Genomic DNA, 54,138 nt, shown 5'->3' on the forward strand with positions numbered 1-54,138 from the left:
AACGCGATCTCGTCGATCATCATCCTGGGGGCGCTGATGCAGATCGGGTCGGGGTCGGTCCTGGTGATCCTGCTTGCGGCGCTGTCGGTCTTCATGGCCGGGATCAACATCTTCGGTGGCTTCATGGTGACGCGCCGGATGCTCGCCATGTTCCAGAAGTCGTAAGGAGGCCGTCATGGAATTCGGATTTACCACGGCGGCCTACGTCGTTGCAGCGGTCCTGTTCATCCTCTCGCTGGGGGGCCTTTCGGGCCAGGAAAGCGCCAAGCGCGCGGTCTGGTATGGGATCACCGGCATGGCGCTGGCGGTTCTGGCCACGCTTTACGGGCCGGGCTTCGGTCTCTGGTGGCTGTCGGTTGCGCTGATCGCAGGCGGCGGGGCCATCGGCTGGGTCGTCGCGCAGCGCGTCCAGATGACCGAGATGCCGCAGCTGGTGGCGGCGATGCACAGCCTCGTCGGCCTCGCGGCGGTGTTCATCGGTTTCAACACCCATATCGAGATGGTTCGGGTGATGGGCATGGACGAAGCCGCGCGCGCGACCCTGGAGGGGTTTGCCGCTGTCGTCGCGCACAAGACCGGGGTAGAGGTCAGCATCCTGCGGGTCGAGACCTTCCTTGGCGTCTTCATCGGGGCGGTGACCTTCACCGGCTCGGTCATCGCCTTCGGGAAACTGGCGGGCAAGGTCGACGGCAAGGCGAAGAAGCTGCCGGGCGGGCACCTGCTGAACGCCTCGGCGGCGATCATTTCGATTGTCTTGCTGGCGGTCTACCTGCAGTCGGGGTCGACACTGGCGCTGATCGGGATGACCTTGGCGGCACTGTTCATCGGCTACCACCTGATCATGGGGATCGGCGGGGCGGACATGCCGGTCGTCGTCTCGATGCTGAACAGCTACTCCGGCTGGGCGGCGGCGGCGATCGGGTTCTCCTTGTCCAATGACCTCCTGATCGTCGTCGGCGCGCTGGTCGGTTCGTCGGGTGCGATCCTGTCCTACATCATGTGCAAGGCGATGAACCGGAGCTTCATCAGCGTGATCCTCGGCGGGTTTGGGGGGACCACTGGCCCGGCGATGGAAGTCACCGGCGAGCAGATCGCCATCGACGCGGAAGGGGTGGCGGCGGCGCTGAATGATGCGGATTCGATCATCATCATCCCGGGCTACGGGATGGCGGTGGCGCAGGCGCAGCAGTCGGTGTCGGAGCTGACCCGGAAGCTGCGGGCGAAGGGCAAGAACGTCCGCTTCGCGATCCACCCGGTTGCGGGGCGTCTGCCGGGGCATATGAACGTGCTGCTGGCCGAGGCGAAGGTGCCCTATGATATCGTGCTGGAAATGGACGAGATCAACGAGGACTTCCCGGAGACCGATGTGGCCATCGTGATCGGGTCGAACGACATCGTGAACCCGGCGGCGCAGGAGGACCCGAATTCGCCCATCGCGGGGATGCCGGTCTTGGAATGCTGGAAGGCGAAGCAGGTCTTCGTCTCGAAACGGGGGCAGGGGACCGGGTATTCCGGGATCGAGAACCCGCTCTTCTACAAGGAGAACACCCGGATGTTCTATGGGGACGCGAAGAAGTCGATCGACAGCCTGTTGCCGATGATCGAGTGAGAGCCGGGCGGGGTGGGTCTTACCTGCCCCGCCTGTCCACGGTGGACAGATTTTCGCGCCGTGGAAAATCAAGGGCTTGGTCGCGGGCGTTAGGCATTTCTTTACTTTTGCCTTCAGTCCGCTGTCGATGAAATCCACGGCATTTGACACCCGGACTGCTTGGAAGCGAGGGGCGATTGGGCAACACCCGCCCTGCATACCCCGGTATTCCGCCATTCTGCTGGCACCCACGCGAGGCGCGCCTTACCTCTCGGCGTGAGCCGCCCGAGGACCCCGATGCCGATCCCTGACCATCCCCTGCGCTATGCCACGGTGAACGAGCTGCACGCGCGGCCCTTCCCGTCGCTGGAGGTGCCTTCGACGGCGGTCTATGTCGCGATCAAGGAGCCGGTGCAGGCGCAGAACCGGGACCGGGGCGCGGATCTTGGGCATCTGCTGGCGCTTCTCGACCGGCATGGCAGCGCGCATCCGCAGCCGGGGGCGACGCATTTCTCGGGCCCCATCGGGCGGGCCGAGCTGAAATGGGAGAGCCATACCGAGTTCGTGACCTATTCGGCCTTTACCAAGGGCGTCTCGGCCCGGCCCTTCGATCCGGCGGAGGCGGAGGTCTTGCCGGAGGACTGGCTGGCGGCGGCGCCGGGCAGGCGGCTCACCTCGGTCCTGATCCGGGTGGAGGCGATGCCCGCAAGCGAGGACGAGCTGCTGAAGCGGCTGGACGACTGGTTCGTGCCCGAGAGTCTGGCGGTGGCGCGGGTGGTCGATGGGGCGGCGGTGGTGGCGGGGGATTTCCGCATCGACCCCGGTGGCCACATGCGCTTTGCGGTCTTCGTGGCACCGGGCACCGGACCGCGGCGGGTGGGGCGGATCGTGCAGCGGCTGTGCGAGATCGAGACCTACCGGGCGATGTCGATGCTGGGCCTCATGCGGTCGCGCGATCTGTCGGCGCGGCTGAATGCGCTGGACCCGAAACTGTCAGCGCTGGTCTCCGGCCTCGACAGCGCCGAACCCGCGCCGGAGGCGGCGCTGCATGAGTTGCTGACGATCTCGGCGGAGCTGGAAAGCCTTGCGGTGCAGTTTTCCTTCCGCTTCGGGGCGACGGCGGCCTACGAGGCCATCGTCACCCAGCGGATCGAGGTCTTGCGCGAGGTGCGCATCCAGGGCCGCCAGACCTTTGGCGAGTTCATGATGCGGCGCTATGACCCGGCGATGCGGACGGTGAAATCGGCAGAAAGCCGGTTGGCCGGGATGGCGGAGCGGGCGGAGCGGGCGGCGGAACTGTTGCGGACGCGGGTCGATGTGGAGCGGTCGGCGCAGAACCAGCGGCTTCTGGAGAGCATGGACCGGCGGGCGGACCTGGCGCTGCGCTTGCAGCACACGGTCGAAGGGCTGTCGGTGGTGGCGATCAGCTACTATGCGGTGAGCCTTGGGTCATACCTCTTGAAGCCTGCGGCGCATGCGCTGGAGATCGGGCCGGAGGCGTTGCTGGCCGGGCTGGTGCCGGTGGTCGTGCTGGGTGTCTGGCTGATGGTGCGGCGGATCAGGAACCGGCTGCACTAGCGGACGGCTCCTCGTTCGCCTTCGGCTTCTCGTCGCGGGCCCTTTGCGAGGAGCGCCGAAGGCGACGACGAGCGTTACCGGCCGCGGATGCGGGGGTCCAATGCGTCGCGCAACCCGTCGCCGATGTAGTTCACCGACAGCACCGTGAGCGAGATGGCAAGGCCCGGCCAGACCACGCGTTCTGGGTAGACCTGCATGTATTGCAGCCCGTCATAAAGCAGGCGTCCCCAGGTCGGGAAGTCGGGCGGGAAGCCGAGGCCGAGGAAGCTGAGGACGGATTCGGTGATGATCGCCTCGGCCACGCCGAGGGTGGCGGCGACCATCACCGGAGAGACCACGTTCGGCAGGATGTGGCGGCGGATGATCCGGCTGGGCCGCGCCCCGATGGAGCGGGAGGCAAGGACATATTCGCGTTCCTTCAGGGTCAGCACCTCGCCCCGGACGATGCGGGCGGTGGCCATCCAGGAGGTGATGCCGATGGCGAAGACGATGAGGGTGAAGGCGCCCAGTTCCGGCCCGATCATCCCGGCGATGCGGTCGCGGAACAGCATCACCATCACAAGGAGCAGCGGGATCAGCGGCAGGGCGAGGAACATGTCGGTGATGCGCATAAGCGGGCCGTCGAGGCGGCGGAAATAGCCGGCCAGCGTGCCGATCAGCGTGCCGAAGACGATGGCGATGCCCATCGCGACCAGACCGACAGCCAGCGAGACGCGGCCCGCAAGCAGCACGCGGGCCAGCATGTCGCGGCCAAGCTGGTCGGTGCCGAGCGGGAAGCGCAAGCTTGGCCCCTGGTTCTTCAGCTTGATCGCCTGCGCGACCGACAGCTTTTCCGGCACCCAGAGATAGGGGCCGATCAGCACGGCGGTGATCAGGATCCCCAGCACGATCAGCCCGAAGAGCGCGCCCTTGTGGGTGCGGAACTGGTGCCAGATTTCGCGCGCGGCGCTGGCGGGTTTGGGCGGGGCGGAGGTCGCGTCAGTCATAGCGGATCCGGGGGTCGAGAAGGCCGTAGAGGATGTCGGCGATCAGGTTGAAGAGCACGATCAGCACGGCGAAGATGAAAGCGAGGGTCTGCACCATCGGAATGTCATTGGCATGGATCGCTCCGATCAGCGCCGCGCCGATGCCGTTCACGCCGAAGAGGTTCTCGGTGATGATGGCGCCGCCGAAGATCGCCGGGATGCCAAGCGCGATGACGGTGACGACGGGGATCAGCGAGTTCCTGAGGACATGTTTCAGGACGACGGTGCGTTCGGTCATGCCCTTGGCGCGGGCGGTGCGGACATAGTCCATTCCCATGTTGTCGAGCATGGAGGAGCGCATGTAGCGGCTGATCGCGGCGGCGTTGGCAAGGCCCAGGGTCATGACCGGCAGGGCCATCTGCTTGATCTGCTGCAGGAAGGTGGCCCAGCCGGTGACATTGAGCTGGGTGTCGTATTTGGTCGGGAACCAGCCGAGCCAGACGGCGAAGATGATGATCAGAAGCGTGCCGGAGAAGAAGGTGGGCACGGAAAAGCCGATCATCGCGAAGAGCGTCCCGGCCTGGTCGAACCAGGAATACTGGCGGTAGGCGGAATAGATGCCGATGGGCACGGCGATCAGGATGCCGACCAGATAGGCGGTGCCGATCACGGTCAGGGTCTGGGGCAGGCGCTGGCCGATGATGGTGAAGACGGGGCTGCGCGACTGCCAGGACAGGATGCGCTGCTCGCCCTCGGCCCAATGGGTGCCGAACCAGCCGTCGAACAGGGTAGCGGGCTCAACCCAGAAGAACTGCCGCAGCCAGAGGAAGTAGCGGAAGATCACCGGCTGGTCGGCGCCGAGCGCCTCGATCATCTTCTGGCGGACGTCGGGGGGGACGGTCAGCGGGATTTCGGACATGGGCGAGCCGGGCGCGAGGTCGACCAGCAGGAAGATCACCAGGCTGATGACCAGGAGCGTGGGGATGGCCAGCAGAAGCCTGCGAAGCGTGAAGGTGAGCATGCGGCTCTTGCCCTTGGGGTGAAGGAAGGTGCGGGGCCGGATCGCTCCGGCCCCGCGAGGATCAGGTCACTTCACGCGGAACCAGTCGGCGACGTTCCACATCTCCGAGTCCCAGGCGTTGATCTGCACACCGCCAAGCGCGTTCGAATGCGCCGAGAGCGTGCCGCGATGGACCAGCGGAACCACGATCATGGAGTCCTTCGTCACCATGTCGTTCAGTTTCTTGGCGATCTCCTGCCGTTTGGCGATGTCGGTGGTGCCGCCAAGTTCGGCGTAGAGCGCGTCATACTCCGGCGTGCAGAAGCGGTTGATGTTCTCGCCCTGCCACTGGGTTTCGGGCGAGGGCGCGTTCTTGCACTGGTACTGGCCCAGGTAGACCTCCGGGTCCGGGCTGTCGGAGTTGTTGGCATACATCTCGACGTCGGCGTAGAACTTCTGGAAGGTGTCGGGCGAGCCCGGGTCACCGCCGAAGAAGACGCCGGGGTCGATGGCCTTCAGCTCGACCTCGACGCCCAGTTCGGTCCACCAGTCCTTGATCAGCGCCTGGAAGTCCTGGCGGATCGGGTTGACGGTGGTCTGGTAGAGGATGTGCAGCTTCTTGCCATCCTTGTCGCGGATGCCGTCGCCGTCGCTGTCCTTCCAGCCGGCTTCATCGAGCAGCGCCTTGGCGCCTTCCATGTCCTGCGCGATGCAGCCTTCGTTGTCCGAAGCCCAGCCTTCCGGCCCGGGGATCACGTTGCAGGTGGGCTTGCCGCCCTCGCCGTAGCCGACTTCGACCAGGATCGAGCGGTCGATGGCCTTGGACAGCGCGGTGCGCACCTTGATGTCCGACAGGATCGGGTGGGGGTGCTTGGCGGTGGCACGCTCGCCTTCCGGGAGCGCCGGGTCGGGGTCGGTGGTGTTCATCTCGATCCGCTCGACCAGGGTGCCGAAGGCGACGACGAACTCGCCCTTGCCGGCCGCCTTCATCGAGGCTTGGGTTTCGGGCGGGATCTGGGTGTTCCAGGCGTAGTCGAATTCGCCGGTCTCCATCACGGCGCGGGCCGAGCCTTCGGCATCGCCGCCGCCCTTGATCACGGCGGTCGCGAAGGCGGGCTTGGCCGGGTCGCGGTAGTTCTCGTTCGCGGCCATCGACACGGTGTCGTTGACGGTGAAGCCGGTCACCTTGAACGGGCCGGTGCCGACCGGCATGTTGTTCGCGTCGGTGCAGGTGGGCGCAGCGGCGCCGAGGCAGGCTTCGAACTGCTTCTTCTGCAGGACCGGCGACAGGGCCGAGACGAAGGCGGTGTAGGGGTTCGCCTTCGGAGCGCTGAAGGTCACCTTGATCGTCGCGGGATCGACCGCCTCGACCGAGGCGATGCCTTCGAACTTGGTGGCCTGCGAGCAGCCGCCTTCGGGATGGGTGCAATACTGCCAGGTGAAGACCGCGTCATCGGCGGTGACCGGGGTGCCGTCCGACCATTTCAGGTCCGGCAGGAGCTTCCAGGTGATCGAGGTCATGTCGGCCGAGATGCCGCCATTGTCGAGCGTCGGGATTTCGGTGACGAGTTTCGGCACCATCACGCCGTTCGGGTCGAGGCCCGCGAGCGGCTCCAGCACCATCGAGGAGGCGTAGATGTCCTTGGTCCCGCCCGAGAGGTAGGGGTTCATGATCGACACGGCCTGCGGGAAGGTGAGCTTCACCTCGCCATCGGTGCCACGTTCGGCAAAGGCCGCTGGGGCAATCCCCATCACGGCCACGGCGCCCAGAAGGGCGGCTCTCAGTTTCATCGGGTCTCTCCTTGTTGGTTGCGCTCTTGGTTCTTGTGTATTGGAGCCTCGGTCGCGCCGGTTGATCCGGCGGCGGTTGTTGTCGGGTAGAGGTGGCAGGCGACCAGACGGCCGGGCTCGACCTCCATCAGGTCGGGCTTCACGCTGCGGCAGATCTCCATCACCTTGGGGCAGCGGGTGCAGAAGTTGCAGCCCTTGGGCGGGTTGGCGGGCGAGGGCACATCGCCTTTCAGGATGATCCGGTTGCGCCGCGCGGCCAGTTCGGGGTCGGGTTCGTTCACCGCCGACAGGAGCGCCTCGGCATAGGGGTGCAGCGGGCGGCGGTAGAGATCCTTCGACGGCGACAGCTCGGCGATGCGGCCCAGATACATAACGGCCACCTTCTGCGCGAGGTGGCGGACCATCGAGAGGTCGTGGCTGATGAAAAGATAGGTCAGGCCCAGCTTTTCCTGCAGGTCTTCCAGAAGGTTGACCACCTGCGCCTGGATCGAGACGTCGAGCGCGGCAATGGGCTCGTCGCAGACGATGAAACGGGGTTTCAGCGCCAGGGCGCGGGCGATGCCGATGCGCTGGCGCTGGCCGCCGGAGAATTCGTGCGGGAAGCGGTTCACGAAGCGGCGGTTGAGCCCGACCTGATCCATCAGCTCGTAGACACGCTCAAGCTTCTGGTCGCGGGTCCAGTTCGTGTGTTCATCCAGCGGTTCGCTGACGATTTCCGCCAGCGTCATCCGAGGGTTGAGACTGGCCTGCGGGTCCTGGAACACCATCTGCATGGTCGGGCGCTTCATGCGCAGCGCTTCCGGGGCGAGTTTCGCCACGTCGTCGCCGTCGATCACCACGCGGCCCGCGGTGGGTTCGTAAAGCCGCAGCATGGCGCGGCCCACGGTGGACTTGCCACAGCCGGATTCGCCGACGAGGCCCAGGGTCTGCCCGGCCATGATGTCGAAGGACACGCCGTCCACCGCCTTCACGTCGCCGGTGTGCTTGCGGAAGATCCCGGTGTAGATCGGGAAATGCATCTTCAGGTCCTGGACCCGGACCAGCGGGGTGGGGCTCGCGTCAAGCATGGGCGGCCGCCTTTGCCGGAGCCTGCCAGTGACAGGCGACGTCGTGACCCTGGCCGATCGGCTGGCCGTCCACGGCGCGGCGGGCCGGGTTGGCTGCATCGCAGGCGGCGAAACGGTAGTCGCAACGCGCCCGGAACGGGCAGGCGGTGAGCGGGGCGGACAGGATCGGCGGCTGGCCTTCGATCACCTTCAAGCGCGTTTCGCGGTCGCCGGTAATGCGCGGGATCGTCTGCAGAAGGGCGCGGGTGTAGGGATGCTGCGGATTGGCGAACAGCTCGCGCACCGGGGCATGTTCGACGACCTGTCCGCCATACATGACGATGACCCGGTCTGCGATGCCGGCGATGACGCCGAGGTCATGGGTGATCCAGATGATCGCCATGCCAAGCTTGCGGCGAAGGTCTTTCACCAGCTCCAGGATCTGCGCCTGGATCGTCACGTCCAGCGCGGTGGTGGGTTCGTCGGCGATGAGAACGTCGGGGTCGCAGGCCAAGGCGATGGCGATCATCACCCGCTGCCGCATGCCCCCGGAAAACTGGTGCGGATACTGGTAGAGACGGCGTTTCGCGTCAGGGATGCCGACCAGTTCCAGAAGCTCGACGGCGCGGGCCTCGGCCTGGGGTTTCGACATCTTCAGGTGCTTGATCAGCGGCTCCATGATCTGGTTGCCCAGCGTGAAGACCGGGTTCAGCGAGGTCATCGGGTCCTGGAAGACGAAGCCGACCTTGGCGCCGCGCACCGCGCGAAGCTGGTCGTCCGACATGGCCAGAAGGTCCTTGCCGTTCAGCAGCACCTGGCCCGAACGAATATCGGCGGGGGGCGCGGGCAGCAGCCGCAGCAGCGACATCATCGTCACCGACTTGCCCGAGCCGCTTTCGCCGACAACGCCCAGGAGTTCCCCAGGCTTGAGGTGGAAGCTCACGTCATTGACGGCGTGGATTTCGCCACCGCGCGTTCGGAAAACGGTCTTGAGGTCCCTGACATCAAGGACGGACGCGGCCGCTTCGGCCATTCAGTACTCCCCGCGACTTCTTAAGTCTTGTTATTATTGGCCGTTTCTCGGCCTGACAGCTTCAGGGTGCTGCCTTGCGGTCAACTCTTTCCGATTCTTGGCCTTCTATCAACCGCGATTTGCGGTGCGATTCCAGACTGTTCACCCGGCAGAATGATCGGAGGCCGCGTCAATCTGCCAGATATTGACTTGGCTGGCCCCCGGCGACAGGCTGGCTACCAGATGTAGACAGGGCGAGGGAAATCGCGATGACCGTGCTGACGCCGCGACAGATTCTGGATCACCTGGTCAGTTTCCCCACCGTCAGCCGCTGTTCGAACCTGGCGCTGGTCGACTGGCTGGAGGGCTATCTGACGGGGCAGGGGGTGAAGTGCTTTCGGCACTGGAACGAGGACCGGCAGAAAGCGGCGCTGATCGGCCATGCCGGGCCCTGGGTGGAAGGGGCGGTGGTGCTGTCGGGGCATTCCGACGTGGTGCCGGTGGACGGGCAGGCCTGGACCAGCGACCCCTGGGTGGTGGAGGAGCGGGAGGGGCGGCTTTACGGGCGCGGGACCTGCGACATGAAGGGCTATGTGGCGCTGTCGGTCTGGGCCCTGGTCGAAGCGCAAAGGCGGGGGGTGGCGCGGCCCTTGCAGCTGGCGCTGTCCTATGACGAGGAGCTGGGGTGCACGGGGGCTCCGCCGATGATCGCGGCGATGCAGGGGGTGGTGCCGAAGGGCGCGATCGCGCTGATCGGCGAGCCGTCGCGGATGAAGGTGATCACCGGGCACAAGGGCGGCACCGGCTACAACGTGCATGTGAAGGGCTATGAGGTGCATTCCTCGCTGCTGCCCGAGGGGGTGTCGGCGGTGATGGAGGCGGCGCGGCTGATCAGTTGGGTGAACGATCACAACGACGAAATCCAGTCCCGGACGCCGGGTGCGATCGGGGCGAGGTTCCACCCGCCCTTCACGACGCTGCACATCGGGCGTATCCAGGGCGGGACGGCGGACAACATCACGGCGGGGGATTGCCGGTTCGCGGTGGAGATGCGCTGCGTGCCGGATGACGACATCGAGGCCCATGCCGGGGCCTTCCGGGCGGCGGCGGAGGCTTTGGACAAGGCGCTGAAGGCGAAGCGGCCCGTGGCGGGGGTGCATCTGGACAAGTTCTTCGACGTCTCGGCCCTGCGGCCCGAGGTGGGGGGCGAGGCAGAAGCGCTGGCCTGCGCATTGACCGGGGAGAATGCGACGGGGGTGGTGTCCTACGGCACCGAGGCCGGGCAGTTCCAGGACGCGGGCTATTCGGCGGTGGTCTGCGGGCCGGGTGACATTGCCCAGGCGCACCAGCCGGACGAATACTTGGAGGTCAGCGAATTCCAGGCCGGGCAGCGGTTCATGGAGCGGCTCTTGGAGCGGTTGGCATGAGCTTTCCGATTTCCGAAGAGAGTCCGGTCCGGTTCGCTGCGCCCCTGCCGCCGCGCGCCGATGTGGTGGTGGTGGGCGGCGGCGTGATCGGGGTGATGACGGCCTGGTTCCTGCGCGAGAAGGGCCTGTCGGTTGTGGTCTGCGAAAAGGGCCGGATCGCGGGCGAACAGTCCAGCCGCAACTGGGGCTGGGTGCGCCAGCAGGGCAGGGACCCCGGCGAGCTGCCGATCATGGTGGAGAGCCTGGCGATCTGGAAGCGGCTGGCGGCGGAGATGGGCGAGGTGCTGGGGTTCCGGCAGACCGGCGTCCTTTACATGGCGAAGACCGAAGCGGAGATCGCCGGGTTCGAGGCCTGGACCGAACATTCCCGCGCACATCAGCTGGACACGCGGCTGCTGACCGCCAGTGAGACGATGGGAATGCTGAAGGGGGCGGTGGCGCCGTGGACAGGCGGGCTCTTCACCGCCTCGGACGCGCGGGCGGAACCCTGGGTGGCGGTGCCAGCGCTGGCGGCGGCGGCCGTCGAGAAGGGAGTCGTCATCCGCGAGGCCTGTGCGGTGCGCGGGCTGGACCTGGCGGCGGGCCGGGTGGCGGGCGTGGTGACGGAGGCGGGGCGGATCGCCTGCGACCATGTGGTCGTCGCGGCGGGGGCTTGGTCGCGGCTGTTCCTCGGGCAGCACGGGGTGAGCATCCCGCAGCTTTCCGTGCTGGCCTCGGTCGCGGCGACGGAGCCGATGCCGGAGGTTTTCGCGGGCAATGCGGCGGACGACGACTTCGCCTTCCGCAGGCGGGCGGATGGGGGCTATTCCATCGCCCCCGGCGCACGGCATGACTTCTTCATCGGGCGGGATGCGTTTCAGAGCTTCGGCGTCTATCTGCCGGTGCTGAAAAAGGATTTCCGGTCGACCAACTTCCGGTTGGCGGCCCCGAAAGGCTATCCCGACGCCTGGGGCACCCCGCGCCGCTGGGTGCTGGACGGGGAAAGCCCCTTCGAGCGCCAGCGCATCCTGAACCCCGCGCCGAACATGCAGTCACTGGGCAAGGTGCAGGACAGCTTTGCGAAGGCCTTCCCGTCGCTGGGGCGGCCAAAGTTGAAGATGGCCTGGGCAGGGATGATCGACAGCCTGCCCGACGTGGTGCCCATCGTGGACCACGCGCCGATCCCCGGCCTGACCATTGCCACGGGGATGAGCGGGCATGGCTTCGGCATCGGGCCGGGGATGGGGCGGGTGGTGGCGGACCTGGTGACGGGTCGGCCCATCGGGCACGACCTGAGCCGCTTCCGCTTTGCGCGGTTCAGCGACGGCAGCCGGATCGAACCTGGCCCGAGCCTTTAGGCAAGCGTGGCCGGATAGCCCGCCTTGTCCAGCGCCTGAAGCAGCGCTGCGGCAGGGGCCGGGCCTGCGACCTGGACCTTGCGGGTGGTCAGGTCGACAGTCACTGCGCCGACCTCCGGGACGGCGCCAAGGGCGGCCTCGACCGTGGCCTTGCAGTGCGAACAGCTCATGTCGGGAACGGAGAGAGTGGTCATGTGACTTCCTTTCTGGCAGGCGATTGGCCGTCAGGTTGGGGTTGGCGTCAAGGCCCGCAAGCCCAAACCGACACAAACAAAGCGGTGATGTCGGGAAATTCTGTACTCTGCCGTTTCCAAATCGCTTTAAATCGCTTAGACATGGGAAATGTTTGCGGTAACACGAACGAAGGACCGATGCCGGGGAATTGGCCCGGAAACCCCTTGTCGAAGCCGAAAGCCCGCTTGACCGCCGCCCGCTGGCGCATAGGCTTTCTCAGGAGAAGACCTTGCTGGATAGACCCGTGACCGATCTGAGCGTGACCCCGAACATCCTGCAGGCCAGCATCCTGCGCCACCTGACCTTTACCGTGGGCAAGGATGCGCCGCACGCCAGCCCGCATGACTGGCGCATGGCCTTGTCCCATGCGATCCGCGACCAGATCGTCGAGCCCTGGTTCGCCTCGACCCGCCGGACCTGGGCCGAGGACCGCAAGCGCGTCTACTACCTGTCGATGGAATTCCTGATCGGCCGCATCCTGGAAGATGCGATGATCAACCTTGGCCTTTACGACATGGCCGCCGAGGCGATGGCGCATTTCGGCCAGGACATCCGGGTGGTGATCGACGACGAACCCGATGCGGCGCTGGGGAATGGGGGCCTTGGGCGGCTGGCGGCCTGTTTCATGGAATCGATGGCGACGCTGGGGTGCCCGGCCTATGGCTATGGCATCCGCTATGAGCATGGGTTGTTCCGGCAGCATTTCGACCACGGCCGGCAGGTGGAGACGCCGGAGAACTGGCTGGCGCAGGCCCACCCCTGGGAATTCGCCCGACCGGAAAGCGCCTATACCGTGGGCTTCAAGGGCCAGGTCGAAACGCGGGACGGGCGCGAGATCTGGGTGCCGCAGGAGACGGTGACGGCGGAAGCCTATGATACCCCGGTGATCGGCTGGCAGGGCAAATGGGCGAACACGCTGCGGCTCTGGGGGGCGAAGGGGACGCGGAATTTCGACCTCGAACGCTTCAACCGGGGCGACTATGCGGCGGCGGCAGAGCCCGAGACGCTGGCGCGGACGCTTTCGCGCGTGCTTTACCCCGATGACACGACCTATCAGGGCAAGGAGTTGCGGCTGAAGCAGGAGTTCTTCCTGACCTCGGCGGCGTTGCAGGACATCCTGCGGCGCTATCTGTCGAACCATTCCGACCTGCGCGCGCTGCCCCGCCATGTGGCGATCCAGATGAACGACACCCATCCGGCGATTGCCGGGCCGGAGCTGATCCGGCTGCTGAGCGACGAACATGGGCTGGAGTTCGACGAGGCGCTGACCATCGCGCGGGCCTGCCTGGGGTATACGAATCACACGCTGTTGCCGGAAGCGCTTGAAAAATGGGCGACTTTCACCTTCGGCAATGTGCTGCCGCGCCACATGCAGATCGTGGAGCGGATCGACAGCTGGCACCGTCGCGCCTATCCGAACCGGCCGCATTATGTGGGGATCGTGAAGCACCAGGAAGTACGGATGGGGGAACTGGCCTTCATCATGAGCCACAAGGTGAACGGGGTTTCGGCGCTGCATTCCGATCTGGTGAAGCAGAACCTGTTCCCCGAGCTGAACCTGCTGCACCCGGGGCGGATCATCAACGAGACCAACGGGGTGACCCCGCGGCGCTGGCTGCGGATGGCGAACCGGCCCCTGTCGGCGCTGATCACGAAAAGCATCGGGCCGGGCTGGGAGGCCGATCTTGACCGGCTGCGCGGGCTGGAGTCTTTCGCCGATGACGCGGGATTCCGGGCCGAATTCGCGGCGGCCAAGCGCGAGAACAAGGTGGCGCTGTCGAACTGGGTCGGGCGCGAGATGGGGATCGCCGTTTCTCCCGATGCGCTGTTCGACGTGCAGATCAAGCGCATCCACGAATACAAGCGGCAGCTTCTGAACATCCTGGAGACGATTGCGCATTGGCAGCGGGTACGGTCGAACCCGAAGGCGGGATGGGTGCCGCGGGTGAAGATCTTCGGAGGGAAGGCGGCGCCGGGCTATGCGGTGGCGAAGGAAATCATTCGTCTGATCAATGATGTGGCGACGGTTGTTAATGCGGACCCGGTGACGGGGGGCCTGCTGAAGATCGTCTATCCGCCGAACTACAACGTGACGATGGCCGAGCGGGTGATCCCGGCGGCCGACCTGTCGGAACAGATCTCGACGGCGGGGAAAGAGGCCTCGGGCACCGGGAACATGAAGTTCATGATGAACGGCGCACCGACCATCGGCACGCTGGACGGCGCGAATGTCGAGATCTTGCACGAGGTCGGCGCGGAGAACTTCTTCCTGTTCGGGCTGACCGCCGAGGAGGTGGCCAAGCGCCGCGAGGACCCGGATCACGCCAAGAAAGCGATCGAGGCGAGCCAGCCTTTGATGGACGTGTTGCAGATGATCGCCGAGGGCCGCTTCTCGCCCGAGGAGCCGGGGCGGTATCACGATCTGGTCCACCGGGTCTGGCACCACGACTACTTCCTGGTGGCCGCCGATTTCGCCGCCTATCACGTGGCGCAGGGCGAGGTGGACACGGCCTATCTGGATCGGGACCGCTGGGGAAAGATGGCGGTGATGAACACGGCGCGGAGCGGGTTCTTCTCGTCGGACCGGACCATTCGCAGCTACATGGACGAAATCTGGCAGGCATCATCCGCGCTCTGACGCGCTTTCGGGAGGGAAGCATGGCCGAGACGACACTGGACAGGGGCGCAGCCGAGGCGATTGCCGGGGGCTGGCATGGCGACCCGTTCGGCGTGCTGGGGCCGCACAAGGTCGCGAAGGGCTGGGAAATCCGGGCTTTCGTGCCGGGGGCGGAGCGGCTGTGGGTTCTGTCCGGCAAGACGGAGGCCGAGGCGCTGGCGTGGCCGGGGTTGCCGGGGCTTTTCACGCACCAGATGGCGCGGAAGGCGAACTACAGCTTCCGCGCGGAAGGTCATGGCAATACTTGGGAATTCGACGATCCCTACCGTTTCGGCCCGGTGCTGGGCGAGATGGACGAATACCTGCTGGGCGAAGGCAGTCACCGGCGGTTGTGGCAGGTGCTGGGCGCGCATGTGATCAGCCATGAGGGCGTCGACGGCGTGCATTTCGCGGTCTGGGCGCCGAATGCGGAACGGGTTTCCGTTGTGGGCGATTTCAACGTCTGGGACGGCCGCCGGAACCCGATGCGCCGCCGGGGTGCAACTGGGGTTTGGGAAATCTTCATCCCCGGGCTGGGCGAGGGCACGGCCTATAAGTACGAGATCAAGGGGCCGGGCGGGGCGGTGATGCCGCTGAAGGCCGATCCGGTGGGGTTCGGCTCTGAACATCCGCCGGCAAATGCCTCGGTTGTCAGGACAATCCGGGGTGACTGGCAGGACGGCGACTGGATGGGGGGGCGGGCAGCGCGGCATACGACCGATGCCCCGATCAGCGTCTATGAGGTGCATCTGGGGTCGTGGAAGCGGGCGCCGGGGAACCGGATGCTGAGCTACGAGGAGCTGGCCGCGCAGCTGGTGGACTATGCCGCCGACATGGGGTTCACCCATATCGAGTGCCTGCCGGTCAGCGAATATCCGTTTGACGGCAGCTGGGGCTATCAGCCGGTGGGGATGTTCGCGCCGACGATCCGGCATGGCACGCCGTCCGAATTCCGCGCTTTTGTCGATGCCGCGCACCGCAAGGGGCTGGGCGTGATCCTCGACTGGGTGCCGGGGCATTTCCCGACCGATCCGCATGGGCTCGGGCGCTTCGACGGCACTGCGCTCTATGAGCATCAGGACCCGCGCGAGGGGTTCCATCAGGACTGGAACACGCTGATCTACAACTATGGCCGGGTCGAGGTGAAGAACTACCTCGTCAGCAACGCCTTGTACTGGCTGGAGGAATACCACGTCGACGGGCTCAGGGTCGATGCGGTGGCCTCGATGCTGTACCGCGATTACTCCCGGAAAGCTGGCGAGTGGGTTCCGAACAAGGATGGCGGCCGCGAGAATTACGAGGCGATCGACGTCCTGCGCTCGACCAACATCACCGCCTATGGCGAATGCCGCGGGATCATGACCATCGCCGAGGAATCGACGGCCTTTCCGGGCGTGTCGCGGCCGGCGAACTGGGGGGGCCTCGGCTTCGGGTTCAAGTGGAACATGGGCTGGATGAACGACACCCTCAGCTACATGCAGAAGGACCCGATCTACCGGAAGTATCACCATCATCAGATGACCTTCGGTCTGGTCTATGCCTGGTCGGAAAACTATGTCCTTCCGATCAGCCATGACGAGGTGGTGCATGGCAAGGGCAGCATGCTGTCGAAGATGCCGGGCAATGCCTGGGAGAAATTCGCGAACCTGCGGGCCTATTACGGCTTCATGTGGGCGCATCCGGGCAAGAAGCTTTTGTTCATGGGGCAGGAATTCGCCCAAGGGGCAGAGTGGAACCACAACCAGAGCCTCGACTGGCATCAGCTTGATATTGCGGAACATCGCGGCATGCAGCGACTGGTGCGCGACCTGAACCGGGTCTACCGCGAGACGCGGGCGCTGCATGTCAACGACACGCGGCCCGAGGGTTTCGAGTGGATCGAATCGAACGATGCCGAGGCCGGGGTCTATGCGTGGGTCCGCAAGGGGATCGAGGGCGACAAGCCGGTGGTGGCGGTGGTCAACATGACCCCGCTGGAACGGAAGTATCGGCTGGGCCTGCCGCTTGCGGGCAAGTGGAGCGAGATCCTGAACACCGACGCCGAGGCCTATGGCGGGGGCAACCGTGGCAATCTGGGAGGGGTCGCCACGGAGAAGACGCCCTGGCACGGCCAGAGCCAATCGGCGCTTGTCTCGCTGCCGCCGTTGTCGGCAGTCTATCTGCAACAGGACTGAATTCAGGCGGGGAAACCGCCAAAGGGGAGGGAAGACGATGAAAGCAAGACCGAACCAGCGCCTGTCCAGTCAGGCAATGGCCTTCGTGCTGGCGGGCGGGCGCGGCAGCCGGTTGAAGGAGCTGACCGACCGGCGGGCGAAACCGGCGGTCTATTTCGGCGGCAAGACCCGGATCATCGACTTCGCCCTGTCGAATGCGCTGAACTCCGGCATCCGCAAGATGGCGATTGCGACGCAGTACAAGGCGCATTCCCTGATCCGCCACGTTCAGCGCGGCTGGGGGTTCTTCCGGGCGGAACGCAACGAATATCTGGACATCCTGCCCGCCAGCCAGCGGATGGACGAGGTCAACTGGTACCGTGGCACGGCGGATGCCATCGCGCAGAACATCGACATCATCGACAGCTACGGCATCAGCTATGTGATCGTGCTGGCGGGCGATCACATCTACAAGATGGATTACGAGATCATGCTGCGCCAGCATGTCGAGGCCGGGGCGGATGTGACCATCGGCTGCCTGACCGTGCCGCGCAAGGAGGCGAGCGCCTTCGGCGTGATGCATGTCGACAAGACCATGCGGATCACCGATTTCCTGGAGAAACCGAAGGACCCGCCGTCGATCCCGGGCGATCCCGATCATGCGCTGGCTTCGATGGGGATCTACGTCTTCGACTGGGCCTTCCTGCGCGATCTTCTGATCCGCGACATGCAGGATGACAATTCGACCCATGACTTCGGCTTCGACCTGATCCCGGCCATCGTGAAGAACGGCAAAGCGGTGGCGCACAAGTTCGCCGACAGCTGCGTGATGAGCGGGCTGGAAACCGAGCCCTACTGGCGCGACGTCGGGACCATCGATGCCTTCTGGCAGGCCAATATCGACCTGACGGACTTCATCCCCAAGCTCGACCTCTATGACAGCGCCTGGCCGATCTGGACCTATGCCGAGATCGTGCCTCCGGCGAAGTTCATCCATGACGAGGACGGGCGGCGGGGTTCGGCGGTGAGTTCGCTGGTCAGCGGCGACTGCATCGTCTCGGGTTCGGCGGTGTCGAATTCGCTGCTCTTCACCGGTGTCAGGACGCACAGCTATTCCAGCCTGGAATATGTGGTGGCGCTGCCGCAGGTGACGGTGAACCGCAAGGCGCAGCTGAAGAATTGCGTGATCGACCGGGGGGTGGTGATCCCGGAGGGGCTGGTGATCGGCGAGGATGCGGGGGAAGATGCCAAGTGGTTCCGCCGGTCCGAGGGTGGTATTGTCCTCATCACGCAGGACATGCTTGACGCGCGGGCCAAGGCGCTTGGCTGAGAGACTGGACCTGGCCCGGAGCCTGCGTTAACTCCGGGCGGGAAGCTTCTGAAAGGCAAGGCAAATGGGCGGTCTGGTTCTGTCGGTGGCGTCCGAATGTGTGCCCCTGGTCAAGACCGGGGGGCTGGCCGATGTGGTGGGGGCGCTGCCCGGCGCGCTGGCGCCTGTCGGCTGGGACATGCGGGTGCTCTTGCCGACCTACCGGGCGCTCAGGCCACGGGCGAAGGACTGGCCCGTGGTCTGGGAGGAGGCGGACCTCTGGGGCGGGCCGGGCCGGGTGCTGGCGGGCGAGGTCGAGGGGGTGCCGCTGCTGTTGCTGGATGCACCGCATCTTTATGACCGCGAGGGCGGGCCCTATTCCGGCCCGCAGGGTGAACACCCCGACAACGCGATCCGGTTTGCCGCGCTGTCCTGGGTCGGCGCCCGCATCGCCCGCGAGGGGCTGGCGGGTTGGAAGCCCGACATCCTGCATGCGCATGACTGGCAGGCGGGGTTCGCGCCGGCCTATCTGGCCTATCATGGCAACGGCGGGGTGAAATCGGTCATCACCGTCCACAACATCGCCTTCCAGGGCTGGGCGCCCGCGCATTTGCTGGGGGTCTTGCGCCTGCCGGGCCATGCCTACCACCCCGAGGCGCTGGAATATTACGGCGGGATCTCCAGCCTGAAGGCGGGGCTGGTGACGGCGGACTGGATCACCACCGTCTCGCCCGGCTACGCGGCCGAGCTGATGCGGCCGGAATTCGGCATGGGGCTGCAAGGCGTGATCGCGGCGCGGGGGTCGGCGGTGTCGGGCATCCTGAACGGGGTGGATACCGGGGTCTGGGACCCGTCCCGCGAGGACCCGGCCTTCGACCGCAAGGCCGTGGCGGGCAAGGCGGCAGCACGGGCGAAGCTTTGCGAGGAGTTCGGGCTGGAGGTGCCGGGGCCGCTGGCCATCGTCGTCAGCCGCCTGACCGACCAGAAGGGGATCGACCTCTTGCCCGCAGTGATCCCGGATTTCATCCTTGGCGGCGGCGGGCTGATCGTGCTGGGCTCGGGCGATCCCGGGATGGAAGCGGCGATGCGCACTCTTGCCGCGCGGTTCCCCGGTCGGGTGGCCGTGCGGATCGGCTATGACGAAGGGATGAGCCACCGCCTGTTCGCGGGCGCCGATGCGGTGCTGGTGCCCTCGCGTTTCGAGCCCTGCGGGCTGACGCAGATGTATGGGCTGCGCTACGGCACATTGCCGGTGGTGTCGCTGGTGGGCGGGCTGGGCGATACGGTGATCGGCGCGACCCCGGCAACGCTGGCCGCAGGGGCGGCGACGGGCGTGACCTTCCACCCGGTCGATGTGCTGGCCTTCGGGCAGGCCTTGGCGCAGCTTCTGGAACTTTACCGCCAGCCGAAGCTCTGGGCCAAGCTCCGGGCCAATGCGATGGCGCAGCCGGTGGGCTGGGAAAGCTCGGCGGCGGCTTACGCGGACCTTTACGAAAGGCTGGTCGGGTGACAGCGCTGGCCGTTTCGCTGCCCGCGCGGTTGCAGGGCCATGCGGTCAGTCCGGGCCGCCCTTGGCCGATGGGGGCATCGCTGACCGGCGACGGGGTGAATTTCGCTGTCTTCTCGGCCCATGCCGAGCGGATCGAGCTGTGCCTTTTCACCCCCGACGGGCGCAAGGAAATGGCGCGGCTGGATATCGGCGACCGCGACGGAGATATCTGGCATATCCATGTCGGCGGGTTGACGGTCGGCACCGTCTACGGCTTCCGCGCGCATGGGCCCTATGCGCCGGAGCAGGGGCATCGGTTCAACCCGAACAAGCTGCTGCTCGACCCCTACGCCCGTGCGCTGGAGGGGCGGCTGAAATGGTCGGACGCGCTGATGGGCTACAAGATCGGCTCCCCGCGGGGCGACCTCAGCTTCGACACCCGCGACAGCGCCTTTGCCGTGCCGAAGGCGGTGGTGACGGATGCCTCCTTCACCTGGGGCAACGATCAGGCGCCGCGCACGCCCCGCGCCGAGACGCTGATCTACGAGGCGCATGTCAAGTCGATGACCGCGCTGCATCCCGGCGTCGACAAGGGGTTGCGGGGGACTTACCTGGGTCTGTCCTCGGACCCGGTGATCGAGCACCTGCACAAGCTGGGCGTGACGGCGATCGAGCTGCTGCCGGTGCAGGCCTATATCGACGACCGCTTCCTGGTGTCGAAGGGGCTGAGGAACCACTGGGGCTACAACACTTTGGCCTTCTTCGCCCCCGAACCGCGCTACATGTCGCAGGGCGCGCTGTGGGAGTTCCAGACGATGGTCCGCCGCTTCCACGCGGGGGGGATCGAGGTGATCCTGGACGTGGTCTACAACCACACCGCCGAGGGCGACGAATGGGGCCCGACGGTCAGCTTCCGGGGGCTGGACAATGCCAGCTACTACCGGCTTTCGGGGGGCGGGCGGACCTATGCCAACGATGCGGGGACCGGCAACACGCTGAACCTGACCCAGCCCAATGTGCTGCGCATGGTGATGGACTCGCTGCGCTACTGGGTCGAGATGACCCATGTCGACGGCTTCCGCTTCGACCTTGCCACCGTGCTGGGCCGCGAAGCGCATGGGTTCGACCCGAACGGCGGCTTCTTCGATGCGATCCGGCAGGACCCGGTGCTGAGCCGGGTGAAGATCATCGCCGAACCCTGGGATATCGGGCCGGGGGGCTATCAGCTCGGGGCCTATCCGCATCCGTTCCTGGAATGGAACGACCGCTTCCGCGACGGGGTGCGGCGGTTCTGGAAGGGCGACGCGGGCCTGACCCGCGATCTTGCCGCCCGGCTTCTGGGCAGCGCGGAACGCTTCGACCATTCGGGGCGGGCGGCGACGTCGTCGGTCAACTATGTGACCTCGCATGACGGGTTCACGCTGGAGGACCTGGTCAGCTTCACCATCAAGCGCAACTTCGCCAATGGCGAGGACAACCGGGACGGCCATCACGAGAACCATTCCGACAATCTCGGGGTCGAGGGGCCTACGAAGGATGCGCAGGTGCTGGCGGCGCGGGGGTTGCGCAAGCGGAATCTGCTGGCGACGCTGATGCTGAGCCAGGGCGTGCCGATGCTGCTGGCAGGCGACGAGATCGGCCACAGCCAGGGCGGCAACAACAACGCCTATGCGCAGGACAACGAAACCTCGTGGATCGACTGGGGCGCGCGCGACCGGACGCTGCAGGCGTTCGTCGAGCGGCTGTCGACCCTGCGCCGGTCGCTTCCCGTGCTGCGCCAGCGGCGGTTCCTGCATGCGCGGAAGCGGGTGGCTGACCAGATCCCGGATGTGATCTGGCGCCGGGCGAACGGCACGGTGCCGCAGTCCGAGGAATGGCACGACCCGGCCTTCCGCTGCCTTTGTGTCGAGCTGCGGATGGCGGCGGAAGGCGGCGATCCGAACCCCGAGGCGGTCTTCGCCGTCTTCAACACCGGCGCGGCGACACCATTGCACCTGCCCGAGACGGCGGCGGGGTGGGAACTTTTGCTGGACACCACGCGGCCCGATCTTCCCGAAGACGGGCTGCCCGCCACCCCCTTCACCGAGGCCCCCGCGCATTGCGTTCTTCTCTTCCGGTCGAAAACCGGCGAGCCCAAGGGAGTTTGACCATGACCCAGATCACATCAGTCGCGACGCAGCCGATTGCGGGGCAGAAGCCGGGAACCTCCGGCCTGCGGAAGAAGACGCCGGTCTTCATGGGGCGGCACTATCTGGAGAATTTCGTCCAGTCGATCTTCGACGTGGTGGGCGCGGCGGGAAAGACCTTCGTTCTGGGTGGGGATGGCCGGTATTTCAACGACCGGGCGGCGCAGGTGATCCTGCGGATGGCGGCGGCGAACGGCGCGGCGCGGATGATCGTGGGGCAGGGGGCGATCCTCAGCACTCCGGCGGCCTCGCATCTGATCCGGCTGAACAAGACCGATGGCGGGATCATCATGTCGGCCTCGCACAATCCGGGTGGGCCGGAGGAGGATTTCGGGGTCAAGTTCAACATGCCGAACGGCGGCCCCGCGCCGGAAGGCGTGACCGAGGCGATGTACAAGCGGACGACCGAGATCACCGAATATCGGGTGCTGGAGGCGCAGGGTGTCGATCTGGGCCAGGTCGGGCGGCACCAGCTCGGGGCGATGGTGGTGGATGTGGTCGATCCGGTCAGCGACTACGCCGCGCTGATGGAAAGCCTGTTCGACTTCCCCGCGATCCGCGCGATGTTCGCGGCAGGGTTCCGCATGCGGATGGATTCGATGTGCGCGGTGACCGGCCCCTATGCGGTGGAGATTCTGGAGAACCGGCTGGGGGCGGCGAAGGGAACTTGCGTGAATGCGACCCCGCTGCCGGATTTCGGCGGGATGCACCCGGACCCCAACCCGACCTGGGCCAGGGCGCTGATGGACGAGATGTTCGGGCCGGATGCGCCCGACTTCGGGGCGGCGTCGGATGGCGACGGGGACCGGAACATGGTGGTGGGGCGGGGGATTTATGTCTCGCCGTCCGATAGCCTGGCGGTGCTGGCGGCGAATGCGCATCTGGCGCCGGGATACAGGGCGGGGCTGAAGGGGATTGCCCGGTCGATGCCGACCAGTGCGGCGGCGGACCGGGTGGCCGAGGCCTTGGGGCTGCATCACTATGAGACGCCGACCGGGTGGAAGTTCTTCGGCAACCTTCTGGACGCCGGGAAGGCGACGATCTGCGGCGAGGAATCGTTCGGAACCGGATCGGACCATGTGCGGGAAAAGGACGGGCTCTGGGCGGTGCTTCTGTGGCTGAACATCCTGGCGGTGAAGCAGGAAAGCGTGGCGAAGATCCTGCATGACCATTTCCACCGCTACGGGCGCAACTACTACAGCCGCCACGATTTCGAGGCGATCGACACCGCGAACGCCGACGCGATGTTCGCCGACCTGCGCGCCGCTTTGCCCGGGTTGAAGGGGCAGGATTTCGACGGGCTGGTCGTCACCCACGCCGACGACTTCGCCTATACCGATCCGGTCGATGGCTCGGTCTCGACCAAGCAGGGGGTGCGGGTGCTGTTCGATGGTGGCAGCCGGGCGGTGTTCCGGCTGTCGGGGACGGGCACGGAGGGGGCGACGCTGCGGCTGTATCTGGAGCGGTTCGTCACCGGGCCGGACGAGCTGGGCGAGGACCCGCAGTCGGCGCTGGCGCCGGTGATCCGGGCGGCGCATCAGATCGCCCGGATTGCCGCGCATACCGGCCGCAGCGAGCCGGATGTCGTCACCTGAGGGCGGGCTGTCCACGGTGGACAGTTTTTCGCGCCCTTGAAAATCAAGGGGTTGCGCGCGGACGTTCAGGATTTCTTAACGGACGCCCTCGCGATCTGGCGGGGCGAGAAGCTCAGGTCCTGAGGCCGGTTTCGTAGAGCAGGCCCTTGCGCTTGGCCTCGTAGTAGTAGCCCTTGGCATACCACATCACGGCGCGGTCCTCGGACCCGCCTGAAACCAGCCAGGCCCCGCGCAGGTACTTGCCGGCATACATCAGGTTGGTCTCGGCATCGAGCAGGCCTTCCGGTGGACCTTCGTAGCCCATCGTCCGCGCAGTCTGCGGCAGGATCTGCATCAGCCCGTAATAGGGGCCATTGCGCGCCGCCGGATTGTAGCCGCTTTCACGCTGGATGATCCGGTGCAGGAGGCTTTCCGGGATGTCATGGATACCCGCATATTTGTGCACCAGCGCCAGCATCTCGGGCGTGGCGCCGGGCGCCATCGGGGCACGGGAGGCGACACGGTCCGGTTTACCCCCGCAGCCGGCAAGGGCCGCGACGGCGAAGATCACAAGGCTGCGACGGGTTACGGACATGGAAGGTGCGCCTTTCGGTTCGGACAGGCGAGCGTTAGCGGGGCCGCGCCGGTGACGCAAGCCATCGCAAGGCGGGTGGGGGCAGACCGGCGGAAACGGGTGGGCCACAGAGGCGGGCTTCGCCGTCATCCCCCTGTTACCGGGCTGGGGCAGAAGCTTCGGAGGTACCCGAAGGCGATCACAAGCTTGGGGGTTGCCTTGGGCAAAACGCCAGATATAGTTTCCGGTAACGGGGCGGGACTCCCCGCCCTGCTGGCCGGTGGCTGACGGGTGAAGCGCGGAGTCTTTGACGTAAATGGACGGTGATTTCAGAACCCAGTTCGTGCGCGATCCCGCGTCGCTGAAGCATTACCCTGCGCTGGTGCTGAACGCCGACTATCGCCCGCTGTCCTACTATCCGCTGTCGCTCTGGCCCTGGCAGGAGGCGATCAAGGCCGCTTTCCTGGACCGGGTGCAGATCGTCGCCGAATATGACGCGGTGGTCCACAGTCAGAGGCAGGAGTTCAGGATACCCTCCGTGGTGGTCCTGAAGGAATTCGTAAGACCCCAGAAGCGCGTGGCATTCACGCGCTTCAATCTTTTCCTGCGGGACGAATTCTGCTGCCAGTATTGCGGGGCGAAGGGCGACCTGACCTTCGACCATGTTCTGCCCCGGTCGCGCGGCGGGATCACCAGCTGGGAGAACGTCGTGGCGGCCTGTTCGCCCTGCAACCTGCGAAAGGGATCACGCACGCTGAAGCAGTCCGGCCTGTCGCTGCGGCGGCCTCCGCGCCAGCCGACGGCAGAGGAGATGCAGGGCCACGGGCGCCGCTTCCCGCCGAACCACCTGCACGAAAGCTGGATGGACTATCTGTACTGGGATGCCGAGCTGGAAGCCTGACGTCGCTTCCGGCTGTCATATCGCCGTTACAAAAGCTTCACAAATCCGGGGACTGATGATCTTCTGGCCGCTTCTGGAAGGGGGCGGATCATGGATGTCAGTCTGCACGCGGCGGCGCTGCATATGTTCACGGCGCTGGCCTGCGGGGCGGTCATCGGGTCCGAGCGGCAGGTCCGGCAGCGGATGGCGGGCCTTCGGACCAATGCGCTGGTGTCACTGGGGGCGGCAGGCTTCGTGATCTTCTCGGGGCTGTTTCCCGACGAGGTCAGCCATACCCGCGTCGCGGCGCAGATCGTGTCCGGCATCGGCTTTCTGGGCGCCGGGATCATCTTTCGCGACGGGTTCAACATCCACGGGCTGAACACGGCGGCGACGCTGTGGTGTTCGGCGGGGGTGGGGATGATGGCCGGGGCGGGGGCCTGGGACCTGGCGCTGCTGCTGACCGGGCTGGTGGTCTTCGTGAACCTCGGGCTCAGGCCGCTGGTCAAGCTTCTGAAGCGCTACACCCGGGCCGGGGTGCCGGTCATCAAGGCCTATCGCGTGCAGGTGGCGGTGGATGCCACCCAGGAGGCGGCGGTCCGCAGCCTGATTCTGCGGACGCTGTCGCTGGGCGGGCTGCATATCTCGGAGATCGGGGTGACAGTGGCGGACGACGGCCGAGGGCTTGACCTTTCGGCGACGGTGACAGCCGAGGAGGTCGGCGAAGCGGCGCTGGAGCAGGCGGTGCAGCGGCTTGCCGCCGAGCCGGGGCTGATGCGCGTGCGTTGGGAGGCCCTGGACGAGGGCTGAGGTTTCCCCATCGGATCAGCGATGCTAGACAGAAGGCGGCGCAGGCTGTAGAACGCCTCCGTTAGCGCTAACAGCGCCTTCGAGGGAGACGGTCATGGTTTCGCGAGTCATTCCGGTGGATGTGTTCGACCTGGTGATCTTCGGCGCGACCGGCGATCTGGCGCGGCGCAAGATCCTGCCCGGGCTCTACCGGCGCTTCGTGGCCGGGCAGATGGTGGCGGAAAGCCGGATCATCGGCGCGGCAAGGGCCGAGCTTACCGACGAGAGCTTCCGCGAGCAAGTCCGTGCCGCCATTCAGGAATTCGTCCCGAAGGCGCGGCAGGATGCGGCAGAGATCGAGGCCTTCCTCGCACGCATCCACTATGTCCCGATCGACGCGACGGGGACGGGGGGCTGGGCGCAGCTGAAGGCGCTGATGCGCGAGAACGTCGTCAGGGCGTTCTATTTCTCGGTCGCACCCAGCCTCTTCGGCGATATCGCGCAGCGGTTGTCGGAGCACGGGATTGCGGACGCCTGGAGCCGGATCGTGGTGGAAAAGCCCTTCGGGCGCGACCTGGCAAGCGCCAAGGCGTTGAACGGGGTGCTGGCCAAGCATTTCAACGAGACGCAGATCTACCGGATCGACCACTACCTTGGGAAAGAGACGGTGCAGAACCTGATGGCGGTGCGCTTTGCGAACATCCTGTTCGAGCCCTTGTGGAAGGCGGAATACATCGACCATGTCCAGATCACCGTGGCAGAAACGGTGGGGGTCGACGGGCGCGGGGCCTATTACGACAAGTCGGGCGCGATGCGGGACATGGTGCAGAACCACCTGATGCAGCTTCTGTGCCTGATCGCGATGGAGCCTCCGTACCATTTCGACCCGGACGCAGTGCGCGACGAGAAACTGAAGGTTATCCGCGCGCTGAAGCCGGTGCGGCCCGAGGACATCGTGCGCGGGCAATACGGGGCGGGGCGGGGCGAGAAGGCCTATGTGGTGCATGCCGAGAACCCCGCGAGCCGGACCGAAAGCTATATCGCGCTGAAGGTGCAGGTGTCGAACTGGCGCTGGCAGGGGGTGCCGTTCTACCTGCGCACCGGCAAGCGTCTGCGCGCGCGGGCCTCGGAGATCGCGATCACCTTCAAGCAGCCGCCGCATGCGATCTTCGACGATGCGACGGGTTGGCACGAGAACGTGCTGGTGATCCGGCTGCAACCGAACGAGGGCATGGACCTGATGGTGATGATCAAGGAGCCCGGTCCGGGCGGGATGCGGCTGATGCAGGTGCCCTTGGACATGTCCTTCGCCGATGCGCTGGGGGCGGAAGCCGAGGACGTGCCGGACGCCTATGAGCGGCTGATCATGGACGTGATCCGCGGCAACCAGACGCTCTTCATGCGGGGCGACGAGGTGGAGGCGGCCTGGGCCTGGTCGGACCCGATCATCCAGGGCTGGGAAGCGCGGGGCGACAGGCCGCAGACCTATGATCCCGGCTCCTCGGGCCCGGAGGATGCGTTGATGCTGATGCACCGCGACGGGCGGCGCTGGCGGGAGATCCGCGAATGAAGCTGGAAACCTATCCGGACCGCGAATTCCTGATGCTGGGGCTGGCGAACACGATCGCCGGACAGCTGGCCGACTTCCTGCGCCGGGAGGGGAAGGCGACCCTGTCGGTGCCCGGGGGAACGACGCCGGGGCCGATCTTCGACACTTTGTCGGGGGTGGATCTGGACTGGGCCAATGTCGCGGTGGTGCTGAACGACGAGCGCTGGGTGCCGGAATCCTCGGAGCGGTCGAACACGCGGCTGCTGCGCGAGCGGCTGCTGCGGGGTAAGGCGGCGCAGGCGCGGCTGGTGCCGCTATATGCCCCGGCCGAGCAGCCGGAGGAGATGCTGGCGGCGCTGGAGGACGGGTTGAAGCCGCATTTGCCGATTTCCGTGCTGCTTCTGGGCATGGGCACGGACATGCATACGGCGAGCCTGTTCCCCGGTGCCGACCGGCTGGAGGAGGCGCTGTCCGCGACCGCGCCGATCCTTCTGCCGATGCGGGCCGAGGCGGCGGGCGAGCCGCGGATCACCCTGACCGCGCCGGTGCTGCGCGGGGCCTTCAACATCCATGTCCTGATCACCGGGGCGGAGAAACGCGCGGCGCTGGAGCGTGCGATGGCCCTGTCCCCGATGGAAGCGCCCGTGCGGGCGGTCCTTGACAACGCAACCGTGCATTGGGCGGAGTGAGCCATGACGAAATGGGATGACCTGCGGCGGCTTCACGATGTGAACAAGGACCGCCATATCCTTGATCTGTTTGACGAAAGCCGCGCCGGGGATTTTTCGGTCCGGGCCGACGGGATGCTCTTCGACTATTCCAAGACCAATATCGACGCGGCGACCCGCGCCGCGCTGGTCAAGCTGGCCGAGGTCTCGGACGTGGCCGAAAAGCGCGCGGCGATGTTCCGTGGCGAGAAGATCAACGACACCGAGGGCCGGGCGGTGCTGCATGTGGCGCTGCGGGCGGGTGACGGCGCGGTGATCGAGGTCGACGGCAAGGATGTGCTGCCCGAGGTGCGCCGGATTCGTGGTCTCTGCGCAGCTTTCGCGCGGGATGTGCGGTCGGGCGCGTTCAGGGGGCAGGGTGGCCGGATCACCGATGTGGTGAACATCGGCATCGGTGGCTCGGACCTTGGCCCGGCGATGGCCTATCTGGCGCTGCATCCTTTTGCCGACGGTCCGCGCTGCCATTTCGTCTCGAACGTGGATGGGGCGCATATCCATGACACGCTCAAGGGTTTGAACCCGGCGACGACGCTGGTGATCGTGGCGTCGAAGACCTTCACCACCATCGAGACGATGACCAATTCTGATACGGCGAAACGCTGGATGGCGGCGACGGTCGCGAACCCGGCGGCGCAGTTTGCCGCCGTGTCGACCGCAGGTGACAAGACCGCCGCCTATGGCATTGATCCGGCGCGGGTTTTCGGGTTCGAGGACTGGGTCGGCGGGCGCTATTCGATGTGGGGGCCGATTGGCCTTGCCCTGATGATTGCCATCGGGCCGGAGGCGTTCGACCAGTTTCTTGCCGGTGGCCGGGCGATGGACCGGCATTTCCTGACCGCGCCTTTGGCGCAGAACATGCCGGTCATGCTGGCGCTGGTCGGGGTCTGGCACAACCAGCTGTGCGACTATGCCACGCGGGCAGTTCTGCCTTACGATCAACGGCTTGCAAGGCTTCCTGCCTATTTGCAGCAGCTGGAGATGGAGAGTAATGGCAAGCGCGTGGCGGTGGACGGGTCGGACTTGACCGTCAACTCCGGCCCCGTGGTCTGGGGCGAGCCGGGAACCAACGGCCAGCATGCCTTTTACCAGCTGATCCATCAGGGGACGCGGGTCATTCCCTGTGAATTACTGGTGGCGCGCAAGGGACATGAGCCGGACCTGGCCCATCAGCACCTGCTTCTGGTGTCGAACTGCCTGGCGCAGGCCGAGGCGCTGCTGCGCGGGCGGTCGCTGGACGAGGCGCGGGAGATCATGGCGAAGAAGGGCGCGACGGGGGCCGAGCTGGAACGACAGGCGCGGCATCGCGTGTTCCCCGGCAACCGGCCCTCGACCGTGTTGGCCTATGGCCTGCTGACGCCCTTCGTGCTGGGCCAGATCATCGCGCTTTATGAGCACCGGGTGTTCGTGGAAGGCGTGATCCTGGGGATCAACTCCTACGACCAGTGGGGGGTGGAACTGGGCAAGGAACTGGCGCTGGCCCTGCAGCCGGTGCTGGAGGGCAAGGCGGGGACCGAGGGCAAGGATGGTTCGACCGCCGCGCTGGTGGGTTTCCTGCGGGCGGAAGGTTAGCCGCCGGAAACACTGCCCCGTACTGTCATCCCCGCGAAAGCGGGGACCCAGATGCTGCGCCCTAAGCTGGGTCCCCGCTTTCGCGGGGATGACAGTCGTTTCCGGCGCTTACTTCAGCGCCGCAGTGACGATGATCTCGACCTTGTAGTCGGGGGTCGCGAGCTTCGATTCGCCCGTCGCGCGGGCGGCCGTGTGGCCCTGCGGGACCCAGCTGTCATAGACCGAGTTCATCTCGGCGAAGGTGGACATGTCGGCGAGCCAGATCTGCACCATCAGGATGCGGGTCTTGTCGGTTCCGGCCTTGGCCAGGATGGCGTCGACCGCGGCCAGCGCCTGCCGGGTCTGGTCGGCGACCGAGCCGGTCGGCTCGCCGAGCTGGCCGGCAAGGTAGAGGGTGCCGTTATGGGCCACCGCCTCGGACATGCGGGGGCCGATGCCGTAGCGGGTGATTTCGGTGGTCATGGGATGCTCCTTCTTGGCGTCGGGCGGTTGCTAGCCGGTTCCGCGCCTGAACGGAAGCTACTTCACGCGGCGGCAGTTGAACTGGTCGCCCGAGGCGCCGGAAACCCAGGTCAAGCCGGTATCGGTCACGGCGGCCAGCGCGATGGTGTAGCCGTTGGCGAAACGCAGGATGTAGTTGCGCCCGTCGCGGGCGACATTGAGGATCGGGTAGGTGCCGGAGCCGTTGGTGTAGGTGGTGTTGGTGAAGGTGAAGGTATCGACCCCGCAATCCCAGCTGCCGACGAAGGCGTAGGGTTCCGAGGGGCCGCTGTCCTGCACGCAGGCGGCGAGGGCGAGGCAGAGGGGCAGGGCGAGATGGCGCAGGGTCATGAACGGCTCCGACATGGCTGTCGCCAAGGTCCGCCGCGCGAACCGTCCTGTCAACCTGGGTTGTGGGGCATTGGAGCGGGTGAAGGGCAACGGGTTTGAAAATCTAACCCAGAGTGGCCGTCACTTTCTCCTGTTTTCTCAATAGCTTCCGCCCGTAAGGCTTCCGGTAGGTTTCCGTCGTGTGTGCCTGACGTGTCGCCAGTGTGTGCCTATCGATAGCTGCCATGCAGTGGGGCTTCAAGCTCAATTCTTTTCTATGGTCCACCCCATCGTGTCCGCCATTGATGACGGAAGGACCACGTTGATGATCTTTCCGCGAGTGATGCCGCTCACCTGCATGACGAACTCGCTGTCGTCACCACTTGAAGGGATCAGCCCTGCCTGTCGAAGATATGCCTGTATCTCGGACGCATCGACGTAGCAGTTAATCAGCTTGGCCCAATAGAACATCTCGGTTTCTCTCTTCTCTGGGCTGTCAAGTGCCTCCAAGACGTTCCTTGCATTCGCAACGCAATTAATTGCATGGTCTGATACTTCTCTGAGTGCAAACTCCCTGCTGTTGATAGCTCGCTCTAGACGCTCCCCTTGACCGCCCAGCTCGGTTGTCAGCCACTCGCTTTCCGCTGGCGACAATCTAGGGACATGGGATGAAAACTCCTCCCAATAGGCTCGGATTGCTTCCGCTAGAACACGGCGCTGGCCCTCATCAACGTAGATCGCGTCCCAGGGGACAGCATTGATGACTGCCTTCTCAAGCTCTTTCGTCGTTGCGGATAGTGCCCCAGGAGCGACGGCGGCCAACCCAATAGAAATGCAAACGATCAAGCGACGTGGATTTAGGTGGCGCATCCTGATTCTCCCTTGCTCCCGACAGGGTAGGGTCGGCCGGAAAATCTGCAAAAAAAATATGAGGCCTCGACATTGACTTGTGAAGCCGCGCAATCCCCCCGGTGGGGGTCGCGTTCTCCGCCTTCCGTGCCACCCTCATTGCATCCTCTGCCGCCCATCGGCCCACCCTCCGGGACCTGTCATGGCCTCGCCTTCCCTCGCGAATGACAGGCACAACGTTCGTTGACATTTGACAAATGCTCTGGCTAGATGCCCCAGACACCACCACAGGGGCACCAGACGTGAAGCAATTCGTCATCTATCGCAGGGTCAGCACAGAGGATCAGGGCCGCTCAGGCCTCGGCCTAGAGGCGCAGACGCGGGACATAGACCTCTACCTCGCCAACTATGCCGAGACACCCTTTGAGATCGCAGGGGCCTTCCTTGACGTGCTCTCGGGGCGTGACAATGACCGCCCGGAGTTGACCAAGGCTCTGGACCTCTGCCGCAAGACGGGGGCGGAGTTGCTTGTCGCCAAGCTGGACCGCCTGTCCCGCCGCGTGTCGTTCATCGCTGCATTGATGGATGACCCCAAGGTGAAGCTACGGGTGGCCTCGATGCCCAATGCCGACAAGTTTCAACTGCACATCTACGCCGCCCTGGCTGAACAGGAACGGGACTTCATCTCCCTCCGCACCAAGGCGGCGCTGGCAGAGGCGAAAGCCAAGGGGCGCAAGCTGGGGGGCCTCCGGGATGCCACCGGGAAGCGCAATGAGGCTATCCAGAGGGACGCCCAAGCCTTTGCCCAGAGGGTGCAGCCGATAGTGGAACCTCTACGGGGCTCTGGGGCTACACTGGCGGAGATCGCCGGGGCACTGGACGGGGCAGGGATCGCCACCGCACGCGGCGGTAAGTGGACCCCTACGCAGGTTAAACGGGTGCTGGAGAGGCTTGCGTCCATCGCATAGGTTTGATCAAGCCATGACGTGCTTGCATGTCTCCGTATCAGTTTTCAACTGTCTCAAGAGTGAAAGGACACCATGACAGACACCACAACCCCGCTGTGCGCGCATTGCGGGACACCTCTACACCCCCAGAAGCGCATCGCAAGGCGCAACTGGTGTGGCCCCGCCTGTGCCGCTAAGGCGCAATACCGGGTAAAGATGGGCCTCGCCTCTGATCGCCGACAGGTGAGAACCTACCGGCCCCGCCAGAACAACAGCTACCACGATGCTGTCGGCATTGCCTACCAATCCGCCTTCACCCGCTTCTCTGATCACTACGGCTTCACGGTCATCCCCGGAGGCTATGAGGCCCCAGACGACCCGGCCTCGGTCCTCTCCACCTTCTTTGACTATGACCCGGAGACAGGCCAGATCACCCACCGCGACCCCGGCCCCGCATGGTTTAGCGATAGGGGCTACCTCTGCCGCCAATCCAAGTGCCCCGATGGGAAGCCAGCCGACACTTCCAGGAATGGCGTGGGATACCGGCAGGTGCAGATTTTCGGTAGGCCTATCCCGGCCCAAGTGGTGGCCTTTGCGATGCACCACGGGAGGCTTCCCGATGACGGCATGACGATTGACCACCTCAACTGGAACCGGGGAGACAACCGGGCTGATAACCTGCAAGAGGTGACGGCGGCGGAGAATACCCGGAGACGGCGGCGGCGCTAACTTTCCACACTCGGTGAGATGACACAGGCCCCAGAGATCACCTCTAGGGCCTCTTTCTTTGCACCCTCCGAACCTGAATATTTCATCCCCATACAGGCACCGTCAGCGCCCCCAGAGGGCACCCCGGCCAAGCCCCGTTGGTCCATCCCGTCCCCACATGGGAACCACCTCTCCGGGCATCCCCATCTAGTCCCCATACGGGGAGTATATCGTGATTTGTCAGATGCTTACAAGCCGTGCTTCATGCAGTTGTTCAACCAAGTGTCGCTAGACGCGACTGACTGCACCACGAAAGGATGCACAATGACCAAGCCGCTCACCTCAGTCTCCGCCCACCTTGTCCACGCCGGGGAGATCATCGACGCAATCGCAGAGGCCACCGTCAGAGCCACCCCAGACGCCCGCAAGACCCTCGCCCATATCGACGCCGCCAAGGCGTTCACGACCGCCGCAGACGCCCTGTATGAGGCAGCGGAGAGGATCGCGGCGGGGGAGGCAGTGGGCACCCCGGAAATAGTCTTGGCCCTCCGGGTGGCCGGGGTGAAGGCTAACGAGGGGATGGACCTGTTGGCCGGGAAGGTCGCAGTCGCCGAGAGGCGGGCAGGGCTGGCCGTGGTCCACTAAGCGCCGGAACCGATTACCCCTTTTCATAGGGAAGACGCACCCCGAACGATCAAAGGCTCAAGGCCCCGTGGGATCACCTCGCGGGGCCTTTCTGCGCCTCGGAGAAGTCTGCTCCCCGGTTCACATTCCCACCCTTCCGAACGGGCCGGGGTGAAACCACTCATCTTAGGACAATTCCGTCCAACCCATCCCCATCAAGAGGAACACGACATGTCTGCACAAATCTTCAACGCCCCCGCCGATGGCATCTCCCCGGAACAACTCGCCGAATGGCAACGCCAGCTTGACGGGACCCCGGAACAGAAGGCCCAGCGCACGGGCTTCCGTCCTGCCGGGATGGTGGCGAAGCTGGAGGAAGTGACCATCCAGAATGGCGTCATCACTTCGGCCAAGACCACCGCCAAGAGTCAATCGGGCATCAAGACCGTCTACGCCACCCCGACCGAACCGGGTTTCATTCCGCTGCCGGGCGGAGGTAAGACCAGCGTGGAGGCCGCGAAGGCCGGGGGTCTGGTCCCGCATACGTGGAATGAGGGCGACCCGCTCCCTTTTGACGTAGCCCCGAAAGGGGCACCCTCCGACGCCCCCAAGGAAGCCCAAGACAAGGCCCCTGACGCCACCCATTCGGAACATCTTGCGAAGATCGCCGGGGAGGTTCTGCGGGGAGTGGATCAGGTCCACGGGCCGCAAGTCACCGACGCCCTAGTGGATCAGGTGGCCGACAATGGCGACCCGGACTCGATCCTTGACCAACTGCCCTCCGGTGTCTCTCCGGTCCACGTAAAGCAGGTGATGGCTGGCTACATCGCGCAAGCCAATGACATGCTGTCCACGGTCGGGGCCTCGGTCCCCCTGTTGGAACAGATGCTAGACGCTGACGAGTTGCGGCAAGCCCGCCGTGCCACGTTGTCCAACGTCCCGGAGGAGATGACCCGCCTCGGTCAGATCGCCGTGGACCGCCTCGCCCAGATGCCCAAGACGGACCCGGAGACATTCCGGGAGATGGTCGAAGGCATGGACCCCAAGGCCCGCCAGATGATCCGCCATGACCGCAACACCGGGGAATGGATCGTATCCCTTCCGGGGCACCCTTCCATGAGCTACGGGGCGGCTGTCCGCCTCGGCCTAGTGAAAGTCTGACGCATGACCTCCACCGCCATCGCTTCCAACGTCCCCCGCACCGCAACTTGCGGAACCTGTGGGGGCACCTTCTACCCGCCCGCCCTGTCCACCGGGGCACCCCAATGCGGGAAGTGTCAGCAAGCCGCAGACAATGCCCGTAGCGCCTCCCAGAGGGCCGCTTATGGGGCCATGTCCACCACGGGCACTCACACCGCCTAACCACCCTTGGCTGCCCCCGTGGTGGCCCCCCTGCGCCTCCTATGACTGCCCTCCGGGATCACCTCGGGGGGCCTTTTTCGTTCACCCCGCCGCGCCCCATGCGGCCCCCTAGAGGAAACCGACAATGAACCTGAAATTCCCCACCATCTCCGATGCCGAAGTTGCCCGGAGAGTGGACAACCTCCGCCGCCACCGTGACGCCGCCGCCGATGCTGCCTTGGTCAGCTTGGCCACCTCCCACAACCCGATGCTTGACGCGATGGGGACGGATGCCGAAGTCACCGCCCGCGCCGTTGTGGACGCCCTCACCGCCGCAGACGTGGCAGCTAGGGTCTACACGGCCAAGGTTGCCGCCGATGCCGTGGTGGACCTCTACGCCGCCGCCACGCTGCCTCCGCCTCCGCCCCTTGTCCGCATGATCGCCCATGAACTCCCCGCCGATGGCAGGGGCAGGGGCCGACGCGACAGCCGTCAACGTCAAGTCCCGATCACTGGCACCCGCTGCTAGTAGATCAGCCCGACGCCGCAGAGCCTCCACATAGGATTCCCGCTCTGTCGCCGTGCCACTGGACGCCGCCTCCGACCGCACCCGGCCTAGCTTGGCCTCGGCAATCTCTTTCTCCACTTCGGCATGATACCAGGGATAGGCCGCAAGGGCCTCTCCTTCCGAATCCCCCAGCTTCCGCTTGAACTCCCTCTTGGTGATGGTCGCGGAAACTTCCTTGGGCACCCTCCGGCGATACTGCCAACTGCCCGCTTTCGTGCGTTCGACGTGCTTCAAAACAAGTCCCATGTGTGCCCCGTGTGTTCCTCGGTGTGTGCCGGAAGGAACCGTAAGGGCTTGAATTATCGAGAAAAAAGGCCAGGACAAGGGCCAGATGGAGCGGGTGAAGGGAATCGAACCCTCGTCGTAAGCTTGGGAAGCTTCTGCTCTACCATTGAGCTACACCCGCGTGGGGTTGGATTTAGCCATTCCCGAAGGGGAAGGCAAGCGGGTTGCGGGCGGGAAATGCGTCGGCGAACGGCCGGAAAACACAACGGGCCCGGTGATTTCTCACGGGCCCGTCGATGTGTTGGCTCCGGCGGTAGGGATCGAACCTACGACCAATTGATTAACAGTCAACTGCTCTACCGCTGAGCTACGCCGGAACACGGGCGGGTCTATAGCAAGCGTGTTCGGGGGCGGCAAGGGGCAAAAGGGCGGAAAATGCAGCCGGGGTCAGCGCAGCGCGAATTCGGCGTTGGGGTGCGGCGAGGGGGTGGCGGTCACCAGGTTTCTTGATGCCAGATCAATGAGATGGGCAAGGACGTTGCGTTCCGCCGCCGGGAGGAGGTGGCGGGGAATGTCGCTGTAGATGCGGGCGGTCAGCGAAGGGATTCCGGCCGCGCCGCCGACCAGAGCCTGCAGGATCTGCGCCTCGCGACCGAGGCGGTGGGCGATCAGCTCCTCCACGCGGGCGGATGGATTTTCGACGGGGTCGCCGTGACCGGGCAGGAAACGGTGCCAGTCGCGGGCGGCGAGGCGGTGGAGCGAGGCCATGTAGGCGCCCATGTCGCCGTCGGGCGGGGAGACGATGGAAGTGGACCAGCCCATGACGTGATCGCCGGAGAAGAGCGTGTCGCCGAGTGCAAGGCACAGGTGGCCGCCGAGATGGCCGGGGGTGTGGAGCGCAGCGAGGCTCCAGTCCGGGCCGGAGAGCGTGTCACCATCGGCGAGGCGCAGGTCGGGGGCGAAGGCGAGGTCGAGGCCTTCGCCGGTCGCGGGCAGGCCGGGGGCGAGGCTGGCCATCAGCGGGCTGCGCCCCTCGGTCGCGGTTCCGTAGGCGAAGACCGGGGCACCGGTGGCAGCGGCGAGGCGGGGGGCGAGGGCGGAATGGTCGCGGTGGGCGTGGGTGACGAGGATGTGGCTGATGTGCTGGCCGGGTCGGGCGGCGTCGAGAATCGCCGCAAGATGGGCGTCGTCGTCCGGGCCGGGATCGATCACCGCCAGGGCGGTCGCACCCACGAGCCAGGTGTTGGTCCCGGCCCCGGTCAGGGGCGAGGGATTCGGGGCGAGGAGGGGACGGACAGGCGGATCGAGGGTCATCGGGCGGCATGGCTTTCCAAGGGGCGCGGGGGCGGATAGGCTTCGAGGCGATGTCGGTCTTCCAGCGTATCCTTCCCAGAGGCCTGTACGGGCGCGCGGCACTGATCCTGATCGTGCCGATCGTGGCGATCCAGCTGGTCTTCTCGACCGAGTTCATCCAGCGCTTCTATGAAGACGTGACCGACCAGATGACGCAAGGGGTCGCGATCGACCTGGCGTTCCTTCTGGGCGCAATCGAGGGCAGCCCGACGCTGGCCGAGGCACAGGCCCGGGTGGTGCCCCTGGCGGAGGCGCTGGCGATCACCTTGAGCCTGCCCGCCGGTCCCGAGGCGCCGCAGGCGGATGTTCGCCAGCGCATCGACCTGTCGGGGGATACGATCATCGCCACCCTGCACGCGCGGTTGCCAACGCTGGTGGCGGTTGACCTGACAGCAGGGAACCGGGCGGTGAAGCTGCGCTTTGACAGCCGGTTCGGGCCGATCGGGGCCGAGGTGAACCGGCGGCGGATGTCGGCGGCGAACCCGCACCAGCTGATCGTGCTGATGGTGTTCACCTCGGTCCTGATGACGGTGATCGCCTATTTCTTCCTGCGGCGGCAGTTGCGCCCGATCACCAAGCTGGCCGAGGCGGCGGCGGAGTTCGGCAAGGGGCGGGCGGTCAGCTACAAGCCGCGCGGTGCGCAGGAGGTGCGGGCGGCGGGCCGGGCCTTCCTGGACATGCGCGCACGGATCGAACGGCAGATCGAGCAGCGCACGCTGATGCTCTCGGGGGTGAGCCATGACCTGCGCACACCGCTCACCCGGATGCGGCTGGCCCTGTCGCTGATGCCCGAGGATGCCGAGGTCGAGGCGCTGCAGGCGGACGTGACGCAGATGGAGCGCATGGTCGACGAGTTCCTGGCCTTCGTGCGCGGCGATGCGATGGAGGGGTCGGAGCCGACGGATGCGGTGACCCTGGTGCGCGGGGTGGTGGAGCGGGCGGGGCCCCGGGTGCGGCTGGCGACGGTCGAGGGCGTTCCCGAACCGGTGGAGATGCGGCCGCAGGCCGTCGTGCGGGCCGTGGAGAACCTGGTGACGAATGCACTGCGCTTCGGGTCCCGGGTCGACCTTCGGCTGACGTTCCAGGAGCGCAGCCTGCGGATCACTGTCGAGGATGACGGGCCGGGCATTCCGGCGGATCGGCGGGACGAGGCGCTGCGCCCCTTCACCCGGCTGGAGGCGGCGCGCGATCCGAACCGGGGGGCCGGGGTCGGGCTGGGCCTGTCGATCGCATCCGACATCGCCCTGAGCCACGGGGGCGCGCTGCGGCTGTCGCAGAGCGAAGGCCTCGGCGGGCTTCGGGTTGACCTGGTGATCGCGCGCTGAGGGGCAGGCGCCTTACTTGGAGGCGCCGACCACGAGGATCCAGTGCAGCTTGTTGTCGGGGGCGGGGCTGACCGCGATGCCGATGCCGACATCACGCGCCTTGCGCAGAAGGATGTTGTCCTTGTGGTGTGGCGAATGCATCCACCATTCCACCGCGCGGGCCCCCGAGGCGAAGCCGCGCCCGGTGTTTTCCGCGGCCGTGCGGAAGCCGTAGCCAACGCGGCGCAGACGCGTCTTCAGTGTGCCGCCGTCCGAGGAGACGTGGCTGATGGAGTGGCGCTTGGCATTGTCGCAGGCGGCGCCCTGCGCGGCCTTGTCGAGCTTGCCCGACAGGGTGAGTGCCGACAGGCCATAGGCCTTGCGTTCGGCGTTGAGGTGAGCCAGCAGTTCCTTCTGCATCGCGTCCGCGTTCGGCGGAACGATGCAACCCGCCTGGACTGCGGATTGAAGGCAAAGAAAGGCCGATGCGGCCACGGCCGCCAGGCGCAGGTGCTTCAGCATGGCTTGTCCCCAACGTTTCGCGTCATCCACCAATCCCAGAGCAGTTGGGCCGGAATCGGGCAGAATGTGGCATAAACGGTGAATTATGCGAGAAATGCGAAGATTGCACTCGTCCTGCAGGTGAGTAGGCAAGGCTTTGCCGGTCGGCTTTGCGCAAACGTGACTTTCCACGCGCGGCGCAAGCGGGAAGGATGCGGGAAGTGACGAAAAAGGAAGGCCCCGGGGAACCATGCTGGACGGGTTGATGCGGGAGATGATCGACGTGCCGCTGAACCGGGGCGGGCGCTGGCTGGCGATGCGCGGGGCCTCGGCGGATGTGGTGACGCTGGCGGGGCTTGCGCTGGGTCTGGCGGCTGCGGGGATGATCTGGGCCGGGGCTTCGGGGCTATGGGTTGCGCTGGTGCTGCTGGCCAGCCGGTTGGCGGACGGGCTGGACGGCGCGGTGGCGCGGGCGCAGGGGAAAAGCGATTTCGGCGGCCATCTCGACATCGCCTGCGACTTCACCTTCTACGGCGCGGTGCCGCTGGCCTTCGTGCTGGCCGATCCGGCGACGAACGGGGCGGCGGGGGCCTTCCTGCTGTTCAGCTTCTACGTCAATGCGGCAAGCTTCCTGGGCTTTGCGATCCTGGCCGAGAAACGCGGCATGGAAACCCGGCAGCGGGGCGAGAAGTCGCTGTATTTCACCGCCGGGCTGATGGAGGGGACCGAGACGATCCTGTGCCTCGTCCTCGTCGTCCTGTGGCCTGTGCTCTTCGGTCCGGTGGCGTGGGTCTTTGGCGCCCTGTGCCTGCTGACGGCAGCGGCGCGCATGGTGCTTTCGGCGCGCACCTTCCGCTAGGCCGTTGGCTTTTCAGGCCTGTTCCCGCGTCTGGCAAATCGCGAGGACCTGCCCTTGCAGCCCCCGTTCCGCCCCACTAAGACTCTGGCAAGACTTTCGGCGATATTCCTCGCCAGAGACACGAGAGGCAGGCCCCGATGCGCGATCCCGTTGAGCACTACATGAACACCCTTGTCCCGATGGTCGTCGAGCAGACCAGCCGGGGCGAGCGCGCCTACGACATCTTCAGCCGCCTCTTGAAGGAGCGGATCATCTTCCTGGGCGGCCCGGTGCACGACGGCATGTCGAGCCTGATCTGCGCGCAACTGCTGTTCCTGGAATCGGAAAATCCGTCCAAGGAAATCTCGATGTACATCAACAGCCCCGGCGGCGTGGTGACGGCGGGGCTGTCGATCTACGACACGATGCAATACATCCGGCCGAAGATTTCCACTCTGGTGATCGGGCAGGCGGCCTCGATGGGGTCGCTGTTGCTGACGGCGGGGGAGAAGGGCATGCGTTTCAGCCTGCCGAACAGCCGCGTCATGGTCCACCAGCCATCGGGCGGCTACCAGGGCCAGGCGACCGACATCATGATCCACGCGCAGGAAACGCAGAAACTGAAGCGGCGCCTGAACGAGATCTACGTCAAGCACACCGGCAACGACTATGAGACGGTCGAGGCGGCGCTGGAGCGGGACAACTTCATGTCGGCCGAGGATGCCAAGGCCTGGGGGCTGATCGACCAGATCCTCGAAAGCCGCGGAAAGGCCGACGATACGTCGAAATGACGCCCAGTTTCCGCCCGAAGGTCCAGTCGGATTTCGGGCGGGTTTTTCGGATTGTGGTGCCTTGGGGTCTGGCCTAAACTTGGCCCCGGGCACCGGCCCTGCCACGCAGGGAATTGGTGGCAAAGCTCAGAGGACTGCGGATGGCGAACAACACCGGCGGCGACAGCAAGAACACTCTTTACTGTTCGTTCTGCGGCAAGAGCCAGCATGAGGTGCGCAAGCTGATCGCGGGGCCGACCGTCTTCATCTGCGATGAATGCGTCGAGCTGTGCATGGACATCATCCGCGAGGAGACGAAGACCACCGGTCTGAAATCCTCGGACGGGGTGCCGACCCCGCGCGAAATCTGCAAGGTGCTGGACGACTATGTGATCGGCCAGATCCATGCCAAGCGCGTGCTGTCGGTGGCGGTGCACAACCACTACAAGCGGCTGAACCATTCCTCGAAGACCGATATCGAGCTGTCGAAGTCGAACATCCTGCTGATCGGCCCGACGGGCTGCGGCAAGACCCTGCTGGCGCAGACGCTGGCCCGCATCCTGGACGTGCCCTTCACGATGGCGGATGCGACCACGCTGACCGAGGCGGGCTATGTCGGCGAGGATGTGGAGAACATCATCCTCAAGCTTCTGCAGGCGTCGGAATACAACGTCGAACGGGCGCAGCGCGGGATCGTCTATATCGACGAGGTCGACAAGATCACGCGGAAGTCCGACAACCCCTCGATCACCCGCGATGTGTCGGGCGAGGGCGTGCAGCAGGCGCTTCTGAAGATCATGGAGGGCACGGTCGCCTCGGTGCCGCCGCAGGGCGGGCGCAAGCATCCGCAGCAGGAGTTCCTGCAGGTCGACACGACGAACATCCTCTTCATCTGCGGCGGGGCTTTTGCCGGGCTGGAGAAGATCATCTCGCAGCGGAACAAGGGCAGTGGCATCGGCTTTGGGGCCGAGGTAAAGGGGCCGGACGAACGCTCGGTCGGCGACCTCTTCAAGGAGCTGGAACCTGAGGACCTGCTCAAGTTCGGCCTGATCCCGGAGTTCGTCGGCCGCCTGCCGGTGATCGCCACCCTCACCGACCTGGACGAGGCGGCGCTGGTCACCATCCTGACCGAACCGAAGAACGCGCTGGTCAAGCAGTACCAGCGGCTGTTCGAGATCGAGGGCGTCAAGCTGACCTTCACCGGCGACGCGCTGATCGCGATCGCCAAGCGCGCGATCAAGCGCAAGACTGGCGCACGGGGGCTGCGCTCGATCATGGAGGACATCCTCTTGGACACCATGTTCGAACTGCCGGGCATGGACGGGGTCGAGGAGGTTGTCGTCAAGGACGAGGCGGTGAATTCGGGTGCGAAGCCGATGCTCGTCTACACCGAGACGAAGAAGAAGGAACCGGTGAAGGCCTGAGACTTCGCTGATCGCGCCTTTGGTGAAGGTGGGACATGCGGCAAGCGCTTGGAGCGGCCCTGGTCGGGTTATTCGTCTTCCTCCTGTTCGCGGATGAAACGCCGGCGTCGCTGCTCAGCCGTCTCACGGTCCTGTTCAACGGTCCAGACTATGCAGCGCGCATCTTTCAGGACCATGTGCCGATCGTTAGGGTTCTGGCCAGCGACGACACGCATCCCTTGGATCGGGACGCGCCGAGATGCCAGGTCGCGGTCGTGGAGCTGGCCCCCGAAGCCCCTGCCGAACCGCCACCTGTTCCGCTGATCGAACAGGACAGCAGCCGCTTCGGCGGGAGCTGGAGGCCTACGCCCCTCCGCCCCGGGCCACTGTCGATGCCAGATCTGATGGCGCTCTGCGGCGACCGTATTGACTTCCTCACCCGCCGGGTCCTGGTCCAGGCCATGACCGAGCCCGGTGCTTTCGTCATCCGCGACTGGAAGAACGATGTCCTGCAAATCTACGCGCCGAACCATGCCCTTGCCGCACATCTGTCGCGCAAGGTGGCATCGCCCTCGCATTGGGCACCCTAGACCTTTCCGCCGTGCTGCGGCATAAGACGTCAACGCTGGAGGGCTACCCATGTATTTCCTGAAACGCCTGCTGACCTGGTGGAACAGCCAGACCATCGGCACCCAGATCTTCACCTCGCGCAAGGGCGTCAAGGTGGGCGAGGATGACGCCGGGAACATGTTCTACCAGACCCGCGACGGCAAGCGGCGCTGGGTGATCTACAACGGCGAGATGGAAGCAAGCCGGGTGTCGCCCGACTGGCACGGCTGGCTGCATTTCACCTGGGACGAGCCGCCGACCAAGGCGCCCCTGAAGCACAAGGCCTGGGAAAAGCCGCATCAGGAGAACCTGACCGGGACGGAGGCCGCCTATGTGCCCCCCGGTTCGATCCGTCGGGCCGAGCCGGTCGCCCGGCGCGACTATGAGGCCTGGCAGCCCGAGTGATGGCTTACGAACGCGCAGAAATCGTGGCCGGGGCGGCGATCCTGGCCGTGGCGGTGGGCTTCGCGCTGTATGCCGTGCGCGGGTCGGGGATGGTCAGCGCACCGGACAGCTATTCGCTGACCGCCAGCTTCCGCTCGGTCGAAGGCGTCAGCGTCGGCACCGACGTGCGGCTGGCGGGGGTCAAGGTCGGCACCGTGACGGCGCTGACGTTGAACCCGCAGACCTATTTCGCCGACGCGACGATCTCGATGCGCAAGGACGTGGCACTGCCGACCGATTCCACCATCCTGATCTCCTCCGAAGGGCTTCTGGGCGGGACCTTCGTCGAGGTGCAGCCGGGCGGCGGCGAGGAGATGCTGGAGCCGGGCGGCGAGATCGAGGACACGCAGGGCGCGGTCAGCCTGATCACGCTTCTGATGAAATTCGCGGGCGGTGGCGGCGACAAGGCCGCCGAGCCCGAGACGGCGACGCCGTGAGGGCGCTGGTGCTGTTGCTGGCGCTGGCGCTACCGGTCGCCGCACAGGAGGCTGATCCGGCCCAGCCTACCGGGTCGGAGTTCACCGACTCGGATGGGGCGCAACTGCGGTTCCTGGACAAGCTGACCAGCGAGACCGGCGACGTGACGATCAGCCGGGGACAATCGGCCAAGTTCGGGCGGCTGGTGGTGCGGCTGGACAGCTGCCGCTATCCGACGGGCAACCCGGCCTCGGATGCCGAGGCGCATCTGACGGTGATCGAGGAAACCAGCGAGGCTCCGCTGTTCAGCGGCTGGATGCTGGCGTCTTCGCCCGCGCTGTCGGCGCTGGACCATCCGCGCTACGACGTCTGGGTGCTGTCCTGCGTCTTGCCCGCGGCGCCCGCCCCAGCCGAGACCGCGCCGGCCGAAGGCGAATAGCCGACGGGATCGAAGCTGGCCGCGTGGCGAAGCGCGTCGGTCAGGCGGTCGTGATATTCGGCGCGCAGGATTTCGCGGCCGCCAAGGCTGGCCAGATGCGGGGTCAGGAATTGGGTGTCGAACAGGCGGAACCCCCCGGCGCGCAGGCGGTGGGTGGTGTAGGCCAGCGCCAGTTTCGAGGCGTCGGTCGCGCGCGAGAACATGCTTTCGCCGAAGAACGCCGCGCCGAGGGTGACGCCGTAGACCCCGCCGACAAGCTCATCGTCCTGCCAGACCTCGGTGCTGTGGGCGAAGCCTTGGGCGTGAAGCTGGACATAAAGGCTCTGGATGCGCCGGCTGATCCAGGTTTCCTCGCGGTCGGCGCAGGCTGAGACCACGGCATCAAAGGCGGTGTCGGTGGTGACACGGAACTGGCCCGACCGGATGGTCCGCGCCAGCGAGCGCGAGAGGTGGAAACCGTCGAGGGGCAGGATGCCGCGCAGGCGGGGATCGACCCAGTGGATCTCGGGGTCGTCGCGGCCATCGGACATCGGGAAGATGCCCGTCGCATAGCCGCGAAGCAGGAGGTCGGGGGTGATCTCCGGCTCGGTCATCATGGGCGGGTGCGGGAGAGCAGGCGGTCGGCCAGCGCGGTGGCGGCGCGTTCGGTGCGGCGGGTGGCGCCCTCGGAGAGCACACGGGGCTGGGGCCCGGGGGGCTGGGCGGGACGTCCGGGGGCGCTGGCGATCTCGGTCAGGTCGCCGGGGCCGGTGCCCGCGACCACCGCAGAGACGACGCGCCCCGAGCGGACGGCGGCGAAGATCCCGGCCTGGCCGCGCGACTGCACCCCGACGCGCCAGCTCAGGCCTGCGGCATCGAGCGTGCGGGTCATGGCGTTGCGGAAGACGCAGGCGGCGGGGTAGGCGGCGAGGGTCACCTCCGGCCCGGTCGCGGTGCCGCTGGTCAGCCAGACGAGGGGCAGCTCGACCGTCGTGCGGGTGCGGGCTGGCGGGCTGTCCGTGGTGACGAGCGCAAGGTCGATGTCGCGCCGGTCGATGGCGGCGACGAGGTTGGCGGAAAGGTCGCAGACCAGCTCGATCTCCAGCCGCTCGAAGGCGGGGCCGAGGTCGGCGATCAGGCCGGGCAGCCAGCCGAGCGCATAGTCGTCCGGCATCCCGAGCCGCAGCCTGTCGCGCTGAGGGCGGGTGCGGACCTGGGTCAGCATCTCGTCATAGGCCGAAAGCACCGCGACTGCGTGGGAATAGAGCGTGGTCCCGCGCGGGGTGGGGACGAGGCCGCCCGGATGGCGCAGGAAGAGGGGGGCGCCGATTTCGGTCTCGATCTGCTTCAGCCGCATCGACATGGCGGCCTGGGTGCAGGCCATGCGCTCGGCGGCCCGGCTGACCGAGCCCACCTCGTGCAGCGCCACGAAGCTGCGCAACAGGCGCAGTTCGATGTCCATCATCCGTCTCCGGCCATAACCCCGCGTGATGGCTGCATCAGCGGCTTTTGTTCGACTGCTAGCACGCGACGGGGCAGCAATGAAGGCCAGTCGACAAGGGAGGCAGGGATGCGCGTCGGGTTTATCGGGCTGGGAACGATGGGGAAGAATGCGGCGGCCAATCTGCTGCGCGCGGGGTTTCCGCTGACCGTGCATGACATCCGGCCCGGGGCGGCGGACCCGCTGGTGGCGATGGGCGCTGCGGTGGCCGACAGTCCGGCGGCGGTGCTGGCGGCGTCGGATGTGGTGGTCAGCATGGTTTATGGCCCGAAGGAGGTGACGGAGGTCGTGCGGGGAACGGGCGGGTTCCTGTCCGGCACGCCTGCGGGCAAGGTCTGGATCGACATGACGACTTCGTCTCCCGGTCTCATGCGCACGCTGGCGGCGGAGTTCGAGGCTGCGGGGGGCCATGCGGTTGATGCGCCGGTGACGGGCAGCGTCGATGCGGCGATCCGGGGCGACATGCCGATGTTCGTCGGCGGCGAGGATGCGGTGATCGAGCGCGTGCGCCCGGTGATCGAGGCGATGGGCGAGCTGCGCAAGGTCGGCGGTTACGGCAACGGCTATGTGGCGAAGCTGGTGAACAACCAGCTGTGGAAGATCCACGCCGCCGCCATCGGCGAGGCGATGGTGACGGCGAAGCTGGCGGGCCTCGACCCGCTGACCTGGTGGGAGGTGATGAAGGGCGGCGCGGCGGACAGTTTCGTGCTGTCGCATGACGTGCCCTCGATCTTCGCCGGGCATTACGACCCGTCCTTCCCCATCGCGCTGTGCCTGAAGGACCTCGGGCTGATCAAGGAGCTGATGGACGAGGTCGGCACCACCAGCACGCTGACCGAGGCCACCCATGAACGCTTCCGCGAGGCGGGGCGGCGCTATGGCACCGGGGCGGGGGAGATGACGGTGTGCAAGGTGATCGAGGACGACGCCGGGATCGACCTGCGGGTCGCGGGCGATTGGGTGAAGCCCTGGGAAGTGGAGCGCGTCTGATGGCGGGTGGTCAAGCGGACCCGGGACGACGCGGGGCCGTCGGTGCGGCTGGGGGGCGGTTGGGTGACGCCCTGGGAACAGTGACTGATATGGAAAGGGCGCCCTAAGGCGCCCTCTTTCATTTCGGGAACTGCTGTTCCAGCCACTTTTCCAGCCAGTGGATGTTGTATTCCCCGTTCTGGATGTCGGGCTCGGCCAGAAGCATGTGGAAGAGCGGGATCGAGGTGTCGATGCCGTCGATGATCAGCTCGCTCAGCGCACGCTTCAGCCGGGCCAGCGCCTCGGGCCGGTCGCGGCCGTGGACGATCAGCTTGCCGATCAGGCTGTCGTAATAGGGCGGGATGCGGTAGCCGTCGTAGATCGCAGAATCCATCCGCACGCCCAGGCCGCCCGGCGCGTGGAACTGGGTGATCCGGCCGGGGCAGGGCGAGAAGGCCGGGATCTTCTCGGCGTTGATCCTGACCTCGATGGCGTGGCCGTTGATCTCCAGGTCCTCCTGGCCGAACGACAGGCCCATGCCGGAGGCAACGCGGATCTGTTCCCGCACCAGGTCGACGCCGAAGATCGCCTCGGTCACGGGGTGTTCGACCTGAAGCCGCGTGTTCATCTCGATGAAGTAGAACTTGCCGTCCTCGTACAGGAACTCGATCGTTCCCGCGCCGATGTATTTCAGCTTCTGCATCGCCTCGGCGCAGATGCTGCCGATTTCGCTGCGCAGCTTTGGCGTGATCACCGGGCCGGGGGCCTCCTCGAACACCTTCTGGTGCCGGCGTTGCAGGGAACAGTCGCGTTCGCCCAGATGCACCGCCCCGCCCTTGCCGTCGCCGAAGACCTGGATCTCGATATGGCGCGGGCGCTGGAGGTATTTCTCCATGTAGACTTCGTCGTTGCCGAAGGCGGCCTTCGCCTCCGACCGGGCGGTGCGGAAGGCGATCTCCAGCTCTTCCACCGATTTCGCGACCTTCATGCCGCGCCCGCCGCCGCCGGCGGTGGCCTTGATGATGACCGGATAGCCGATCTCCTCGGCCACGCGCTTCGCGGTCTCGAAGTCCGGGACGCCGCCGTCGGAACCGGGAACGACCGGGATCCCCAGCTCCTTCGCGGTTTCCTTGGCGGTGATCTTGTCGCCCATGATGCGGATATGTTCCGCATTCGGGCCGATGAAGGTGATGCCGTGGTCTTCCAGCGCCTGCGCGAAGGCGGCGTTTTCCGACAGGAAGCCGTAGCCCGGATGCACGGCCTGCGCGCCGGTGATCTCGCAGGCCGAGATGATGGCAGCCTTGGAGAGGTAGCTTTCGGACGAGGGCGCGGGGCCGATGCAGACGGATTCGTCCGCCATGCGGACATGCATCGCATCGGTGTCGGCGGTGGAATGGACGGCGACGGATTTGATCCCCATTTCGCGGGCGGCCCGGATCACGCGCAGCGCGATCTCCCCCCGGTTGGCGATCAGGATTTTATCGAACATGCGCCAGCCCTTATTCGACGATCATCAGCGGGGCGCCGTATTCGACCGGGTGGCCATCCTCGACCAGGATGCGCTTCACCGTGCCCGACCGCGGGGCCGGGATGTGGTTCATCGTCTTCATCGCCTCGATGATGAGGACGGTCTGGCCTTCCGTCACCTGCGCGCCCACGGTCACGAAGGGCGAAGCGCCGGGTTCGGCGGCAAGGTAGACGGTGCCGACCATCGGCGAGGTCACGGCGCCCGGATGCTGGGCCGGGTCTTCCGGCGCGGCGGGGACAGCAGCGGCGGGCGCGGCGGCGGCAGCCGGGGCGGCATGGTGGACGGCCGGGGCAGGGGCGGCGGCAACCGTCACCACGGTCGCCTGCTTCACCACCCGGACCTCCAGACTGTCATCCTCGCCATATTCGCGCTTCACCGACAGTTCGGTCAGGTCGTTCTTGTTCAGAAGCTCGGCGAGCGCCGAGATGAAGGCGACGTCGGTGTCGGTGGTCTGCTTGCTCATCGGGTCCTCTGTTCTTCGCTGCCCTGTGCGCGCGGTTCGGCCTGCGCCCCCGCTTCTGGTATCTGGCGCTTATACCCAACCGGCCGGGGGCTGAAAAGCCGCGAAAGCGCCAGCGCAACCATCGGCGCAGGTTTCCGGGCGGGTAGGGCGTGAAAAAGTTGCATCCCTGAAAATTTACCGTTTGATAAAAAAACGGACCTGTGCCAGCCTTCGACAAAACAAGACCAGGGAGGACCAGAAGTCCGATGACGAACAGCCCGCTGACGCCCGGCATCGTTCCGGGTCGACTGCCAGCCGCAGCCTATGCAAAGAACTTCGACGACCACTCGCCCGCGCTGGACGTGCACGAGGCGCATGTGGCGGCGGACCGCTGCTATTTCTGCCACGATGCGCCTTGCATCACGGCCTGTCCGACCTCGATCGACATTCCCCTGTTCATCCGCCAGATCGCCACCGGCACACCGGAAGCGGCGGCGACGACGATCTGGAGCCAGAACATCCTGGGCGGCATGTGCGCCCGGGTCTGCCCGACCGAGACGCTGTGCGAGGAAGCCTGCGTGCGCGAGACCGCCGAGGGCAAGCCGGTGGAGATCGGCCAGTTGCAGCGCTTTGCCACCGACACGGCGATGGCGAAAGGGCTGCATCCGTTCTCCCGCGCGGCGCGGACGGGCAAGCGGGTTGCGGTCGTGGGGGCGGGTCCTGCGGGCCTGGCCTGCGCGCACCGGCTGGCGCTGCACGGACATGATGTGGTGGTGCTGGAGCGCCGGGCCAAGGCCGGGGGGCTGAACGAATACGGCATCGCCAGCTACAAGGCGACCGGGGGCTTTGCGCAGAAGGAAGTCGACTGGCTGCTGCGGATCGGCGGGATCGAGGTTCGGACCGGGGTGACGCTTGGCCGGGATGTCTCGCTGGACCAGCTGACGGCGGAATATGACGCGGTGTTCCTGGGCATCGGCCTTGCCGGTGTCAACGCGCTGCGCGCCGAGGGCGAGGACAAGGCGGGCGTGCGCGATGCGGTGGATTTCATCGCCGAGCTGCGCCAGGCGGCGGACCTGTCGAAACTGCCGGTGGGCCGCGATGTCGTGGTGATCGGCGGCGGGATGACGGCGGTGGACGCGGCGGTGCAATCCAAGCTCCTGGGCGCCGAGACTGTGACCATCGTCTACCGGCGGGGCCAGGAGAAGATGTCGGCCTCGGGCTACGAGCAGGACCATGCGGTGCAGTCCGGGGTGCGGATCATCCACAGCGCCGCACCCGTCCGTGTGCTGGGCAACGGCAGCGCCGAGGCGGTGGAGTTCGCCTATACGCAGGACGGCCCGGCCGGGCTGACCCTGTCCACCGAGACCTTCACCCTGAAGGCCGACCAGGTGTTCAAGGCCATCGGGCAGGCCCTTGCCGGTGCGCCTGCAGGTCTTGCGGTCGAGGGTGGCAAGCTGAAGGGCCATTCCGGCAAGGTCTGGGTCGGCGGCGACTGCGCGGCGGGCGGCGAGGACCTGACGGTGACGGCGGTGGCCGAAGGCCGCGATGCCGCCGAGGCGATCCATGCCCGGCTGATGGGCTGAGCGATGCCGGGCGCTTGCGCATTTCCGGCGGCAAGGCTAGGGCAGGCGCGGAAGCCCCGAAGGGATGGTGCCTGTGCAAGGGATGATCGACGCCGTTCTGGCCTTTGTCCGCGACAACCGCGACTGGGCCTTCTGGATCGCGCTGGTCTTCGCTTTTGGCGAGAACCTGGCGTTCCTGTCGATCGTCATTCCTTCGACCGCGATCCTGCTGGGCGTGGGGGCGCTGGTTGCGACCGGGCAGCTGTCGCTTCTGCCGATCTTCGCGGGCGCCTCGATTGGCGCGCTGTTCGGGTCGGTCGTCTCCTATGCCATCGGCTGGCGCTACGGGCAGGCGATCCTGTCGCTCTGGCCACTGCGCGACCATCCCGACTTCGTCGAGAAGGGCAATGCCGCCTTCCGCCGCTGGGGGGCCTATGCGGTGACCATCGGGCATTTCTTCGGCCCCCTGCGGGCGGTGGTCTTCGTGATGGCCGGAATCTCGCGCATGTCGGTGCCGGTGTTCATGGCGGTGAACTTCGTCGGTTGCCTGGCCTGGGCCTATGTGACCCCGATGTTCGGCGAGGTCGCCGGTCATCTCGTCGGCTGGATCTGGTCGCTGTTCTGATCCCCGGTGGGGAAAGACCCCACCCTCCGCATCCTCTCTCAGCTTTCGCCAAGGAGGTTTCTCATGGCTAATCTTTCCGCGAACTTCATCGGTATCAAATCCCCGAACCCGTTCTGGCTGGCCTCGGCCCCGCCCACGGACAAGAAGTACAACGTCGAGCGCGCCTTCGAGGCGGGCTGGGGCGGCGTGGTCTGGAAGACGCTGGGCAGCGAGGGGCCTCCGGTCGTCAACGTCAACGGCCCGCGCTACGGCGCGATCTGGGGGGCGGACCGGCGGCTTCTGGGGCTGAACAACATCGAGCTGATCACCGACCGCCCGCTGGAGGTGAACCTGCAGGAGATCAAGGAGGTCAAGCGCAAGTGGCGCGACCGGGCTTTGGTCATCAGCCTGATGGTGCCCTGCGACGAGGATTCATGGAAAGACATCCTGTCCCGGATCGAGGATACCGAGGCCGATGGGGTGGAGCTGAACTTCGGCTGCCCGCACGGGATGGCCGAACGCGGCATGGGCAGCGCCGTGGGCCAGGTGCCGGAATATATCGAGATGGTCACGCGCTGGGTGAAGAAGCACTCACGCATGCCCTGCATCGTCAAGCTGACGCCGAACATCACCGATGTGCGGAAGCCTGCTGAGGCAGCCAAGCGCGGCGGGGCGGATGCGGTTTCACTGATCAACACCATCAACTCGATCACCTCGGTCAACCTGGACGATTTCAGCCCCGAGCCGATGATCGACGGCAAGGGCACCCACGGCGGCTATTGCGGCCCGGCGGTGAAGCCCATCGCGATGAACATGGTGGCCGAGATCGCCCGGTCGGCCGACACCCGTGGCCTGCCGATTTCTGGCATCGGCGGCATCACCACCTGGCGCGACGCGGCGGAATTCATGGCGCTGGGGGCGGGCAACGTGCAGGTCTGCACGGCGGCGATGACCTATGGCTTCAAGGTGGTGCAGGAGATGATCTCGGGCCTGTCGCAATACCTCGACGACAAGCAGATCGGCCTGTCCGACCTGATCGGGCGCGCGGTGCCGAACGTGACCGACTGGCAGTATCTGAACCTGAACTATGTCGCCAAGGCGCATATCAGCCAGGACGACTGCATCAAGTGCGGGCGCTGCTATGCCGCCTGCGAGGACACCAGCCACCAGGCCATCGCCATGTCGCCCGAGCGGGTGTTCACGGTGAAGGACGAGGAATGCGTGGCCTGCAACCTCTGCGTCAACGTCTGTCCGGTCGACAACTGCATCACGATGGTGCCGATGGCCAAGGGCGCAGTCGATCCGCGCACGGGGCGCCGCGTGGGCGACTATGCCAACTGGACCACGCACCCGAACAACCCGAGCGTGCGGGCGGCGGAGTGAGGGGCTGGTCTAAAAATTTTCGCGAAAATTTTTAGACCAGCCATGCGCTTAACAGATCACCTGCATGTGTCCGACGTTGCAGATCACGATGAACTGCCCGCCGCATTCGATCAGGTGAAATCCCCGGCGCCGGACTTCGGCGATAAGAGCGGAGCGTCCGATCTCGCGTTCGACATCCCGGATCGCGCGGCGAACGACGCCGCCCTTTTCGACCGCCTTGGCGGAGAAAAGGTCGTCCAGCCAGACCTGGGCGTTCAGAGGATTCGTGCGGAGAATCTGCATGGCCAGCACTCTGCGCAGCCAATATGAATGTCCGGTTAACGCCGATCACGGCACCGGCAGCGGGTTGATCCCGGCGGCGATGCTGGCCTTGATATAGGCGTCGCGCGCGGCCTCGGCAGCGGCGGCGGCGCTGGTCTCGGCGGTCATCCGGGCGGCCATCAACTGGGGATCGTTGGCGGCGGACTTCTTCGTGACCTGCTGCACGGCCTGCTGCAGGTCGGGGGCGACAACGGGAGCAGCCGCGCCCAGAGCGCCTTGTGGGCGCGGTTCGACCGCGGCGGGTGTTGGCAGCTCGGCGACGGGAACAGGCGCCCGGATGCTGGTGATCATGCCCATTGTCGTGCCCTCCCGATCTGATTTGCACGCAGGCATATCTTAACGCAAAAGCAATGACTTCTCAGCCGCAATTTGGGTAAGACTTTAACGGACCGGATTGAGGAGCCGGATGAACAACGTCTCGATGAAGCGCCCGGCCTCGGCAAAGGGGTCGTGGCCCGGACCCAGGACCGCACGGACCTGCACGTCGAAATCGGCATAGTGCTGGGTCAGCGCCCAGATCGAGAAGATCAGATGCACCGGATCGACGCGGGCAATGCGGCCCTCATCCATCCACCGTGTCAGGACCTGCGCCTTCTCGGCCACCAGCCGCCGCAGGTCGCCCTCGATCGCGTCCCGCATCCGGGGGGCGCCCTGCAGGATCTCGTTGGCGAAGAGACGGCTTTCACGGGGATAGTCGCGCGCGAGGTCCAGCTTGCGCCGGGCATAGGCCATGATTTCGTGCAGCGGGTCGCCCTTCGGGTCCATCGCGCGCAAGGGATCGAGCCAGGTGTCCAGAAGCCCGGTCAGAAGCGCCTTGTGCACCTCTTCCTTCGAGGGGAAGTAGTACAAGAGATTTGGCTTCGACAGGCCGGCCCCCTCGGCGATCTGGTCCAGCGTCGCGCCGCGAAAGCCGTGCTGCGAGAACACCTCCAGCGCCGCGTCCAGGATAAGCTCGCGGTTGCGCAGTTGAATGCGGGAGCGGGGGCGGGCAGTTGGCGACATGGAACCTGTGCAGACTGGCGGACCCCTTGGATAGCGCGGCGCGCAAGGTCAGGTCAAATCATTCGCCAGCCGTCCGGCCGGGTTTCCCGATCCGCAGTCCGCGGGGCGGGTCCGTTGACCGCATGCGCGTTGATTGGCATATTATGCCAACCATGCAAGGAGACCGCCGATGCCCACGCGCAATGTCGTCTTGACCGACCACCAGGCCGAGTTCGTCGACAGCCTTGTCGCCTCGGGCCGCTACCAGAACGTCAGCGAGGCGCTGCGGTCGGGCCTGCGCCTCTTGGAACGCGAGGAGGCCGCCTGGGAGCAGGTGCGAAGGGGCGTGCTGGAGGGGCTGGCACAGGTGGAGCGGAGAGAATTTGCGGAAGGCACGGGCGAAGAGGCGTTCCGCAGGGCCTGGGCTGAAGGCAAGACGAGAGCCGCGCGGAAATGAAATCCAAAGCCTGGCGACTTTCTGATCGGGCATACCGGAGCCTGGCGGAAATCTCGACCTGGACCTATGAAACGTTCGGGGCAAGGCAGGCGGACAAGTACGGCGACCAGTTGTTGCGGCAGGTCAGCGCCATCGCCGAAGGCCGGTCATTTTCCTATCATTGCCGCGACGTCTTCGCCGCCGACCTCCGATCCGACCTGCGCTTTTCCCGCTCCGGTCGGCATTTCATAGTCTTCACCGAAACCCTCGATGAAGTCTTGATCGTCGATTTCATCCACCAGTCCGCCGACATGGGCGGCAGGCTCGAAGGGCTGACGGAATGAGACTCAACTGCACCGCCACCGTCCTGGTCGATGACGACCGCGTCCGCGTCACCCGGTTCGACTTTGCGCCGGGGGAGGAGACCGGCTGGCACCGGCATGGGCATGACTATGTGATCACCGCGATCACCGACTGCCCGATGCTGCTGGAGGAACCCGGCGGCGGCTCGCGGCGGGTGCTGGTCCCCGCTGGTACGGCGTACCGGCGCTCGGAAGGGGTGGAGCACAACGTGGTCAATGACGGGACGGCGGTGATGAGCTTCGTCGAGGTGGAACTGAAAGAGCCGGCGCCCGGCACCGGCGCTGCCGTCACTCCGCCGCCAGCACCCTGATCCCGCGCACCACCAGCTTGTGGTCCTCGACCTGTGGTAGGCCCGAGACGGTGGCCACCGCCACGACCCCCGCGCCCCGGACCTTGATCGGCACCGCACCGCCATTGTCGGCATAGTCCTCCGCCCGCAGCCCGTGCCGGGCCAGGGTCTCGTCCTTGGCCTTGTGCTGCTGGCC

The 54,138-nt window shown here is 66.0% G+C and carries 56 protein-coding genes and 2 tRNA genes (1 of these 58 only partly in view); 36 read left to right on the top strand and 22 right to left on the bottom strand.

Going from position 1 to position 54,138, the window contains the following annotated elements:
* The 3 genes from ACE3P6_RS13080 to ACE3P6_RS13090 all read left to right on the top strand — a co-directional run.
* Positions 1 to 165 (top strand): proton-translocating transhydrogenase family protein (locus ACE3P6_RS13080; protein WP_374395854.1); only part of this gene is annotated, 165 nt, incomplete at its 5' end.
* Between the two features lie 10 nt (positions 166 to 175).
* Entirely contained in the window at positions 176 to 1,609 is a 1,434-nt protein-coding gene (locus ACE3P6_RS13085; protein WP_374395706.1) for an NAD(P)(+) transhydrogenase (Re/Si-specific) subunit beta, read from the top strand.
* Positions 1,610 to 1,885: 276 nt separating this feature from the next.
* Positions 1,886 to 3,166, top strand: a complete 1,281-nt coding sequence (locus ACE3P6_RS13090) for a DUF3422 family protein (protein WP_374395709.1) — start codon at positions 1,886 to 1,888, stop codon at positions 3,164 to 3,166.
* Between the two features lie 74 nt (positions 3,167 to 3,240).
* On the opposite strand, the gene ACE3P6_RS13095 is transcribed toward ACE3P6_RS13090, so the two are convergent.
* The 5 genes from ACE3P6_RS13095 to ACE3P6_RS13115 all read right to left on the bottom strand — a co-directional run bounded on the left by ACE3P6_RS13095 (position 3,241) and on the right by ACE3P6_RS13115 (position 9,001).
* A complete protein-coding gene (locus ACE3P6_RS13095) occupies positions 3,241 to 4,152 on the bottom strand; it encodes an ABC transporter permease (protein ID WP_374372734.1) in 912 nt (303 codons plus the stop codon).
* Entirely contained in the window at positions 4,145 to 5,152 is a 1,008-nt protein-coding gene (locus ACE3P6_RS13100) for an ABC transporter permease (protein ID WP_374395711.1), read from the bottom strand. The genes ACE3P6_RS13095 and ACE3P6_RS13100 overlap by 8 nt, the downstream gene beginning before the upstream one ends.
* Before the next feature lie 66 nt (positions 5,153 to 5,218).
* A complete protein-coding gene (locus tag ACE3P6_RS13105; RefSeq protein WP_374395714.1) occupies positions 5,219 to 6,922 on the bottom strand; it encodes a peptide ABC transporter substrate-binding protein in 1,704 nt (567 codons plus the stop codon).
* The gene (locus tag ACE3P6_RS13110) at positions 6,919 to 7,989 is read right to left on the bottom strand and encodes an ABC transporter ATP-binding protein (RefSeq protein ID WP_374395717.1); all 1,071 of its coding nucleotides are present in this window, start codon (positions 7,987 to 7,989) and stop codon (positions 6,919 to 6,921) included. Before ACE3P6_RS13110 ends, ACE3P6_RS13105 begins: the two co-directional genes overlap by 4 nt.
* Positions 7,982 to 9,001 carry an ABC transporter ATP-binding protein gene (locus ACE3P6_RS13115; protein ID WP_374395720.1) on the bottom strand — a complete coding sequence of 340 codons (1,020 nt, stop codon included), beginning with the start codon at positions 8,999 to 9,001 and terminating at the stop codon, positions 7,982 to 7,984. Before ACE3P6_RS13115 ends, ACE3P6_RS13110 begins: the two co-directional genes overlap by 8 nt.
* 248 nt (positions 9,002 to 9,249) lie before the next feature.
* Between ACE3P6_RS13115 and argE the strand changes: the two genes are divergently transcribed.
* Both argE and ACE3P6_RS13125 read left to right on the top strand, forming a co-directional pair.
* Positions 9,250 to 10,407, top strand: a complete 1,158-nt coding sequence (argE, locus tag ACE3P6_RS13120) for an acetylornithine deacetylase (RefSeq protein WP_374395722.1) — start codon at positions 9,250 to 9,252, stop codon at positions 10,405 to 10,407.
* Positions 10,404 to 11,744 carry an NAD(P)/FAD-dependent oxidoreductase gene (locus ACE3P6_RS13125; protein WP_374395724.1) on the top strand — a complete coding sequence of 447 codons (1,341 nt, stop codon included), beginning with the start codon at positions 10,404 to 10,406 and terminating at the stop codon, positions 11,742 to 11,744. Before argE ends, ACE3P6_RS13125 begins: the two co-directional genes overlap by 4 nt.
* Here ACE3P6_RS13125 and ACE3P6_RS13130 read toward each other — a convergent pair.
* Entirely contained in the window at positions 11,741 to 11,938 is a 198-nt protein-coding gene (locus ACE3P6_RS13130) for a heavy-metal-associated domain-containing protein (protein WP_374395726.1), read from the bottom strand. The genes ACE3P6_RS13125 and ACE3P6_RS13130 overlap by 4 nt on opposite strands.
* Positions 11,939 to 12,207: 269 nt before the next feature.
* On the opposite strand from ACE3P6_RS13130, the gene ACE3P6_RS13135 reads away from it, so the two are divergent.
* The 6 genes from ACE3P6_RS13135 (at position 12,208) to ACE3P6_RS13160 (ending at position 23,366) form a co-directional block, all read left to right on the top strand.
* Positions 12,208 to 14,616 carry a glycogen/starch/alpha-glucan phosphorylase gene (locus ACE3P6_RS13135; RefSeq protein WP_374395729.1) on the top strand — a complete coding sequence of 803 codons (2,409 nt, stop codon included), beginning with the start codon at positions 12,208 to 12,210 and terminating at the stop codon, positions 14,614 to 14,616.
* Positions 14,617 to 14,636: 20 nt separating this feature from the next.
* The gene (gene glgB / locus ACE3P6_RS13140; RefSeq protein WP_374395732.1) at positions 14,637 to 16,808 is read left to right on the top strand and encodes a 1,4-alpha-glucan branching protein GlgB; all 2,172 of its coding nucleotides are present in this window, start codon (positions 14,637 to 14,639) and stop codon (positions 16,806 to 16,808) included.
* A gap of 37 nt (positions 16,809 to 16,845) precedes the next feature.
* Positions 16,846 to 18,117, top strand: coding sequence for a glucose-1-phosphate adenylyltransferase (gene glgC / locus ACE3P6_RS13145; protein WP_374395735.1), 1,272 nt, complete (start codon positions 16,846 to 16,848; stop codon positions 18,115 to 18,117).
* Positions 18,118 to 18,181: 64 nt separating this feature from the next.
* Positions 18,182 to 19,606 carry a glycogen synthase GlgA gene (gene glgA / locus ACE3P6_RS13150; RefSeq protein WP_374395738.1) on the top strand — a complete coding sequence of 475 codons (1,425 nt, stop codon included), beginning with the start codon at positions 18,182 to 18,184 and terminating at the stop codon, positions 19,604 to 19,606.
* On the top strand, positions 19,603 to 21,732 hold the full coding sequence (glgX, locus tag ACE3P6_RS13155; protein WP_374395741.1) for a glycogen debranching protein GlgX: 2,130 nt from the start codon (positions 19,603 to 19,605) through the stop codon (positions 21,730 to 21,732). Before glgA ends, glgX begins: the two co-directional genes overlap by 4 nt.
* A 2-nt stretch (positions 21,733 to 21,734) precedes the next feature.
* The gene (locus ACE3P6_RS13160) at positions 21,735 to 23,366 is read left to right on the top strand and encodes an alpha-D-glucose phosphate-specific phosphoglucomutase (RefSeq protein WP_374395744.1); all 1,632 of its coding nucleotides are present in this window, start codon (positions 21,735 to 21,737) and stop codon (positions 23,364 to 23,366) included.
* Positions 23,367 to 23,478: 112 nt separating this feature from the next.
* Here ACE3P6_RS13160 and ACE3P6_RS13165 read toward each other — a convergent pair whose 3' ends face one another.
* On the bottom strand, positions 23,479 to 23,940 hold the full coding sequence (locus ACE3P6_RS13165) for a transglycosylase SLT domain-containing protein (RefSeq protein ID WP_374395747.1): 462 nt from the start codon (positions 23,938 to 23,940) through the stop codon (positions 23,479 to 23,481).
* A 295-nt stretch (positions 23,941 to 24,235) separates the two neighbouring features.
* Between ACE3P6_RS13165 and ACE3P6_RS13170 the strand changes: the two genes are divergently transcribed.
* From ACE3P6_RS13170 to pgi, 5 genes are all read left to right on the top strand, one after another.
* On the top strand, positions 24,236 to 24,820 hold the full coding sequence (locus ACE3P6_RS13170) for an HNH endonuclease (RefSeq protein WP_374375848.1): 585 nt from the start codon (positions 24,236 to 24,238) through the stop codon (positions 24,818 to 24,820).
* Between the two features lie 90 nt (positions 24,821 to 24,910).
* Positions 24,911 to 25,609, top strand: coding sequence for an MgtC/SapB family protein (locus ACE3P6_RS13175; protein ID WP_374395750.1), 699 nt, complete (start codon positions 24,911 to 24,913; stop codon positions 25,607 to 25,609).
* Between the two features lie 94 nt (positions 25,610 to 25,703).
* Positions 25,704 to 27,158 carry a glucose-6-phosphate dehydrogenase gene (gene zwf / locus ACE3P6_RS13180; protein ID WP_374395753.1) on the top strand — a complete coding sequence of 485 codons (1,455 nt, stop codon included), beginning with the start codon at positions 25,704 to 25,706 and terminating at the stop codon, positions 27,156 to 27,158.
* On the top strand, positions 27,155 to 27,826 hold the full coding sequence (pgl, locus tag ACE3P6_RS13185) for a 6-phosphogluconolactonase (protein WP_374395756.1): 672 nt from the start codon (positions 27,155 to 27,157) through the stop codon (positions 27,824 to 27,826). Before zwf ends, pgl begins: the two co-directional genes overlap by 4 nt.
* A gap of 3 nt (positions 27,827 to 27,829) precedes the next feature.
* Positions 27,830 to 29,434, top strand: coding sequence for a glucose-6-phosphate isomerase (gene pgi, locus ACE3P6_RS13190; protein ID WP_374395758.1), 1,605 nt, complete (start codon positions 27,830 to 27,832; stop codon positions 29,432 to 29,434).
* Positions 29,435 to 29,542: 108 nt separating this feature from the next.
* Here the strand turns inward: pgi and ACE3P6_RS13195 are convergent, their stop codons facing one another.
* From ACE3P6_RS13195 to ACE3P6_RS13205, 3 genes are all read right to left on the bottom strand, one after another.
* Positions 29,543 to 29,896 (bottom strand): RidA family protein, encoded by a 354-nt coding sequence (locus tag ACE3P6_RS13195; RefSeq protein WP_374395760.1) that lies wholly within the window; start codon positions 29,894 to 29,896, stop codon positions 29,543 to 29,545.
* Positions 29,897 to 29,953: 57 nt separating this feature from the next.
* A complete protein-coding gene (locus ACE3P6_RS13200; RefSeq protein ID WP_374395763.1) occupies positions 29,954 to 30,280 on the bottom strand; it encodes a hypothetical protein in 327 nt (108 codons plus the stop codon).
* A gap of 228 nt (positions 30,281 to 30,508) precedes the next feature.
* Positions 30,509 to 31,066 (bottom strand): hypothetical protein, encoded by a 558-nt coding sequence (locus ACE3P6_RS13205; protein WP_374395766.1) that lies wholly within the window; start codon positions 31,064 to 31,066, stop codon positions 30,509 to 30,511.
* A 329-nt stretch (positions 31,067 to 31,395) separates the two neighbouring features.
* Here ACE3P6_RS13205 and ACE3P6_RS13210 point away from each other — a divergent pair, with 329 nt between their 5' ends.
* The 5 genes from ACE3P6_RS13210 (at position 31,396) to ACE3P6_RS13230 (ending at position 35,242) form a co-directional block, all read left to right on the top strand.
* Positions 31,396 to 32,061: a recombinase family protein gene (locus ACE3P6_RS13210; protein WP_374395768.1), complete on the top strand. Its 666-nt coding sequence runs from the start codon at positions 31,396 to 31,398 to the stop codon at positions 32,059 to 32,061.
* Positions 32,062 to 32,133: 72 nt separating this feature from the next.
* Positions 32,134 to 32,769 (top strand): HNH endonuclease signature motif containing protein, encoded by a 636-nt coding sequence (locus ACE3P6_RS13215; RefSeq protein ID WP_374395771.1) that lies wholly within the window; start codon positions 32,134 to 32,136, stop codon positions 32,767 to 32,769.
* Positions 32,770 to 33,072: 303 nt separating this feature from the next.
* Complete coding sequence (locus ACE3P6_RS13220) at positions 33,073 to 33,393, top strand: hypothetical protein (protein ID WP_374395773.1); 321 nt, start codon at positions 33,073 to 33,075, stop codon at positions 33,391 to 33,393.
* 150 nt (positions 33,394 to 33,543) lie between these two features.
* Positions 33,544 to 34,533: a hypothetical protein gene (locus ACE3P6_RS13225; protein WP_374395775.1), complete on the top strand. Its 990-nt coding sequence runs from the start codon at positions 33,544 to 33,546 to the stop codon at positions 34,531 to 34,533.
* Positions 34,534 to 34,858: 325 nt separating this feature from the next.
* Positions 34,859 to 35,242: a hypothetical protein gene (locus ACE3P6_RS13230; protein ID WP_374395777.1), complete on the top strand. Its 384-nt coding sequence runs from the start codon at positions 34,859 to 34,861 to the stop codon at positions 35,240 to 35,242.
* A gap of 371 nt (positions 35,243 to 35,613) precedes the next feature.
* Here ACE3P6_RS13230 and ACE3P6_RS13235 read toward each other — a convergent pair.
* From ACE3P6_RS13235 to ACE3P6_RS13245, 3 genes are all read right to left on the bottom strand, one after another.
* Positions 35,614 to 35,687, bottom strand: a tRNA-Gly gene (locus tag ACE3P6_RS13235).
* Positions 35,688 to 35,808: 121 nt separating this feature from the next.
* Positions 35,809 to 35,883: transfer RNA gene (locus tag ACE3P6_RS13240), tRNA-Asn, on the bottom strand.
* A gap of 70 nt (positions 35,884 to 35,953) precedes the next feature.
* A complete protein-coding gene (locus ACE3P6_RS13245) occupies positions 35,954 to 36,820 on the bottom strand; it encodes an MBL fold metallo-hydrolase (protein ID WP_374395779.1) in 867 nt (288 codons plus the stop codon).
* Between the two features lie 50 nt (positions 36,821 to 36,870).
* Between ACE3P6_RS13245 and ACE3P6_RS13250 the strand changes: the two genes are divergently transcribed.
* Entirely contained in the window at positions 36,871 to 38,184 is a 1,314-nt protein-coding gene (locus ACE3P6_RS13250) for an ATP-binding protein (RefSeq protein WP_374395857.1), read from the top strand.
* 12 nt (positions 38,185 to 38,196) lie between these two features.
* On the opposite strand, the gene ACE3P6_RS13255 is transcribed toward ACE3P6_RS13250, so the two are convergent.
* Entirely contained in the window at positions 38,197 to 38,685 is a 489-nt protein-coding gene (locus ACE3P6_RS13255) for a CAP domain-containing protein (RefSeq protein WP_374395781.1), read from the bottom strand.
* A gap of 229 nt (positions 38,686 to 38,914) precedes the next feature.
* Here ACE3P6_RS13255 and ACE3P6_RS13260 point away from each other — a divergent pair, with 229 nt between their 5' ends.
* The 7 genes from ACE3P6_RS13260 to ACE3P6_RS13290 all read left to right on the top strand — a co-directional run bounded on the left by ACE3P6_RS13260 (position 38,915) and on the right by ACE3P6_RS13290 (position 43,584).
* Positions 38,915 to 39,523 carry a CDP-alcohol phosphatidyltransferase family protein gene (locus ACE3P6_RS13260; protein WP_374395784.1) on the top strand — a complete coding sequence of 203 codons (609 nt, stop codon included), beginning with the start codon at positions 38,915 to 38,917 and terminating at the stop codon, positions 39,521 to 39,523.
* A gap of 137 nt (positions 39,524 to 39,660) precedes the next feature.
* A complete protein-coding gene (locus ACE3P6_RS13265) occupies positions 39,661 to 40,293 on the top strand; it encodes an ATP-dependent Clp protease proteolytic subunit (protein WP_374395786.1) in 633 nt (210 codons plus the stop codon).
* Positions 40,294 to 40,433: 140 nt separating this feature from the next.
* Positions 40,434 to 41,696, top strand: a complete 1,263-nt coding sequence (gene clpX, locus ACE3P6_RS13270) for an ATP-dependent Clp protease ATP-binding subunit ClpX (protein WP_374372601.1) — start codon at positions 40,434 to 40,436, stop codon at positions 41,694 to 41,696.
* Positions 41,697 to 41,731: 35 nt separating this feature from the next.
* Positions 41,732 to 42,265: a hypothetical protein gene (locus ACE3P6_RS13275; RefSeq protein ID WP_374395789.1), complete on the top strand. Its 534-nt coding sequence runs from the start codon at positions 41,732 to 41,734 to the stop codon at positions 42,263 to 42,265.
* 49 nt (positions 42,266 to 42,314) lie between these two features.
* Positions 42,315 to 42,689: an NADH:ubiquinone oxidoreductase subunit NDUFA12 gene (locus ACE3P6_RS13280; protein WP_374372597.1), complete on the top strand. Its 375-nt coding sequence runs from the start codon at positions 42,315 to 42,317 to the stop codon at positions 42,687 to 42,689.
* Complete coding sequence (gene mlaD / locus ACE3P6_RS13285; protein ID WP_374395791.1) at positions 42,689 to 43,165, top strand: outer membrane lipid asymmetry maintenance protein MlaD; 477 nt, start codon at positions 42,689 to 42,691, stop codon at positions 43,163 to 43,165. Before ACE3P6_RS13280 ends, mlaD begins: the two co-directional genes overlap by 1 nt.
* Positions 43,162 to 43,584 (top strand): DUF2155 domain-containing protein, encoded by a 423-nt coding sequence (locus ACE3P6_RS13290; protein ID WP_374395794.1) that lies wholly within the window; start codon positions 43,162 to 43,164, stop codon positions 43,582 to 43,584. The genes mlaD and ACE3P6_RS13290 overlap by 4 nt, the downstream gene beginning before the upstream one ends.
* On the opposite strand, the gene aat is transcribed toward ACE3P6_RS13290, so the two are convergent.
* Together aat and ACE3P6_RS13300 are read right to left on the bottom strand one after the other, a co-directional pair.
* A complete protein-coding gene (gene aat, locus ACE3P6_RS13295) occupies positions 43,506 to 44,177 on the bottom strand; it encodes a leucyl/phenylalanyl-tRNA--protein transferase (protein ID WP_374395860.1) in 672 nt (223 codons plus the stop codon). The two genes, ACE3P6_RS13290 and aat, sit on opposite strands and share 79 nt — an antisense overlap.
* Complete coding sequence (locus tag ACE3P6_RS13300) at positions 44,177 to 45,025, bottom strand: LysR family transcriptional regulator (RefSeq protein ID WP_374395797.1); 849 nt, start codon at positions 45,023 to 45,025, stop codon at positions 44,177 to 44,179. Before ACE3P6_RS13300 ends, aat begins: the two co-directional genes overlap by 1 nt.
* Between ACE3P6_RS13300 and ACE3P6_RS13305 the strand changes: the two genes are divergently transcribed.
* Positions 44,981 to 46,054: an NAD(P)-dependent oxidoreductase gene (locus tag ACE3P6_RS13305; protein WP_374395799.1), complete on the top strand. Its 1,074-nt coding sequence runs from the start codon at positions 44,981 to 44,983 to the stop codon at positions 46,052 to 46,054. The two genes, ACE3P6_RS13300 and ACE3P6_RS13305, sit on opposite strands and share 45 nt — an antisense overlap.
* Positions 46,055 to 46,172: 118 nt before the next feature.
* Here ACE3P6_RS13305 and accC read toward each other — a convergent pair whose 3' ends face one another.
* Both accC and accB read right to left on the bottom strand, forming a co-directional pair.
* Positions 46,173 to 47,522, bottom strand: coding sequence for an acetyl-CoA carboxylase biotin carboxylase subunit (gene accC, locus ACE3P6_RS13310; RefSeq protein ID WP_374395801.1), 1,350 nt, complete (start codon positions 47,520 to 47,522; stop codon positions 46,173 to 46,175).
* Between the two features lie 10 nt (positions 47,523 to 47,532).
* Positions 47,533 to 48,024: an acetyl-CoA carboxylase biotin carboxyl carrier protein gene (accB, locus tag ACE3P6_RS13315; protein WP_374395804.1), complete on the bottom strand. Its 492-nt coding sequence runs from the start codon at positions 48,022 to 48,024 to the stop codon at positions 47,533 to 47,535.
* A 245-nt stretch (positions 48,025 to 48,269) separates the two neighbouring features.
* On the opposite strand from accB, the gene ACE3P6_RS13320 reads away from it, so the two are divergent.
* From ACE3P6_RS13320 to preA, 3 genes are all read left to right on the top strand, one after another.
* Positions 48,270 to 49,586, top strand: coding sequence for an NAD(P)-dependent oxidoreductase (locus ACE3P6_RS13320; RefSeq protein WP_374395807.1), 1,317 nt, complete (start codon positions 48,270 to 48,272; stop codon positions 49,584 to 49,586).
* A gap of 82 nt (positions 49,587 to 49,668) precedes the next feature.
* Complete coding sequence (locus ACE3P6_RS13325; protein ID WP_374372575.1) at positions 49,669 to 50,190, top strand: DedA family protein; 522 nt, start codon at positions 49,669 to 49,671, stop codon at positions 50,188 to 50,190.
* Between the two features lie 63 nt (positions 50,191 to 50,253).
* Positions 50,254 to 51,552, top strand: coding sequence for an NAD-dependent dihydropyrimidine dehydrogenase subunit PreA (preA, locus tag ACE3P6_RS13330; RefSeq protein WP_374372573.1), 1,299 nt, complete (start codon positions 50,254 to 50,256; stop codon positions 51,550 to 51,552).
* 48 nt (positions 51,553 to 51,600) lie between these two features.
* On the opposite strand, the gene ACE3P6_RS13335 is transcribed toward preA, so the two are convergent.
* From ACE3P6_RS13335 to ACE3P6_RS13345, 3 genes are all read right to left on the bottom strand, one after another.
* Positions 51,601 to 51,834: an N-(5'-phosphoribosyl)anthranilate isomerase gene (locus tag ACE3P6_RS13335; protein ID WP_374395863.1), complete on the bottom strand. Its 234-nt coding sequence runs from the start codon at positions 51,832 to 51,834 to the stop codon at positions 51,601 to 51,603.
* A gap of 45 nt (positions 51,835 to 51,879) precedes the next feature.
* Complete coding sequence (locus ACE3P6_RS13340; RefSeq protein ID WP_374395810.1) at positions 51,880 to 52,170, bottom strand: hypothetical protein; 291 nt, start codon at positions 52,168 to 52,170, stop codon at positions 51,880 to 51,882.
* A gap of 84 nt (positions 52,171 to 52,254) precedes the next feature.
* Complete coding sequence (locus ACE3P6_RS13345) at positions 52,255 to 52,875, bottom strand: TetR family transcriptional regulator C-terminal domain-containing protein (protein WP_374395812.1); 621 nt, start codon at positions 52,873 to 52,875, stop codon at positions 52,255 to 52,257.
* A 169-nt stretch (positions 52,876 to 53,044) separates the two neighbouring features.
* Here ACE3P6_RS13345 and ACE3P6_RS13350 point away from each other — a divergent pair, with 169 nt between their 5' ends.
* The 3 genes from ACE3P6_RS13350 to ACE3P6_RS13360 are packed head-to-tail and all read left to right on the top strand — an operon-like array spanning position 53,045 to position 53,963.
* Positions 53,045 to 53,311, top strand: a complete 267-nt coding sequence (locus tag ACE3P6_RS13350) for a type II toxin-antitoxin system ParD family antitoxin (protein WP_374395814.1) — start codon at positions 53,045 to 53,047, stop codon at positions 53,309 to 53,311.
* A complete protein-coding gene (locus tag ACE3P6_RS13355; protein WP_374395816.1) occupies positions 53,308 to 53,634 on the top strand; it encodes a type II toxin-antitoxin system RelE/ParE family toxin in 327 nt (108 codons plus the stop codon). The genes ACE3P6_RS13350 and ACE3P6_RS13355 overlap by 4 nt, the downstream gene beginning before the upstream one ends.
* Positions 53,631 to 53,963 (top strand): cupin domain-containing protein, encoded by a 333-nt coding sequence (locus ACE3P6_RS13360; protein ID WP_374395819.1) that lies wholly within the window; start codon positions 53,631 to 53,633, stop codon positions 53,961 to 53,963. Before ACE3P6_RS13355 ends, ACE3P6_RS13360 begins: the two co-directional genes overlap by 4 nt.
* Here the strand turns inward: ACE3P6_RS13360 and ACE3P6_RS13365 are convergent.
* Positions 53,941 to 54,138, bottom strand: partial view of a heme-degrading domain-containing protein gene (locus tag ACE3P6_RS13365; protein ID WP_374395821.1) — the 3' end only. It continues 255 nt past the right edge of the window; only the last 198 of its 453 coding nucleotides appear in the window; its start codon lies beyond the right edge, outside the window — the gene reads right to left on this strand; it ends in the stop codon at positions 53,941 to 53,943. The genes ACE3P6_RS13360 and ACE3P6_RS13365 overlap by 23 nt on opposite strands.

It is taken from the genome of Tabrizicola sp., from assembly GCF_041911175.1.
Taxonomy (GTDB): domain Bacteria; phylum Pseudomonadota; class Alphaproteobacteria; order Rhodobacterales; family Rhodobacteraceae; genus Tabrizicola.

Bases quoted from the DNA above. Each gene is read 5' to 3' on its own strand.
- ACE3P6_RS13245 (WP_374395779.1), bottom strand. From the start codon at position 36,820: ATGACCCTCGATCCGCCTGTCCGTCCCCTCCTCGCCCCGAATCCCTCG.
- ACE3P6_RS13165 (WP_374395747.1), bottom strand. From the start codon at position 23,940: ATGTCCGTAACCCGTCGCAGCCTTGTGATCTTCGCCGTCGCGGCCCTT.
- ACE3P6_RS13090 (WP_374395709.1), top strand. From the start codon at position 1,886: ATGCCGATCCCTGACCATCCCCTGCGCTATGCCACGGTGAACGAGCTG.
- mlaD (WP_374395791.1), top strand. From the start codon at position 42,689: ATGGCTTACGAACGCGCAGAAATCGTGGCCGGGGCGGCGATCCTGGCC.
- ACE3P6_RS13215 (WP_374395771.1), top strand. From the start codon at position 32,134: ATGACAGACACCACAACCCCGCTGTGCGCGCATTGCGGGACACCTCTA.
- ACE3P6_RS13115 (WP_374395720.1), bottom strand. From the start codon at position 9,001: ATGGCCGAAGCGGCCGCGTCCGTCCTTGATGTCAGGGACCTCAAGACC.
- ACE3P6_RS13255 (WP_374395781.1), bottom strand. From the start codon at position 38,685: ATGCTGAAGCACCTGCGCCTGGCGGCCGTGGCCGCATCGGCCTTTCTT.
- ACE3P6_RS13195 (WP_374395760.1), bottom strand. From the start codon at position 29,896: ATGACCACCGAAATCACCCGCTACGGCATCGGCCCCCGCATGTCCGAG.
- pgi (WP_374395758.1), top strand. From the start codon at position 27,830: ATGACGAAATGGGATGACCTGCGGCGGCTTCACGATGTGAACAAGGAC.
- ACE3P6_RS13220 (WP_374395773.1), top strand. From the start codon at position 33,073: ATGACCAAGCCGCTCACCTCAGTCTCCGCCCACCTTGTCCACGCCGGG.
- glgB (WP_374395732.1), top strand. From the start codon at position 14,637: ATGGCCGAGACGACACTGGACAGGGGCGCAGCCGAGGCGATTGCCGGG.
- accB (WP_374395804.1), bottom strand. From the start codon at position 48,024: ATGAGCAAGCAGACCACCGACACCGACGTCGCCTTCATCTCGGCGCTC.
- ACE3P6_RS13105 (WP_374395714.1), bottom strand. From the start codon at position 6,922: ATGAAACTGAGAGCCGCCCTTCTGGGCGCCGTGGCCGTGATGGGGATT.
- ACE3P6_RS13130 (WP_374395726.1), bottom strand. From the start codon at position 11,938: ATGACCACTCTCTCCGTTCCCGACATGAGCTGTTCGCACTGCAAGGCC.
- ACE3P6_RS13325 (WP_374372575.1), top strand. From the start codon at position 49,669: ATGATCGACGCCGTTCTGGCCTTTGTCCGCGACAACCGCGACTGGGCC.
- ACE3P6_RS13275 (WP_374395789.1), top strand. From the start codon at position 41,732: ATGCGGCAAGCGCTTGGAGCGGCCCTGGTCGGGTTATTCGTCTTCCTC.
- clpX (WP_374372601.1), top strand. From the start codon at position 40,434: ATGGCGAACAACACCGGCGGCGACAGCAAGAACACTCTTTACTGTTCG.
- ACE3P6_RS13170 (WP_374375848.1), top strand. From the start codon at position 24,236: ATGGACGGTGATTTCAGAACCCAGTTCGTGCGCGATCCCGCGTCGCTG.
- ACE3P6_RS13260 (WP_374395784.1), top strand. From the start codon at position 38,915: ATGCTGGACGGGTTGATGCGGGAGATGATCGACGTGCCGCTGAACCGG.
- preA (WP_374372573.1), top strand. From the start codon at position 50,254: ATGGCTAATCTTTCCGCGAACTTCATCGGTATCAAATCCCCGAACCCG.
- argE (WP_374395722.1), top strand. From the start codon at position 9,250: ATGACCGTGCTGACGCCGCGACAGATTCTGGATCACCTGGTCAGTTTC.
- pgl (WP_374395756.1), top strand. From the start codon at position 27,155: ATGAAGCTGGAAACCTATCCGGACCGCGAATTCCTGATGCTGGGGCTG.
- ACE3P6_RS13280 (WP_374372597.1), top strand. From the start codon at position 42,315: ATGTATTTCCTGAAACGCCTGCTGACCTGGTGGAACAGCCAGACCATC.
- ACE3P6_RS13125 (WP_374395724.1), top strand. From the start codon at position 10,404: ATGAGCTTTCCGATTTCCGAAGAGAGTCCGGTCCGGTTCGCTGCGCCC.
- zwf (WP_374395753.1), top strand. From the start codon at position 25,704: ATGGTTTCGCGAGTCATTCCGGTGGATGTGTTCGACCTGGTGATCTTC.
- ACE3P6_RS13095 (WP_374372734.1), bottom strand. From the start codon at position 4,152: ATGACTGACGCGACCTCCGCCCCGCCCAAACCCGCCAGCGCCGCGCGC.
- ACE3P6_RS13350 (WP_374395814.1), top strand. From the start codon at position 53,045: ATGCCCACGCGCAATGTCGTCTTGACCGACCACCAGGCCGAGTTCGTC.
- ACE3P6_RS13175 (WP_374395750.1), top strand. From the start codon at position 24,911: ATGGATGTCAGTCTGCACGCGGCGGCGCTGCATATGTTCACGGCGCTG.
- ACE3P6_RS13200 (WP_374395763.1), bottom strand. From the start codon at position 30,280: ATGTCGGAGCCGTTCATGACCCTGCGCCATCTCGCCCTGCCCCTCTGC.
- ACE3P6_RS13340 (WP_374395810.1), bottom strand. From the start codon at position 52,170: ATGGGCATGATCACCAGCATCCGGGCGCCTGTTCCCGTCGCCGAGCTG.
- aat (WP_374395860.1), bottom strand. From the start codon at position 44,177: ATGACCGAGCCGGAGATCACCCCCGACCTCCTGCTTCGCGGCTATGCG.
- ACE3P6_RS13110 (WP_374395717.1), bottom strand. From the start codon at position 7,989: ATGCTTGACGCGAGCCCCACCCCGCTGGTCCGGGTCCAGGACCTGAAG.
- ACE3P6_RS13355 (WP_374395816.1), top strand. From the start codon at position 53,308: ATGAAATCCAAAGCCTGGCGACTTTCTGATCGGGCATACCGGAGCCTG.
- accC (WP_374395801.1), bottom strand. From the start codon at position 47,522: ATGTTCGATAAAATCCTGATCGCCAACCGGGGGGAGATCGCGCTGCGC.
- ACE3P6_RS13345 (WP_374395812.1), bottom strand. From the start codon at position 52,875: ATGTCGCCAACTGCCCGCCCCCGCTCCCGCATTCAACTGCGCAACCGC.
- glgA (WP_374395738.1), top strand. From the start codon at position 18,182: ATGGGCGGTCTGGTTCTGTCGGTGGCGTCCGAATGTGTGCCCCTGGTC.
- ACE3P6_RS13300 (WP_374395797.1), bottom strand. From the start codon at position 45,025: ATGGACATCGAACTGCGCCTGTTGCGCAGCTTCGTGGCGCTGCACGAG.
- ACE3P6_RS13160 (WP_374395744.1), top strand. From the start codon at position 21,735: ATGACCCAGATCACATCAGTCGCGACGCAGCCGATTGCGGGGCAGAAG.
- ACE3P6_RS13085 (WP_374395706.1), top strand. From the start codon at position 176: ATGGAATTCGGATTTACCACGGCGGCCTACGTCGTTGCAGCGGTCCTG.
- ACE3P6_RS13100 (WP_374395711.1), bottom strand. From the start codon at position 5,152: ATGCTCACCTTCACGCTTCGCAGGCTTCTGCTGGCCATCCCCACGCTC.
- ACE3P6_RS13320 (WP_374395807.1), top strand. From the start codon at position 48,270: ATGACGAACAGCCCGCTGACGCCCGGCATCGTTCCGGGTCGACTGCCA.
- ACE3P6_RS13230 (WP_374395777.1), top strand. From the start codon at position 34,859: ATGAACCTGAAATTCCCCACCATCTCCGATGCCGAAGTTGCCCGGAGA.
- ACE3P6_RS13265 (WP_374395786.1), top strand. From the start codon at position 39,661: ATGCGCGATCCCGTTGAGCACTACATGAACACCCTTGTCCCGATGGTC.
- ACE3P6_RS13360 (WP_374395819.1), top strand. From the start codon at position 53,631: ATGAGACTCAACTGCACCGCCACCGTCCTGGTCGATGACGACCGCGTC.
- ACE3P6_RS13335 (WP_374395863.1), bottom strand. From the start codon at position 51,834: ATGCAGATTCTCCGCACGAATCCTCTGAACGCCCAGGTCTGGCTGGAC.
- glgC (WP_374395735.1), top strand. From the start codon at position 16,846: ATGAAAGCAAGACCGAACCAGCGCCTGTCCAGTCAGGCAATGGCCTTC.
- ACE3P6_RS13250 (WP_374395857.1), top strand. From the start codon at position 36,871: ATGTCGGTCTTCCAGCGTATCCTTCCCAGAGGCCTGTACGGGCGCGCG.